The organism is Ruegeria marisrubri, from assembly GCF_001507595.1.
Classification (GTDB): domain Bacteria; phylum Pseudomonadota; class Alphaproteobacteria; order Rhodobacterales; family Rhodobacteraceae; genus Ruegeria; species Ruegeria marisrubri.
Genome location: NZ_LQBQ01000035.1, coordinates 55,412 through 110,632 on the forward strand (window position 1 = coordinate 55,412; position 55,221 = coordinate 110,632).

Here is a 55,221-nt window from a genome sequence, read left to right on the forward strand (position 1 = left end):
CGGATCGACGGTATTCATGCCTTGGCCTTTCTGCGGTCCAGCATGACTTCGGCCTGCGCTCCGGCGATCATGCCGGCGCAGCCCGCGATCAGCAGCCCGAGGTTGAAGGGAATGGCCACCGTCATCAACGACACGGCGACCGCGACCAGCGCGGCCACGACATGCGCCATGGTGCGCATCATCGGACCGATCATCGACAGGAAGGTGATCGGCAGGGCGAAATCCAGCGCCCAGCTTTCCGGTATCCGGGTGCCCAGAACGGCGCCCAGATAGGTGCTGAGGATCCAGAGCGGTGTGATCGGCGTCACTGAACCAAAGAAATAGGCCATCCTCTGCGGCACGGTCATCTGCGGCTCTGCCTCGAAGCGCGCGATCGAACAGGCATAGGACTGGTCAACCGTCAGGTAGGCGGCAAAGGCGCGTTGCCACAGCGGCGCGCTGCCCAGATAGGGCGTCAGCGACGCGGAATACATCGCCATTCTCAGGTTCACGGCCAGCGCCGAGGCCAGAACAATCAGCGTCGGTGCGCCGTCCTGCATCAGCTGCAGGGCCGCGAACTGCGCGGCCCCGGCAAAGACGGTCGCGGTAAAGGCCATCGTCTGGACGATGTTCAGCCCGGCCTCGGTCGCGAACACGCCGAACAGCGTTCCGAAGGGAACGGCCACGAAAACGAACGGCGCGCCATCGCGAAAACCCTTCCAGTAGTATGAATTGGATGTGGTGAAAGCCATGGCTAGATCCTATGGTGAGCGCGTCACCTGTAACGGTCATGCGAGAGGGTTGCAATTGGCCACCGAGACGGATCTGTCAGACTACATCATCGCCCCCGATCCCAAGTCTACGCGACTGACCCGCGCGGTAGAGGGCATCGACCAGAACGGCGAGACAAGCCGGATTTCGGTGGTCGAGGAACGCCCCCTGACGATCTTTCTGAACGCGCAAGAGATCGTGACGGCGATGACCATCGGCGACTACCCCGAATATCTGGCGCTGGGTTTTCTGCGCAACCAGGGCATGTTGCGCCCGGATGACGAGATCACGCGCGTCGATTACGACGACGATCTGGAAACCGTGGTGGTGCGCACGGCGCGCGAGACCTCCTACGAGGACAAGCTCAGGAAAAAGACCCGCACCAGCGGCTGCGCGGTGGGCACGGTGTTCGGCGACATGATGGAGGGGCTCGAGGGCGTGACCCTGCCGCAGGTGCCGGTGCGCACCTCGTGGCTCTATGATCTGGCGGCCAAGATCAACCGCACGCCGTCGCTCTATCTTGAGGCCGGCGCGATCCACGGCACGGTCCTGTGCCAGCAGAACCGCCCACTGGTCTACATGGAGGACGTGGGTCGCCACAACGCGGTGGACAAGATCGCGGGCTGGATGCTGTCCGAGGGCGAGACGGCGGGCGACAAGATCCTCTACACCACCGGTCGGCTGACCTCGGAAATGGTGATCAAGACGGCGATGATGGGCATCCCGGTTCTGGCCTCGCGCTCGGGCTTTACCGCCTGGGGGGTCGAGATCGCGCGTGAGGTCGGCCTGACCCTGATCGGCCGGATGCGCGGGCATCGGTTCGTCTGTCTTTCCGGGGCCGACAGGCTGGTGCGCGACGCGGACCCTTCGACGGTGCCGGTCGAGGACAAGAAACATCGACGCAAAAGCGCAGAAGGGTAAGAAAATGCAAAAGCCCCTTGGCGTGATACTGGCGGGCGGCAGGGCCACCCGCATGGGCGGCGGAGACAAGGGCCTGCTGACGCTGGGCGGGCAGACCTTGCTGACCCGCGTGATCGAGCGGTTGCGACCGCAGGTCGGTGCCATGGCGCTCAACGCCAATGGCGATCCAGACCGCTTTGCCGATCTGGGCCTGCCGGTGATCGCGGATTCCATCGAAGGTTTCGCCGGGCCGCTGGCGGGTGTTCTGGCCGGGCTCGACTGGGCCGCGGGACAGGGCGCCGAGACCATCGTGACCGCCGCCGCCGACACGCCCTTTTTCCCGCTTGATCTGGTGGAAAGGCTGGTTCGGGCCTCCGAGGGGCAGGCGCATCCATTGGTGCTGGCCACCACCCCGCGAGGAGAGGGCGAGGCGCTGAAATCCGGCGGCCGGGTCAATCGGCACCCGACCTTCGGCCTCTGGCCCGTCGCCCTGCGCGACGACCTGCGGGCGGCGCTGAACGACGGGCTGCGCAAGGTGGTGCTGTGGACCGACCGGCATGGCGGGCGCGAGGCGCTGTTCCCGGTCGAAGGGTTCGACCCGTTCTTCAACGTCAACACGCCCGAAGATCTGGCCCGGGCCGAGGCGATGCTGGAGGGGGCATGAGGATCTACGGCGTCACCGGCTGGAAGAACGCGGGCAAGACCGGGCTGATGGAGCGGCTTGTGGCCGAGATCACCGGGCGCGGCTTCACGGTTTCGACGGTCAAGCATGCGCATCACTCCTTTGACGTGGACCATCGCGGCCGCGACAGCTATCGCCACCGCGAGGCGGGCGCGCAGGAGGTGCTGTTGGCCTCGAAATACCGCGTCGCCCACATGCAGGAGCTACGTGGCGCCCCCGAGCCGCCGCTGGCCGATCTGCTGGGTCGGCTGTCGCCCGTCGATCTGGTGCTGATCGAGGGCTACAAGCGCGAGCGGCACCCCAAGGTCGAGGCATTCCGGGCCGAACCCGGCAACCCGCTGATCGCGGCGCAGGATGAAACCATACGCGCCGTGGCCAGCGACACGCCGCTGGAGCTGGACCGGCCCGTCTTTGACCTGAACGACACCAGGGCGATTGCCGATTTCATCCTTGGGGAAGTGGGGTTGTGACCTTGAATTGCGGCTATCCGTGAAAACGAAGAACAGGCCGGAAGGAATAGAAGGACGTTGCCAGTGAGCCAGAACAAGCCGGACATAGCCCCGCCGCCCCTGAAGAACGACTGCTTTGCCCTGCCGCCGGGCGTGAACTGGACCCCGGTGGACGAGGCGCTGGCCCTCCTGCAGGAGCGGCTGAGGCCCGTCACGCGGATCGAAAGCGTTCCGGTGTCACGGGCGTTGGGGCGGATATTGACGGTCGATGCCATCGCCAAACGGTCGAACCCGCCGCTGCCCAACTCGGCGGTGGATGGATACGGCTTTGCGGGCGGCTTTCCCGAGGGCAGCCATGTCCTGCCGCTGGCCGAAGGGCGCGCCGCGGCGGGGGTTCCCTTCGAGGGGACGGTACCTGCCGGGCAGGCGCTGCGCGTGCTGACGGGGGCGGCCCTGCCCGAGGGGGTGGATACGGTCATCCTGGAAGAAGACGTGACTGTCGAGCAGGGGCATATCGCCTTTCGCGGCCCGCTCAGGCAGGGGGCCAATACCCGCAAGGCGGGCGAGGACGTGGCTGCCGGCGACGTGATCCTGCCGGCCGGACGCCGGCTGACGCCTGCGGATCTTGCGTTGCTCTCGGCCGTCGGGCTGGCCGGGGTGCAGGTGCGGACCCCGCTGCGCGTGGCGGTGCTGTCGACCGGGGACGAACTGGTCGAGCCGGGGCAGGAGGCCGGCCCGGGACAGATCTTTGACGCCAACCGGCCGATGCTTCTGGCCGTGGCGGAAAGGCTTGGCTTCGAGGCGATCGACATGGGGCGCGTCGCCGACGAGCGGGAGCTGTTGAGAGACAGGCTGAACCAGGCAGCGGCCAGGGCCGACGTGATCCTGACCAGCGGCGGTGCCTCGGCGGGGGACGAGGATCATGTCTCGGCCCTCCTGCGCGAGGCCGGGGCCATGCAGGAGTGGCGCATCGCGCTGAAACCCGGACGGCCCCTGGCCTTGGGCGTCTGGAACGGAACGCCGGTTTTCGGGCTGCCGGGCAACCCGGTGGCGGCGATGGTCTGCACGCTGATCTTCGCCCGTCCCGCCATGGGGTTGCTGGCTGGCGAGGGCTGGAGCGCGCCGCAGGGATTTGACCTGCCGGCTGCCTTCGAGAAGCGCAAGAAGCCAGGCCGCCGCGAGTATCTGCGCGCCCGTGTCCGGGACGGCCGGGTCGAGGTATTCCACTCCGAAGGTTCCGGCCGCATCAGCGGTCTCAGCTGGGCCGAAGGATTGGCCGAGATCGAGGATGGGGAACGTCACATTCGGCCCGGAGACCCGGTCCGATTCATCCCCTATGCAAGTTTCGGCCTGTAGCCCCAACGTTGCGGGTTTCCGGGAGTGCCAGACGGCGACTAGTCGAACGTGCCGGCCACCCGCCCCAACAGCATGAAGGCCCGCGCGGTGCGCGTCTCGCCCAGTGCCGTCAGTTCGGCATCGCTCGCTTCGGGCTCGAAATCGATGATCATCTGGTCGAAGCGCCGCAGAAAGTGATGGGCCGCGTCGCGGAAGATCGGGTCCTGCTTCATCCGCCCCGCGGTCAACGCCAGGGATGAGCGGTCATGTATGCCGCCGAGCGCCGCAACGGCCCGACCGCGGGTTCCTTGTGCGAATTGGCGCCAGACTTCGGGCCGCGCCATGTCGGGCCGCAGATCATCCATGTAGATCCCCTCCTGACTGAGCAGGGTCAGAACGTCCTGCGCGGCCTGGATGAGTTGTGATGCCTTGCGGTCCTTGAGCGCCCTGCGCAGCGCCGCAAACCCTTCGGTGTCTTCCGTCGTTTCCGGAAAGTTCAGGGCGCGGATGAATTCCTCGGTCGTCAGCGGCGGCGACAGGTCCTCGGCCGGCGTTCCCAGTTCGAGCGACGCCTGTCCCGCCGTGGGCTGCGTATTCGCATGGGTGAACTTGACGGGGCGGGGGGTGTCCTGTCGCGACGTCGAGAACGTCGCCAGCACGGTCTCGGTCTTCTTCGCGGTCTCGACGATTTCGTCGAGCTTCTTCGTCACCGAGGGCTCGTGCGAAATCGTCGTTTGCCGTTCCTTGACATAGGTGTTGCGGATCGCGTCGATCGCGGTCTGCAGACGGCGGCTTTCCTCGCGCATGATGCGGCTGGCGCGCATGGCGGTCGCGGCGACCCAGATCATCGCCACCGGCATGAAGACGGCCAGCATCGTCACGACCAGTCCGCTGGCGCCCTCGTCCGACGGCATGACCAGAAAAACGACCGCGAAGATCAGCCAGGCCAGGCTCAGCAAGATCGCGACGATTTCGACCCCCGTGATGGCGGCCCATTGGGGGCGGTCGAAGATACCCAAAGACGTCGGGCGGTCCGAATCGCGATCTGGCTGTTGCTCGGACATGAAAAGCTCCGTCAGGAGTACTGGATGCTCAGAATTTCATAGGACCGCAGGCCGCCGGGTGTGCGGACCTCGACGCTGTCGCCTTCATCCTTGCCGATCAGGGCGCGCGCGATCGGGGATTTGATGTTGAGAAGACCGGCCTCGATGTTGGCTTCGTGCTCGCCCACGATCTGCCAGGTCTTTTCCTCATCGGTGTCCTCGTCCACCAGCGTCACACGCGCACCGAATTTGATTGCACCCGAGAGCTTTCCGGGGTCGATCACGTCGGCAAGCGACAGGATGCCTTCCAGCTCCTTGATGCGGCCCTCGATGAAGGACTGCTTTTCGCGGGCAGAATGATACTCGGCATTCTCGGACAGGTCGCCATGTTCGCGGGCCTCGGCAATGGCCTTGATGATGGCGGGCCGCTCTTCGGTCTTGAGCTTTTTCAACTCGGCCTCAAGCGCGGCGAAGCCCGAAGGCGTCATCGGAATTTTTTCCATGTCTCTTTTCCACGCAAAATTTCATCGCCCCGCCGCATGATGCGCCGGGGCGAGTGGTTGGTTCAACAATTACCTGACCCAAATAGGCCGCGAAATGCAAGGGGCCAAGGGGGTTGACTGGTCAATTCGCGGCTTGGCGCCGTTTGCGATCGGTCGGAATCCGCCGGTGACGCCGGTCGTGACGATTGTCCGAGTGCCAGCGACCCGGCGGAACGTTCAGCCACAGCATCTCAATCATACTGAACAACCTCGAATTCGATGCCGTTGTCATCGTCGAAATAGAACCGGCGCCCGGGTTCGTAATCTGCGTGGTTGTGCGGCTCGAAACCGGCGGCGCGGACCTTGGCCTCGGTCGCGTCGATGTCCTCGACCAGCACGCCAACATGGTTCAACCCGCCGATGGTGTCATAGCTGCTTTCGCCCGCCGGCTTCGGGTCGGCAGGGGCATACAGCGCTAGGTAGGTATGCGTGCTGCCCACATGCACGGTATAGCCGCCCGCGATCGCCGGGCCTTCCCAGCGGGTTTTCCATCCGAATACGTCCTGCATCCAGGCCGCGGTGGCCTGCGGGTTGCGGACGGTGAAGTTCGTGTGCTCCAGCGTCGCCATCATGGGGTCTCCTTTTCATGTCAGGCTTGTTTCGACTCACCGTAATTCCTAAACCTAACTTTAGCTCAAGAGATTTTTTCGGGAGGAACCGATGCCCGCATCCGAAGGCCTTTCCATCGGCGCGCTGGCGCGTCGCACGGGGTTGGCGGTATCCGCCATCCGCTACTACGAGACGCAGGGCCTGATTTCCCCCTGGCGCAATCCGGGCGGGCAGCGGCGGTACCAGCGAGCCGACATCCGTCGGCTGAGCTTCGTGATGATCGCCCAGCAGTTCGGCCTGACCCTGCCCGAAATCCGCGAGGTGCTGGCCGGCCTGCCCGACAACCGCACACCCACACCTGCGGATTGGAAAAAGATCAGCCAAGGCCTGCGCGCGCATCTGGATCAGCGAATCGATGCCTTGCTGCGCCTGCGTGACAATCTGGACGGCTGCATCGGCTGCGGCTGCCTGAGCCTGCCGAAATGCGCGCTCTACAACCCCGACGACCGGGCAAAAACGTATGGCAGCGGTCCCAGGTACCTGATGGGTGACGCGCCCGAGGACTGAAATGCCGCATTGCGGCAGTGTTACGCCGTGTTTTGATTGACCCGGCCGTTTCACAGCGGTTAATCAGCCGTGAAACAAAATTGCGCCGATCATGCGTTGAGAGCGCCAATTCGGAAAGTTAGCGAAGGAGCCCACGATGGCCGAAATTGAACGCGAAGCGATGGAATATGACGTGGTGATCGTGGGTGCCGGCCCGGCGGGTCTGTCGGCGGCCATCCGTCTGAAACAGCTCGACGCAGATCTGAACGTCGTGGTGCTGGAAAAGGGCTCCGAGGTCGGCGCGCATATCCTGTCGGGCGCCGTGCTGGACCCTTGCGGTCTGGATGCGCTGATCCCCGACTGGAAGGAAAAGGGCGCGCCGCTGAACGTGCCCGTGCGCGAAGACAACTTCTACATGCTGGGCGAGGCCGGCCAACTGCGCATCCCGAACTGGCCGATGCCGCCGCTGATGAACAACCACGGCAACTACATCGTCTCGATGGGCAATGTTTGCCGGTGGATGGCCGAACAGGCCGAGGAACTGGGCGTCGAGATCTTCCCCGGCATGGCCTGCTCGGAACTGGTCTATGGTGACAATGGCGAGGTCAAGGGCGTCGTGGCCGGTGTCTTCGGGCTGGAACCCGACGGGTCCTATGGCCCCAACACCGAGCCGGGGATGGAACTGCACGGCAAATACGTCTTCCTCTCGGAAGGTGTGCGCGGGTCGCTCTCCAAGGAAGTGATCGCCAAATATGACCTGCAGGCCGGCAAAGAGCCGCAGAAATACGGCGTCGGCATGAAGGAAATCTGGGAGATCGACCCCGCCAAGCACAAGGAGGGAACGGTCACCCACACGATGGGCTGGCCGCTGGGTGGCAATGCCGGGGGCGGCTCGTTCATCTATCACCTGGAAAACAACCAGGTCTATGTGGGCTTCGTGGTGCACCTGAACTACAAGAACCCGCACCTGTATCCCTACATGGAGTTCCAGCGGTTCAAGCATCACCCGATGGTGGCCGAACTGCTCAAGGGCGGCAAGCGCGTGGCCTACGGCGCCCGTGCGATCACCGAGGGCGGCTGGCAGTCCCTGCCCAAGCTGGTGGCGCCGGGCGTGGCGCTGCTGGGCTGCTCGGCGGGCATGGTCAACGTGCCGCGCATCAAGGGCAACCACAACGCGATGCTGTCGGGCAAGGCCGCGGCCGAGGCGGCCTTCGAGGCCATCAAGGCCGGACGCGGCGGCGACGAGCTGGCCGAATATGAAAACGAGGTGCGCACCGGTCCGATCGCCAAGGACCTCAAGAAGGTGCGCAACGTCAAGCCGATGTGGTCCAAATGGGGCATGATCCCCTCGCTGGCTCTGGGTGGGCTCGACATGTGGACCAACACGATGGGCTTCTCGCTGTTCGGCACCCTGGGCCACGGCAAGACCGATGCGGAATCGACCGAGGAGGCCAGCAAGCACCAGAAGATCGACTATCCCAAGCCGGACGGGACCCTGTCCTTCGATCGCCTGACCAACGTGGCGTTTTCCTTCACCAACCACGAAGAAAGCCAGCCCTGCCACCTCAAGCTGACCGACCCCGAGATCCCGGTAAAGGTCAACCTGCCCAGGTTCGACGAGCCGGCGCAACGGTATTGTCCGGCAGGCGTGTACGAAGTTGTCACCGACGAGGACCAGCCGCGATTCGTCATCAACTTCCAGAACTGCGTCCACTGCAAAACCTGCGACATCAAGGACCCGAGCCAGAACATCACCTGGACGACGCCGCAGGGCGGAGACGGGCCGAACTATCCCAACATGTGAGCAGAAAACCGGGCAATGGCGGGGCGGAAAACGCTCTGCCATTGCCTCTTGGTCACCGAAGCCCTAGCTTGATTTCCAGCACAAGAGCAAAAGGCAGGATTTCGGTGTTTTCCTTGGTTCGTCACGCGGCGATAGCCGTGATTGCAGCTGGTATCGCGTTGCCGGCGCCGCTTGCGGCGCAATCCGGCGTGGGCGCTTATCTTGCCGGTCGGCAAGCCATGCATGACAGCGACTACGCCGCGGCGGCGGAATACTTCGTTCAGGCTCTGGTGCGGGACCCCGACAACGTCACGTTGATGGAAAACGTCGTCCATGCCCAGTTGGCTCTGGGCGAGCTGGAGCGCGCCTATCCCATCGCGCAGCGAATGGAGGCGCAGGGGCTGCGCAGCCAGGTCGCGCATATGGTGATCGTGGCGAACCTGATCGCCCAGGAAAAATTCGAGGAACTCCTCGCCCGCGATCCCGAGAGTCAGGGGATCGGTCCGCTGGTGGACGGTCTGCTTGCCGCTTGGGCCTATATGGGGACCGGTGCGGTTTCCAAGGCGCTGGAGCAGTTCGACAAGGTGGCCGAAGAAAACGGGCTGCAAGATTTCGCGCGATATCACAAGGCGATGGCGCTGGCCTCGGTCGGCGATTTCGAAGGCGCCGAAGAGATCTTCGCGGCCGATGGCGGCCGGGTTGCCCGAATCTCGCGCCGGGCGGCCTTGGCCAGGGCCGAGGTCCTCTCGCAACTCGACCGCAACGAACAGGCGCTGGAAAGTCTGACACAGGCCTTTGGCGCGCAGACGGACCCGGCGGTGGCAAATGTGGCCGCGCGGCTTGAAGCCGGAGAGAAGCTGCCGTTCACCCATGTGCGCTCGGCGGTCGAGGGAATGGCCGAGGTGTTCTTCACTTTGGGGGCCGCCCTCAATGGCGAGGCCGCGGACGAGTATGTCCTGATCTACGCACGCACGGCGAGTTTCCTGCGGCCCGACCACATTGATGCGCTTTTGCTGAGTGCAGAACTGCTGGACGAACTTGGCCAATATGATTTGTCGGTCGCGACCTATCGGATGGTGCCGACCAGCAGCCCCGACTACCACGCCGCCGAACTGGGCCGGGCCGAGGCACTGCGCCGCGCCGGCAAGACGGACGCCGCCATCGAAGTTCTGGAAAAGCTGGCGCAGGACCATCCCGAATTGCCGGTCGTGCACAGTTCGCTGGGTGATTTGTTGCGGCAGCAGGAAAAATACGCCGATGCCGTGCGCGCCTATGACAAGGCTCTGGAATATTCCGCAGAAGGCGCGGGTGCCGAGTGGTTCCTGTATTACGCCCGCGGCATCTGTCACGAGCGGTTGAAACAGTGGGAGAAGGCCGAGGCGGATTTCCGCTCCGCGCTGGAGCTCAACCCCGAGCAGCCGCAGGTGCTGAACTATCTGGGCTATTCGCTGGTCGAAAGACGGGAAAAACTGGACGAGGCGCTGGAAATGATTCAACGCGCGGTCCAGGCGCGGCCCGACAGCGGCTATATCGTGGACAGCCTCGGCTGGGTGCTGTTCCGGCTGGGGCGCTATGACGAAGCGGTCGGGCACATGGAACGCGCCGTCGAACTGATGCCGGTCGATCCAGTGGTCAACGACCACCTGGGCGACGTGTACTGGGCGGTGGGCCGGGCCCGCGAGGCCGAGTTCCAGTGGAAACGCGCCCTGTCCTTCATCGACCCCGAGGACACCGACGGCGAAGCCGACCCCGAGCGCATCCGCCGAAAGCTGGAGGTCGGCCTGGATGCGGTGTTGGCGGAAGAGGGGGCTCCGCCCCTGAAGGTCGCCAATGACGGTTGAGGAGTTTGCTCCTGCCAAGATCAACCTGACCCTGCATGTGACCGGCCAGCGCGCGGATGGCTATCACCTGCTGGATTCGCTCGTGATCTTCGCCGATGTGGGCGACCGTGTAACCGTTTCGTCCGCCGAGGCCACGCGTCTGACGGTCAGCGGGCCCAGGGCGGCAGGCGTGCCGACGGGCGATGGCAACCTTGTCGTTCGCGCGGCCAGGGCGATTGGTGTCGACGCGGATATCCACCTGGAAAAGCACCTGCCCGCCGCGGCCGGAATTGGCGGGGGCTCGTCGGATGCGGCGGCGACCTTGCGTGCGCTGTCAAAGCTTTCCGGAAAGCCGCTTCCGGCCATGCCGGAGATCCTGTCGCTGGGGGCGGACGTGCCCTTGTGCCTGCGTCGCGGCATGGTGCGGATGGAGGGGATCGGCGAGCAGCTGACCGATCTTGACCCGGCCTTGCCGCTGCGGCTTCTCCTGGTCAATCCGGGCGTGGAAGTGCCCACGCCCCTCGTGTTCAAGGCGTTGCGACGCAAGACCAATCCGCCGATGGACTGGCCGATGCCCAAGGAAGGCTGGATCGAATGGCTGGCCGCGCAGCGGAACGACCTGGAAGCGCCCGCAATCGAAGCGGCCCCGGTGATCCAGACGGTTCTGGATGCCTTGCGCGACAGCCCCGGATGCCAGCTTGCCCGCATGTCCGGGTCGGGTGCGACCTGTTTCGCGATCTTCAAGGACGCGGAGTCACAGAAGCAGGCGCTTGAGGCAATTCGCGTGACGCATCCCGACTGGTGGTCGGTTGCCTGTGCGGCGGTCGCGTGAACTCAGTTCAGCCGCGCCACGACATAATCGGCTAGGCCCCGCAGCAATGTGCGGATCTCGTGATCGGGCAGAAGATCCAGTGACGCCTTGGCCTTGGCCGCCCAGGCATTTGCGTCGGCACGGGTCGCCTCCAGCGTGCCATACTTGGCCATCAGGGCAAGGGCCTCTTCCAGGTCGCCTTCCTGTTGGCGACCTTTTTCGATGGTGCGCCCCCAGAATGCGCGCTCCTCGTCCCTGGCCTGGGCGACGGCCTTGATCACCGGCAGGGTCAGCTTGCGCTCGCGGAAATCGTCTCCGACGTTCTTGCCGGTGGCCTTGCTGTCGCCCTGATAATCCAGCAGGTCGTCGGCGATCTGGAACGCGATGCCCAGCGCGTCGCCATAGTCGAACAGCGCCTTGACCTGCTCGTCCGTGGCGCCGGCGATGACGCCGCCCACTTCGGTTGCGGCCGAGAACAGTGCAGCCGTCTTGCCGCGCACCACCTGCAGATAGACACTCTCGTCGGTGGCAAGGTCAGTGGCCGCCGTCATCTGCAGCACTTCGCCTTCGGCGATCGTGGCCGAAGCATTCGCGAGAATGTCCAGAACCCGCAACGAGCCGGTTTCGACCATCAACTGGAAGCTGCGCGAGAACAGGTAGTCGCCCACCAGAACGCTGGACTTGTTGTCCCACAGCAGGTTGGCGGTCGGCCGGCCGCGCCGCTGGGCGCTTTCGTCCACCACGTCGTCATGCAGCAGGGTCGCGGTGTGGATGAATTCGACGGTGGCTGCCAGGCGGATGTGATGCTCGCCGGCATAGTCGAACAGCTTGGCCGCTGCCAAGGTCAGCATCGGCCGCAGCCGCTTGCCACCGGCCTCGACCAGATGCGCCGTCACCTCGGGGATACGCGGAGCGTGTTCCGACGCCATGCGAATGCGGATCAACTCGTTCACGGCCGCCATTTCATCGCTCAGGATCGCCGCCAGCCGTTCATGCGGTTTCGAGATCGCGTTGATGTTCATCACACTCCTGCTACAAGGCTCGACTAACGCCCCGCCTTGCCCTTAGATCCATCCCCATGAAAGAACTTCTGCGCAGCACCGATCCGACCGTCCTGGCCTTTGCGTCCGCCCTTCTTGAAGGCGAGGATATAGACTGCTTTGAGATGGACGTAAATATGAGCATCCTCGAAGGCGGCATCGGAATCTTTCCGCGCCGTCTGCTGGTGCGCGCCAAGGATTTCGACCGCGCCATGCGCGTGATGCGCGACAACGAGGTTCCCCTGCGGTGATGGCCGGGTTTGGTGACAGCGATCTGACCTGCGACGATTTTCTGGGCGGCCGCATCCGGTTGTGGCAGCCCAGAGAGGGATATCGCGCCGGTGTGGACCCGGTTCTGCTGGCGGCTTCGCTTCCCGCGCGCGCCGGTCAGTCGGTTCTGGAACTGGGCTGTGGCGCTGGGGCTGCGATCCTTTGCCTCGCCGCGCGGGTTTCCGGGCTGGGCCTGACGGGGGTCGAACTGCAACCCGCCTATGCGGAACTGGCACGTCGCAACGCCGCCGGGAACGCTGCGGAGCTTGAGGTGGTCGAGGGCGACCTGTCCGCTCTGCCGGCAGAGATGAAACAACGTCAGTTCGATCACGTTCTGGCAAACCCGCCCTATTACCGCTCTGGCGCGCACAGCCCTGCGACGGATGAAGGGCGCAGCGTCGCGCTGGGCGAAAGAACACCCCTGGCCCTCTGGTTCGACGTCGCGGCCAAAAGGCTTGCGCCCAAGGGATACCTGCATGTCATCCAGCGGGCAGACCGTCTGCCAGAGATGCTGGCCGCTTGTTCAGGCCGGCTTGGATCGATCGAGGTGCTGCCGCTTTCCGCCCGGGCCGGCCGCGCGCCCGAGTTGCTGATCCTGCGGGCCCGCAAGGGCGGGCGTGCGGCATTTCGATTGCATGCACCCTTGATTCTGCATGCCGGCGACAGGCATCTGCGCGACGCAGACAGCTATACCCCCGAGATTTCCGCCGTGTTGCGCGACGGGGCGGCCCTGCCATGGCCCTCGGGTCGATAGGCAGCGTTCAGCCGAAAATGTCGGATTTGTGACGGATTCTTCGCGATGCGGCGTGACAGTCGGAAAACGATGTGGTCAACTCGTATCGTTACATCGCAAGAGAAGGAGGATCGCCATGAGCGTGAGCGCACATCTGACCGAACTGAAGAAGAAGCACGCAAACCTCAGTCTCGAAGTAGAAGAAGCACAACGCTCCCCAGGCATCGATGATCTCCACATAGCTCAGCTGAAGAAACAGAAGCTCAAACTCAAAGAAGAGATCGAACGGCTTTCCAGCTAACGTTTGAGGCTGGCGCGTGCCGCCATGGCGGCACCGCCGGTGATGAGCAGGGCCGCGATCGCTAACGTCCATGACGGAGCGGCGATCCCGGCCACCACAAGTGCCAAGGTTGACAGCAGCGGTGCCGCGTAAGAGCTGGTACCGAGGATCTGAATGTCACCGTGCTTGACCCCGACATCCCAGACATAGAACGCCAGTCCTACCGGCCCGAGGCCGAGTGCAAAGGTGGACAGCCAGCCGATCGTGCTGTCCGGGAACACGGTTTCCTCCAGGGCGAAATGCAGCCCCCACGACGCGATGGCCGTCGCGACGCAGAAGACGGCGACCGAATTGGTGGGCGTATTGCCCAGCCGACGCGACAGGACGGAATAGCCCGACCAGGTGAGCGCGCACAGAAAGGCCAGCGCATAGCCGGGCAGATGCTGCGCCTGAAACCCGGTGCTGCCCCCGCCGGTGATGATCAGCGCCGCGCCCGCAAAGCCCAGGCAGGCGCCGAACAGGTGCCCGGCGCGCAGGGATTCGCCCGGCAGCAGGCCCGAGAACAGGACGATCAGCAAAGGCCAGAGATAGGCGATCAGCCCCGCCTCGGCAGCAGGCGCCATGCGCAGCGCCGAGAAATACAGCGCGTGATAGCCGAACAGCCCCATTGCGCCGAACAGGTAGACGGTCCAGCGCACATGTTTCAGCTGCGCCAACCCCCCGCTGCGCGCAGTCCAGATCAGGCCAAGCGTTCCGCCGATGGTGAAACAGATTGCGTTCAGCAACAGGGGCGGAATCGGGGCCGATCCCACCGTGAACAGAGCAAGCAGAGACCAGAGCAGAACGGCAACGAAGCCGATTGCGGTAGCGCGGGTTTTCGTCATTGGGCGGGAATATCCTCGACATCGATCACGGTGAATCGTTCCGAGACCATCCGGGTTTTTTCGATCTCTGCAAGCATCCAGTCGCGGAATGCGCGAATTTGCGGGCGATCCTCGGCGCCTTTCCGGGCCAGGAACCGGAACAGCGCGCGCGACTGGATCGCGGTCGAAAAGGGGGCGACCAGCTTGCCGTCGAACAGATCCTTGACGACCATTGCTCTGCGCCCCAGCACGACACCCGCCCCGGCCAGGGCAGCATCCACTGCGTGATCGGCCTGGCTGAAATGCGGCCCGTGCTCGGGGCGGAAGTCTATCCCCACTGCCCGGAACCAGGTGGTCCAGTCGCAGGGAGGGTCAAGGAAGGTCACGGAATCGTCGAAGATCAACGGTGCCTTTGTCAGGCTTTCGGGGGTGGGGTAGCGTTCCGCCAGCTCGGGCGTCATGACCGGCACGAACCATTCGCGGCGCAGGGGCACTGAGTAGAGACCGGGGTCGGGGCCATACCCAAAGCGGATGGCCACATCCACCTCGTCCCTTTCAAAGTCCAGCATCCGCAGCGTCGCCACGAAACGCAGGTCGATGTCTGGATGGGCGCGGGCAAACTCGATCAGCCGCGGCGCCAGCCACTTGGCGGTAAAGGCGGGGCCGGCCGTGACGGTCAGCGTGCTGTTGTCCTGCAACCTCTTTGTGGCGCGCCAGGCGTCCGAAAGTCTCTGGAAGCCTTCGGCAGCCCCGGGCGCAAGCGTCCGGCCGGCCTCGGTCAGTTCGACCGCCCGGTTCAGGCGGCGGAACAGCGGCTGGCCCAGATGCTCCTCCAGCGACTTGATCTGGAAGGACAGCGCGGCCGGGGTGACGTTGAGCTCTTGGGCGGCCAGCGAGAACGACATGTGGCGCGCGGCGGCGTCAAAGGCGCGAAGGGCGGTCAGCGGGGGCAGGCGGTCGGGCATATCGGTTAAATAATACTTAATCGAAACTTTGAAAAGTCTCGTTTGTGACCTTTGAAATCAAATGCCACCTTGATCGCAAGTCAAGACAGCCTGTTGTGAAAAGGAAGTCCGCAATGATCGAGATGACGACCAACCCCGCCGCCCGCTACGCCTTTCAGCGCGCGCATGAGGAACGCGGCAAGGTGATCAAGCAGATGCTGAACTGGGTGTTCGGTTCCCGCTGAACGGCGCGCGCACGTTCTTACGGGATACAAGAAGGGCCGGTCCCCAAGGGGCCGGCCCGCTTTCTTGCCGCTGGGGCTGTATCAGACGAAGTACTGCGCGCCGTTGGCCGAGATGGTCGAGCCGTTGATGAACTGCGCGTCGTCCGAGGCCAGGAAGGTCACGCAGCGCGCGATCTCTTCCGGTTCGCCGAGGCGTCCGGCCGGGATCTGGCTGATGATCATTTCGCGGACCTTCTCGGGCACCGCCATCACCATTTCGGTGGCGATGTAGCCGGGGCAGATCGCGTTGGCGGTGATGCCCTTGGCCGCGCCTTCCTGCGCCAGCGACTTGACGATGCCCAGATCGCCGGCCTTGGTGGCGGCATAGTTGACCTGGCCGAACTGGCCCTTTTGACCGTTGATCGAACTGATCACGATCACGCGGCCGAAACCGCGCTCGCGCATGCCGGGCCAGACCGGGTGGACGGTGTTGAACACGCCGGTCAGGTTGGTGTCGATGACCTCCTGCCACTGTTGCGGGGTCATCTTGTGGAAGGGCGCATCGCGGGTGATGCCGGCATTGGCCACCACGACGTCGATCGGGCCCAGATCCGCTTCGACCTTGGCGATCCCCGCCTTGGATTCCTCGTAGTCGCCGACATTCCACTTGTAGGTGGCGATACCGGTTTCTTCGGTGAATTTCGCCGCAGCTTCGTCGTTGCCTGCATAGGTGGCGGCCACATTGTAACCTTCGGCCTTCAGAGCCTTGGAAATCGCCGCGCCGATGCCGCGCGAGCCGCCGGTGACGAGTGCTGTACGTGCCATTAAGTATTCCTCCGATTCGAATTGGCTTGGTAATCTTGCTACAAACTATGCTGCAGATGCGCAATATTGTTTCGCGGTGAATTTCCTTGGGTTTCGGGCGAAAATTGTCGCAGTGCAGCAATTCTTTTGGGTGGGCAAAGAAAAAAGGCGCCCGAGAGCGCCTTTTATGCTCGGTTCTACGCGGGTCAGTCGCGCTCCACGCAGAGGGCGACACCCATGCCGCCGCCGATGCACAGGGTCGCGAGACCCTTCTTGGCGTTGCGGCGTTTCATTTCGAACAGCAGCGTGTTCAGAACCCGGCAGCCCGAGGCGCCGATCGGGTGGCCGATGGCGATGGCGCCGCCGTTGACGTTCACGATGGCCGGATCCCAGCCCATGTCCTTGTTCACCGCGCAGGCCTGGGCTGCGAAAGCCTCGTTGGCCTCGACCAGATCCAGATCATCGACCTTCCAGCCCGCTTTTTCCAGCGCCTTGCGGGACGCGTAGACCGGGCCGACGCCCATGATCGACGGATCCAGGCCGGCGGTCGCATAGGACACGATGCGGGCCAGCGGCTCGATGCCGCGCTTTTCGGCGTTCTCGGCCGACATCAGCAGGGTCGCCGCGGCGCCGTCATTGATGCCGCTTGCGTTGGCCGCCGTGACCGAGCCGTCCTTGGCAAAAGCCGGGCGCAGCTTCTGCATCGCCTCGATGGTGGCGCCGTGGCGGATGTATTCGTCGCTGTCCATCACGATGTCGCCCTTGCGGGTCTTGATGGTGAAGGGAACGATCTCGTCCTTGAACTTGCCGGCCTTCTGCGCGGCCTCGGCCTTGTTCTGCGAGGCAACGGCGAACTCGTCCTGCATTTCGCGGCTGATCTGCCATTTCTCGGCCACGTTCTCGGCGGTCTGACCCATGTGGTAGCCGTTGAAGGCATCCCACAGGCCGTCGCGGATCATGGTGTCGATGTATTTCATGTCGCCCATCTTGTGGCCGGCCCGCAGCGAGGCGGCGTGGGGCGAGAGGGTCATGTTCTCCTGACCGCCGGCGCAGACGATCTCGGCATCGCCCAACTGGATGTGCTGGGCACCAATGGCGACGGCGCGCAGGCCCGAGCCACAGACCTGGTTGATGCCCCAGGCCGCGGCTTCCTGGGGCAGGCCGGCGTTGATATGCGCCTGGCGGGCGGGGTTCTGGCCCTGGGCTGCGGTCAGGACCTGACCCATGATGGTTTCGCTGACTTCGCCTTTCTCGATCCCGGCGCGTTCGACGACGGCCTCGAGAACGGCTGCGCCCAGATCATGCGCGGGGGTGTTCGCAAAAGAGCCGCCGAAACTGCCGACACCGGTCCGTGCGGCGGATGCGATTACTACGTTGGTCATATGGTCAATCCTTTGCCGTCATAGTCTTTCGGGAAATCTGACGGCGCCGGTCATCGGGTCAAGCCCCTAATCTTCAGAGCGCCTCAACATCCCCCGCTCTAACATCCTTGCCATAACGTAATGCTGCACATGCAGCAACGGACAGCTTGTCTCATACGACGAATTGATGGTGATCCTGGCGGGAATCTTTCTGGTCAAGTGCGCGCCGGGCTTTTCTTTTTCTGTTTCCACGGGGGGCGGACCGAAGGTGCCCCAAACAGGAAACCCTGCAGACAGTCGACGCCGTTCGCGACCAGAAACTCCGCGTCCCGGTCATTTTCCACCGATTCGGCGGTGACCAGAATGTCGAACTCGCGCGCCACGGCCACGAGCGCACGGATCAGGGTCTGGTTGTCGGGGTTGTCGCTGACCCTGCGCACGAACTGCCCGTCGATCTTGGCCGCATCGAACAGGAAGTCGCGGAAATGCCGAAAGCTGAAATTGCTGGACCCAAAGTCGTCCAGGGCAAAGGCGATGCCGCGCGGCTGAAGACGGTCCATGAGGTCGATCACCAGTTCCGGGATCTGCATGGCGGATCGCTCGTTGATCTCTAGGATCAGGCGTTCGCCGAGACCGGGGTTCTGTTTTAGGGACCGCTCCAGCAAGCGCGACCAGCGCGGCAGGCCGATGGAACGGGCAGACATGTTGATCGACAGGCGAATTCCGGGGTGCCGCGCCAGCGTCCGCAGGCCGAAGTCGAGCGCGATGCAGTCGAGGTCGCGGCCGATCTCGGTCTCTTCGACCTGGGGCATGAAGTCCCGCGCGGGGATTACCCGCCCGGTTTCGTCGAGCACGCGGATGAAACCCTCGTAGAACGCGACGTTCTTGGGGTCCTGCGCCTGAACGACCGGCTGAAAGGCCAGCATGCACTGCTTGTGCCTGATGGCCTCGGTCACCATGTCCACGACCGAGCGATCACGCGCGGCAACCGCTGCCGTCAGGGGGCTGTCCGATCCCTCGGGTAGATCCGCCAGTTTTTCCGGTGTTTTTGCATCCCTTCCCCGAGTCGCCTCTGAACCTGATGGTGGCGACAGTGTCGGAAAGACCGGTGAACCGGGGGTTAATTTCGGCGATTTCGTGAGTGCGATCAGCGGTTCGCGGACCTTGCCACGCCGTGCGACACGACCGCGCCCACGACCGAGACAAGCATTCCCGCGAACATCATGACATAGCCGACCGCGATCACGGCGGTGGGCAGGGCGGCGACCAAGGGCCCCGTCATCGCCAGAACAAGGCCCATCAGGCCGGTGGCTAGGCTGAAATAGGTGATCTGGGTCAAGCCGGCCTCCGAAGCACGCGTGGGAATTCGTATCGCCCTCATATGTGGCCGGGCCCCGGAGTTTCAAGTTTCCGGCAGGCAGAACTGACGGAACAGACGCTACGACTGCTCGGCCATCTGCTCTGCGGGGGAGTCTTCAGTTTGCGCGAAACCCGGCGTGCCGCGATGCTCGGGGTGGCGCGCGAGGTGCCTGGCCTTGAGCCTTTCGGATGTTTCGCGGCTGCCGTCATGGCTGTAGCCCGGCGGGCCGAACGCATAGCCCAGACGCTGTCGGAAGGTCAGGCCCGGCCGAAGGATGTCGCGGAAAATGGCGACCCATTCGTGAAAGGCCACGCGCAGCGGGTTGAAGGTGCCGATGTTGTGAACAAGGCCGTAATCGACCGGTTCGTCCTCCTGCTCGGGCACGAAGGTGCCGAACAGCTTGTCCCAGATGATGAAGACCCCGGCATAGTTGCAGTCCAGATAGCGCGCGTTGCGGCCGTGATGCACGCGGTGGTGGCTGGGCGTGTTCATCACCGCCTCGAACCAGCGGGGCATCCTGCCGATGGCCTCGGTATGGATCCAGAACTGGTAGATCAGATTCAGGCCGCCGCAGAACAGCACCATCGCCGGGTGGAACCCCAGCAGGATCAGGGGCGCGCGCACGACCATCATGAAGGTGAAGGTATAGGTCCAGGTCTGCCGCAGGGCCGTGGTCAGGTTGTAGTGCTGCGAGCTGTGATGGTTCACGTGGCTGGCCCAGACCCAGCGGATGCGGTGCCCGAACCGATGCACCCAGTAGTAGCGCAGATCGTCCAGCACGAAACAGGCCGCGACCACCCAGATCGAGGTGCCCAGATCAAGCGGTGTCAGTTCCCACAACCACATGAAGAAGCCCCAGGCGATGAAGCCCAGCAGAATGCCCGAGGCGACGTTGCCGGCCCCCATGATCAGAGAGGTCACGGCATCGCGCGTCTCGTATCGCCCGCCGCGCCCCTTGATCGCGATCCAGAGGAACTCGGCAAGAATGGCGGCGATGAAGAACGGAATCGCCCACTGGACGACGTCGGGATAGGTGATCTGTTCGCTCATGCGGGCTCCATCAGGTGGCGCCAGTGGCGGCGTTCGGTTTCGTCCAGGTGAACCAGCACATGGGGCGTTGCAAAATCGTGAAAGTAGAATTCCATCCCCTTGGGATGCTCCAGCCAGTCGAAATCCAGAAGATGCCGCGCCACCGTGTCCGCGCCAAAAGACCACAGCAGCCCCGGCCCGGTTTCGGTGCGCAGCAGGGCGGCATGGCCATCATGCGACAGCGTCACATCCACGATGGTGTCGTCGGGGAAATGACGCAACCATTCCGCCCGTGCGCCGTCGGGCGACAGGACGCGCAGGTTGGACCGTCCGGTCAGGTGCAGCAGCAACGCGACCCCGGCAATGCCGCCGATCACGAGAACCAGCAGGGCTTCGATTGGCATGGGCTCCTCCTTGTGACAGCCTGCAAAGGGGCGGCAAGGCTGTCAAAGGTGGCGTAGCGTCAGCCGGCTTTCAGCTCGTCCGGCACCAGATGCTGGACCACGCGCTCGACAAAGGGAACCAGCCCCTCCGGGCCGGATTTCCGGTCCTTCAGGTGGATGCAGATATCCGGCCGCCGCGCCGCGATGATGCCCACCAGTTCGCCGCGCACCTTGTCATCAAGGCCCGCACCCATGATGGCGCAGGCGATGCGGGGCTCGGCTTCCAACTGGCGCTCGACTTCGGCCTGGTTGTGCGCGCCCAGCCATTCGATGGGCAGATGGTCCAACTGCTGTGCGACGTCACCAAGCACATTTGGCAGCCGACCGATCAGGAGAACCACGGGTTTCATGGCACCTTCCTTTCCGACTTGTTTTCCCGTTACGGACCCGAATTGTCAGGTCCGAACAAGCATAACACAGATCCGGAAAATCGCCTGTTCAGTCCAGCAGAGAGGCGATGATCGCCTTGGCGCTGTCCGAATTCCACTCGGCATCCCCCAGCAGGCGCGCGATTTCCTGCCCTTCGGGGTCAAGGATGACGGTGACCGGCAGGCCCGCCACGCCCATCTCACGGGCGACGGCCTGTTTCGGGTCCTGATGGCGCGGCAGGTTCGAGATGCCGTTCTCGGCAAAGAACTTCTTGATGCCCGCCGGAGAGTTGCGTCCCGTGGCCAGCGTCAGCACCTCGAAACGATCGCCGCCGAATTCCGCCTGAAGCTCGGCAAGCTGCGGCATTTCCTTGCGGCAGGGGGCGCACCAGGTGGCCCAGAAATTCAGCAGGACATACTTGCCGCGGTAATCCGCAAGCGAGCCGGTGCCCTTGTCGTCTTCCAGCTGGAACTCCGCTGTCGAGGCCGGCTTTGGCTCGGAATGCAGGATCAGCTTTTTCATGCTGCCGTCGCGCAAGGCGCCAAGGGATGCGACATCGGCCGCCATCACAGCGTTTGCACCCAAGGCTAGGGCCATATAAAGGGAGGCAAGACGAAAAAGGCGCATATCAACTCCGGGTTTCCAACATGACCGAACAATCCTCGAACCAGATGTGGGGCGGCCGTTTTGCCGCTGGTCCAGACGCGATCATGGAGGCAATAAACGCCTCGATCGGGTTCGACAAGCGGATGGCGGCGCAGGACATTGCCGGTTCGCGGGCCCATGCCGCCATGCTGGCCGCCACGGGCGTGATTACTGATAGTGACGCCGAGGCCATTCGGGAAGGGCTGCTCACCGTTTTGTCAGAGATCGAACGCGGTGAGTTCCAGTTCTCGACCGCGCTGGAAGACATCCACATGAATGTCGAGGCCCGCCTGAAAGAGATCATCGGCGAACCCGCAGGCCGCCTGCATACCGGCCGCAGCCGCAATGACCAGGTGGCGACCGATTTCAAACTGTGGGTCCGCGATCAGCTGGACGCCGCCGAATCCGGCCTGCTGGCCCTGATCCGCGCGCTTCTGGCGCAGGCCGAGGCCGGGGCCGATTGGGTCATGCCCGGTTTCACCCACCTGCAGACCGCGCAGCCCGTGACCTGGGGCCACCACATGATGGCCTATGTCGAGATGTTCGGTCGCGACCTGTCCCGCGTGCGCGATGCGCGGGCGCGGATGAACGAATGCCCGCTGGGCGCGGCGGCGCTGGCGGGCACGTCCTTCCCGATCGACCGGCACATGACGGCGCAGGCGCTGGGCTTTGACCGGCCCGCCGCCAACTCGCTGGACGCGGTCAGCGACCGGGATTTCGCGCTGGAATTCCTGTCGGTGGCCTCGATCTGCGCGGTGCACCTGTCGCGCTTTGCCGAAGAACTGGTGATCTGGTCCTCGGCCCAGTTCCGTTTCGTCACCCTGTCCGACCGGTTCTCGACCGGCTCGTCGATCATGCCGCAGAAAAAGAACCCCGACGCCGCCGAGCTGATCCGCGCCAAGGTGGGCCGGATCTTTGGCGCCAACACGGCGCTGATGATGGTGATGAAGGGCCTGCCACTGGCCTATTCCAAGGACATGCAGGAAGACAAGGAACAGGTCTTTGACGCCGCCGACAACTGGATGCTGGCGCTGGCCGCGATGGAGGGCATGGTCAAGGACATGACCGCCAACCGCGACAGCCTGGCCGCCGCCGCCGGTTCGGGCTTTTCCACCGCGACCGATCTGGCCGACTGGCTGGTGCGGGTGCTGGGCCTGCCCTTCCGCGACGCGCATCACGTCACCGGATCGCTGGTCGCCATGGCCGAGAAGAAAGGCTGCGACCTGCCCGATCTGACGCTCGAGGACATGCAATCGGTTCATGCCGGCATCACGCAGGATGTCTATTCTGTTCTCGGCGTGGATAATTCGGTAAACTCACGCCAGTCCTATGGCGGAACGGCCCCGGATCAGGTCCGGGCCCAGATCGCCCGCTGGAAGGAGATGCTGCCATGACCATCCTGCGAATGCTTGTCCTGGTCGGCGCCGCCTTTGGCCTCGCCGCCTGCGGCGCGGACGGAGAACCGGTTCAGCCGACCCTGAACGCCAATATTGGGGTGTCCGGCAGCGGCGCCCATGTCAACGGCGCCGTGGGCCTGCACAAGGGGCCGATCAGCGTGTTCCTCGGGCTGTGATCCGTCGGCTGGCCGAGTTCGGCCGGTGACACCGGCCCGAAGCCAGCTGAACCTTGTCAAGTTTTCAGGCCCATTCTTTACCGTTGGCGGACGCAGGTTGCCCGAGTATCGGCAGGCGCGACCCAAATTCCGTTGATCCACGGGGCCTTTATGGTCTAAGCGCCCTGTCATGGATCACTTTCTCTATCGCGACGGCACTCTGTATGCCGAAGATGTTCCGATCACCGAGATCGCCGCGGCGGTCGGGACCCCTTTCTACGTCTATTCGACTGCAACCCTGTTGCGGCACTTCCGCCTGTTCGACGAGGCACTCGAGGGGATCGACCACCTCGTTTGCTACGCGATGAAAGCCGCCAGCAATCAGGCGATTCTGAAAACGCTGGCCAAGGCCGGTGCGGGCATGGACGTGGTTTCGGTCGGGGAATACCTGCGCGCCAGGGCGGCGGGCGTGCCGGGCGACAGGATCGTTTTTTCCGGCGTCGGCAAGACCGAGGATGAGATCCGTACCGCGCTGACGGGCGGCATTCGCCAGTTCAACGTCGAATCCGAGCCCGAGATGGAGGTGATCAACGCCGTGGCGCTGGACCTGGGCGTGGTCGCGCCGATCACGGTTCGGGTCAACCCGGACGTGGATGCAAAAACCCACGCCAAGATCGCCACCGGCAAATCCGAGAACAAGTTCGGCATCCCGATTGCCCGCGCCTCCGAGGTTTACGCCCACGCCGCGCGCCTGCCGGGGCTCGAAGTCGTCGGGATCGACGTGCATATCGGCTCGCAGCTCACCGATCTCGAGCCGTTTCGTCTTGCCTATGCCAAGGTTGCCGAGCTGACCGAACGCCTGCGGGCCGAAGGCCACGACATTCGCCGTCTCGATCTTGGCGGCGGGCTCGGGATTCCGTACACCCGCTCGAACGAGGCACCGCCGCTGCCGGTGGAATACGGCGCGATGATCAAGGAAACGCTGGGCCATCTGGGCTGCGAGATCGAGATCGAGCCCGGCCGCCTGATCGCCGGCAATGCCGGCTTGATGGTGTCCAGGGTGATCTACGTGAAGTCGGGCGAAGGGCGGGATTTCCTGATTCTCGACGGCGCGATGAACGACCTGATCCGCCCGGCGATGTACGAGGCGCATCACGACATCGACCCCGTGCAGGAACCCGCGCCGGGCACCGAGCGGCGGCCGTATGATATCGTGGGGCCGGTCTGCGAAACCGGCGACACCTTTGCCAAGCAGCGCAACATGCCGCCGATGGCCGCGGGCGACCTGATCGCCTTTCGCAGCGCCGGGGCCTATGGTGCGGTCATGGCCAGCGAATACAACACCCGCCCGCTGATCCCCGAGGTGCTGGTGAAGGGCGATCAATTCGCGGTTATTCGCCCAAGACCGACATTTGACGAAATCATAAACCGCGATACCATACCGGAGTGGGTTTGACGCGGTAATCGCGCGGGCCCGTGGGAGGCCCGATTTGAACGCCAGAAACCCATTGCCGATACCCCGACTGTCCCTGTGGCTGACGCGCGCCGGGATGCTGGCCGAACAGGTCTTGCGGGCGTTCTGGCCTTTGATCTCCATTCTCATGGCGGTGCTGGCAGCCCTGATGCTGGGGCTGCACGATCTGGCCGGGGTCGAACTCGTCTGGGCCGTTGGGGCGCTGGCGGCCATGGCGTCTCTGGTGGCCTTGGCGATGGGCGCGCGACGATTCCATTGGCCCACGCACGACGACGCGCTGGAGCGGCTGGACCGAACATTGCCGGGACGACCGATCCGGGCCCTGCTGGATGAACAGGCGATCGGCGCGCAGGATGCGGCCTCGGCCGAGGTCTGGCGGCAGCATCAGGCCCGCATGGCCCAGAGGGCCGCGCAGGCCGCGCCGGTCAAACCCGATCTTCGCCTGTCCGAGCGCGATCCTTTCGCCCTGCGCTATTCCGCCCTGCTTGCCCTCGTGGTGGCGCTTTTGTTCGGCTCGGTCTGGCGCGTGAGCTCTGTTTCGGACATGGCGCCGGGCGGGGCGATTGCCGCGCAGGGCCCGACCTGGGAGGGCTGGATCGAGCCGCCCCGTTACACCGGAAAGCCGACACTCTATCTGGCCGACCTTTCCGACGCATCCGTGCAGATCCCCGAAGGCAGCGATGTCACCCTGCGCTTTTATGGCGAGATCGGCAGGCTGTCGCTCAGCGAGACCACCTCTGCCGAAGGCACACAGGCAGAGACCGCGCCCGAGCAGAGTTTCACGGCCACCCGATCCGGCGAAATGCGGATCGACGGCCCCGGGGGGCGGAGCTGGACGTTTGAGGTTCTTCCCGACAATCCGCCCGCGATCGACATAGCGGGCGCGGCCGAGGCGCAGGCCGGTGGGCAGATGACGCTGCCCTTCACCGCCAGTGATGACTACGGCGTGATTTCAGGCGAGGCGCTCATCCAGCTGGATCTGGCCAAGGTCGACCGCCGGCATGGTCTGGCGGCCGAGCCGGACAGCCGTGACGGGATCACCGTCGAATTGCCCATGCCCATTGCGGGCGATCGGAGTGAATTCACCGAAACCCTGATCGAGGACTTCTCGCAGCACCCGTGGGCGCATCTTCCGGTGACGATCCTGCTGTCCGTGCAGGACGCCAGAGAGCAAATCTCGATTTCCGCGCCTGTTTCGACGAGCCTTCCGGCCAGACGGTTCTTTGACCCGTTGGCCGCCGCCGTCATCGAACAGCGCCGTGACCTTCTGTGGGCACTGGCAAACGCGCCGCGCGTGGCACAGCTGCTGCGGGCGGTCTCGCACCGGCCCGAGGATGTGTTCCGTTCGGAAACCGCCTATCTGCGCCTACGCGTCATTCTCCGGCGGCTGGAAACCTATACCGAGTTCGGCCTCAAGCCCGAGCAACAGGCCGAAATCGCCCAGGCCCTGTGGGATCTGGCCATCCTGCTCGAGGAAGGCACGCTGAGCGACGCGCTGGAACGGTTGCGCCGGGCGCAGGAGCGCCTGACCGAAGCGATGAAGAACGGTGCCTCGGATCAGGAAATCGCCGAGCTGATGCAGGAATTGCGCGAGGCGACCGACGACTACCTGCGCCAGCTGCAGCGGCAGGCCCAGCAGGACGGGGCAGAGGGTCAAGACGGCCAGCAGGCGCAGAACGGCGAAACCATGCAGATGACGCAGGACGACCTGCAGCGCATGATGGACCGCATCCAGGAATTGATGGAACAGGGCCGGATGGCCGAGGCGCAGCAGGCGTTGCAGGAATTCCAGCAGATGATGGAAAACATGCGCGTCACTCAGGGGCAGGGTCAGGGCAGTCAATCCGAAGGGCGCCGGGCGATGGAGGATCTGGCCGAGACGCTGCGCGATCAGCAGGGGCTGAGCGATCAGGCCTTCCGCGACCTGCAGGAACAGTTCAACCCCGGCGCACAGTCCGGCGATCGGCAGGGCAACGAAGGCCGGTCCGGCGGTCAGGGCCGGGGTCAGAGCCATGACGGTCAGGGGCAGGGCTCGGACCAGGCGGGCAACGGCGAGGAAGGACAGCAAGGGTCTCTGGCCGACCGCCAGCAGGCCCTGCGCGAGGAACTGCGCCGCCAGGAACAGGGGCTGCCGGGCGCGGGAACACCCGAGGGCGATGCCGCCCGTGACGCTCTGGACCGGGCCGGGCGCGCCATGGAAGGCGCCGAAGAGGCGCTGCGCAGCGACGATCTGGCCGAAGCCATCGACCAGCAGTCCGAGGCAATGGAGGCCATGCGCGAAGGCATGCGGGCGCTGGGCGAAGCCCTGGCGCAAGAACAGTCACAGCCGGGGCAGGGCGCGCAGGATGGCGACATGCAGGCCCGCAATTTGGATCCGCTGGGGCGCAATCAGGGCGCTGTCGGCTCGATTTCCACGGACGAAGGCCTGTTGCAGGGCGAGGATGTCTATCGCCGCGCCCGCGAGTTGCTGGACGAAATCCGCCGTCGCACGGGCGAAACCGACCGCCCGAAGATCGAACTGGACTATCTCAAGCGGTTGCTCGAACGGTTCTGAGCGGGCTGCCTTCGACAGTCACACCCATCATCAGGGCTGCATGATTGCGGCGGCCTGCGCTTCGAGCCAGATACGGGCTTGGTCGATCAGGGCAACGTAGGATGCCAGCGCCGGATCTGCCTGCGGGACCGCCTCGCCGATCTGCTGCGCATTGCTGTAAAGCAATATCAGGACCACGCCCAAAATGACGATCAGGGCAAAACCGCGCATGAAACCGTCCGGTTTCCGCTGTGGCTGCTTGTCACGATCCGCCTGTTCCGCTGCCACCTCGCTGCGCAGGGTCGCATTGATTTCCTCGATATCAGGCAACGCGCCACGGCGGGTTTCCCGTGCCCGCTCATCGGCAGGTTGCTCAGGCTTTCGGACCGGTTCCGCGCTTGCCGGCGCCTCCAGCCCGAGATCCGGCTGGCTTTCCAGGTTCCCGGCCTCGCGGGCGCGCAATTCCGCCTCGCGGGCAGCTTCTTCGCGAAGGATGCTGGCGACGTTCGGATCGACGGACCGCTCGGCAGCCGGCGGGGTGCGCGGGCGCTCGGCGACATCTCCCGGCCGCGCGGCCTGTCCGGCCATCTCGGGTTTGCGGGGTGCCGGCTTGGCAGCCGGCGGCTTGGCGGCGACCTGAGCTTCTACATGTGTGGGGCGGGTTTCGCTTGCTTCGGGCGGCGGTGTTTCGGCGGTTTCGCCGGCCCGCTTCTGAAACCAGGTGTTGTCGCAATTGGAGCACTGCACATCCCGACCGCCTTCGGGGATCACTTCGTCGGGAACCTCATACTGAGCCCCGCATTTCGGGCATGTCAGACGCATACTGTCTCCTGGCCTCACTCGTTGTCTGATAACAATTTTTTCTCGGATGATATTCCGTTACTGCCTGCAGGCAAAGAATGTTTTCTTTCTTGGTGAGCAAGTGTTTCTCATTGGCCCCGGTGCGGGCATTGAAACCTGCCACATGCTGAGGCAAGAAGGGCGCCAAGGCGACAGGGGGCGGGTCTTGATAGAGCTGGAAAACGTCAGCTACAGCTACGGAGGCGGGCAACTGCTGAGCGATGTCTCGATGCAACTCGCGCCGGGCTCCTTCCATTTTCTGACCGGGCCGTCCGGCTCGGGGAAAACCACGCTTCTGAAACTGTGCTACGGGGCGCTGGCGCCGACGACCGGGCGGCTCAGCGTGTTTGGCGAGGACATGGGCAGGCTGGACCGAGACCAGATGGCCATGATGCGCCGCCGGATCGGAGTAGTTCATCAGGACTGTCGTTTTCTCGATCACTTGACGCTGGCCGAGAATGTCGCGCTCCCCCTGCTGGTGTCGGGGCGTGATCCGAAAGGTGAAGAGGAAAACCTGAAGGAACTCATGCAATGGGTCGGGCTGGGGCCGCGGGCCGAGGCGCACCCCCCGGAACTGTCGGGCGGCGAGCGGCAGCGCGCGGCGCTGGCCCGCGCGGTCATCCTGTCACCGGATATCGTGCTGGCGGACGAACCGACCGGCAATGTCGACTGGGACATGTCGCAGCGGCTGCTGCGCCTTTTGGGCGAACTCAACCGCATGGGAAAGACGGTGCTGGTCGCCACCCATGACCTGAGCCTCATTCGCGCGGCAAAAAGCCAGGTTCAGGCGCGTGTGCTGCGCATTTCGCAGCGGAAACTCCAGCTTGCGGGGGCGGACCTGTGATCGGGGCTCTGTCTCGGAATCTGCTGAAGGGCGACAAGCGGGCCGACCGGGTGGTGCCGCCTTCCGGGTTCACCGCCAATCTGACCCTGTTCGTTTCCGGCGCGATGGCCTTTCTGGCCGTATTCGCCCTGGCGCTGTCGCTGGCCTCGGGGCGGGTGGCCGACCGCTGGGCCTCGGAACTGGCGCGCTCGGCCACGTTGCGAATCAACGCCCCGGCCGAACAGCGCGCGGCCCAGACCGAAGCGGCGCTCCGGGTGCTGCGGCAGACCCCCGGCGTGGCAGAGGCGCGTGCGCTGACACTCGAGGAACAGGCCGCTCTGCTGGCGCCGTGGTTCGGGCCGGATCTGCCCGTCGATGCCTTGCCCGTGCCGCAACTGATCGAAATCATCGAAGACGAACCCGGATATGACCCCAGCGGATTGCGGTTGCGTCTCAGCGCCGAAGTGCCAGGCGCCGTACTGGATGATCACGGGCGGTGGCGCCGGCCTCTGGTGGATGCGGCAAACGCCTTGCGCCGGCTTGCGCTGATTTCGGTGCTGCTGATCGGTGGGGCCACGGCGGCGATGATAACACTGGCGGCCAAGGCTTCGCTGGCCGCAAACGCGCAGGTGATCGAGGTTCTACGCCTGATCGGTGCCCGCGACAGCTTCATCGCGGGCGCCTTCGTGCGCCGCTTTACGTTGCGGACCCTGTTGGGCGCCTGCGCCGGCACGCTGTTTGGAATGACGGCGGTGCTTCTCCTGCCGGGTGCGTCCGAGGCCGGTGGATTCTTGACCGGGATCGGATTTCAGGGCATCGGCTGGGTTCTGCCGCTGTTGATCCCGGTGACGGGGGCTGCGGTGGCATTTGCTGCGACCTGGGTCGCCGCACGCCGCAAGTTGAAGGAGCTGTCCTGATGGCAAATGCAATCCAATGGGTGCGCTCGCTGATTTTCGTGATCGTGATCTATGCGTGGATGGGCATACTGGGGCTGGTCTTTGCGCCCTATGCGCTGTTCTCCAAGCGGGGCGCGCTGCGGGCCTGCAAGATCTACGCCCGCTCGACGATCTGGCTGGCGCGCTGGATGGTGGGAATTCGCGGCGAGGTCAGGGGCACGCCCCCGACCGGAGAGGTCATGGTCGCCGCCAAACACCAGTCATTCTTTGATATCCTGCTGATCTTCGATGCGGTTCCGCACGCCAAGTTCATCATGAAACGTGAATTGATGTGGACGCCGGTGATCGGCCTTTACGCCAAGCGGCTGGGGTGCGTTCCCGTGGATCGCGGCAAAAAAGGCGCTGCGATTGCCAAGATGGTTCAGGATGTCGCCAAGGAGTTCAACGAGCCCGGGCAGTTGGTGATCTACCCGCAGGGAACCCGTGTTCCGCCGGGGGTCAAGAAGCCCTACAAGGTAGGAACGGCGATCCTCTACGAAGGGCTGAAGAACCCATGTGTTCCGGCTGCCACCAATGTAGGGGTGTTCTGGCCACGGACAGGCATCATGCGCAGGCCGGGTCACGCGATCGTCGAGTTTCTGGACCCGATCGAGCCCGGGGTCGACCGCAACACGTTCATGTCCCGCCTCGAAGAGGAAATCGAAAGCCACTCGGACCGGTTGATGCGAGGGGTGGGATTTGATCCCGATGCAGTTCATTGATGGCAACCCCGCGCTCGAGGCGCGGCAGGACAAACCCTGAGCGCCGTCCCCTCGCGGGCGTTTCGGGAAACAGGGCAAACGCCCTATGACCGAAATCCTCGAAATCCATACCCAATGCGCCCGCGCGCTGATGCGGGTGGAGATCTGGGTATGCGGTGGCGAGGGTTCGGACTTGCCGACTGTCGGAGAACGTCCGTGCGAGATGACCAAGGGCGAAGAAGGCGGGGCAGACTATGACCGCAAATGGCCTGCCCATGCCTTGCAAGCCTTGTGGTAACAGGGGGCGCTGCCCCCGCCGCGGCAGGCCGCGGCTCCCCCGGGATATTTTCAGCCAGATGAAGCCTTAGCCGTTTTCGCGCAGGATGTTGCCGGCGAGATAGAGCGAGCCGCAGATCAGGACCCGGGCCTGTGGGTCGCGGGCGGTGATCGCGGCCAGTGCCTCGGCCACGCTGTCGGCGGTGGTGGCGGGCAGGTTCACGGCAGTTGCGGCGGCGGCGGTTTCTTCGGCGCTCAGCGTGTTGGCTTCGCCGGGGATGGAAACGGCCGTGAGCGAGCTGGTCTTTTCGGCCAGAGGCGCGAGATAGCCCGTCACGTCCTTGGTATTGAGCATGCCGCAGATCATGTGCGTCGGGCGCGGCGGCAGCTTGGCCAGGACATCGGCCAGTGCCTGTCCGGCGGCGGCGTTGTGGCCGCCGTCGAGCCAGAGCTCGGCCTGAGGCGCCTGTTCGACCAGCGGGCCGGTCTTCAGGCGCTGCATGCGGGCGGGCCAGTGGGCGCGGGTGACAGCGGCCTCGTAGGCGGCATCACCCAAGGCGAGATGGCGCAGGACCGCCAGCGCGGCGCCGGCGTTCTGGATCTGGTGGGCGCCCAGCAGGTTCGGCAGCGGCAGGTCGCGCAGGCCGTTTTCGTCCTGGTAGATCAGGCGGCCGTGTTCCTCGTGGACGTGCCAGTGCTGGCCATGGGCCAGCAGCGGTGCGCCGAGGCGGGCGGCGGTGGCCTCGATGACCTCCATCGCTTCGTCGGGCTGGGGTCCGACGATGCAGGGTACGCCGCGCTTGATGATGCCCGCCTTTTCGGCGGCGATCCTGGCCAGCGTGTTGCCGAGGAACTGCTCGTGGTCGATCGAGATCGGGGTGATGACGGTGATCGCGGGTTTCGCGATCACGTTGGTGGCGTCGAGCCGCCCGCCAAGACCGACCTCGAGCAGCGTGTAGTCGGCAGGCACACGGGAAAAGGCCAGCAGGGCGGCGCAGGTGGTGATCTCGAAATAGGTGATGTTCTCGCCGCCATTGGCCGTGTAGCACTCATCCAGCACCGCGGTCAGGTCGGGTTCCGAGATCAGCTCGCCCGCCAGGCGGATGCGTTCGTGAAAGCGCGCCAGGTGCGGCGAGGTATAGGCGTGCGCGGTCAGCCCGGCCCCTTCCAGCCCGGCGCGGATCATCGCCTGGGTCGAGCCCTTGCCGTTGGTGCCGGCGATGTGGATCACCGGGGGCAGCTTGTCCTGCGGGTTGCCCAAGGCCTCGAGCAGACGCCAGACACGGTCCAAGGTCAGGTCGATGATCTTGGGGTGCAGCGCCATCATCCGGTCGAGGATGGCGTCCGATGTCGTGGCGGTCATTGCTCGCCTTTGTCCTCGGCGGGTGTTTCCCTGGCCTCGGCTTCTGGCGGCGGCGACGGCAGGTCTCCGGCAATCGCGGGCGGCAGGCCCAGAAGCATCCGGGTGATGGTGATCAACTCGTCCCGCATCTCGGTGCGCTTGGTCACGCGGTCGAGCATGCCGTGATCCAGCAGGTATTCGGCACGCTGGAAGCCCTCGGGCAGTTTCTCGCGGATCGTCTGTTCGATCACGCGGGGGCCGGCGAAACAGATCAGCGCGTTCGGCTCGGCGATCTGCACGTCGCCCAGCATCGCGTAGGATGCCGTCACGCCGCCGGTCGTGGGGTGGGTCAGAACGACGATATAGGGCAGGCCGGCCTCTTTCAGCATCTGCACCGCGACGGTGGTGCGCGGCATCTGCATCAGGCTGAGGATGCCTTCCTGCATCCGGGCGCCGCCGGCGGCGGAAAACAGGAGCAGCGGGCGCTTGAGCTTCACCGCCTCTTGCGCGGCGGCGATGATGGCGTTGCCCACATACATGCCCATCGACCCGCCCATGAACGAGAAATCCTGCGCCGCGGCCACGATGGGGGTGCGGCCGATCTCGCCGGTGGCGACCAGCATGGCCTCTTTCTCGCCGGTCTTTTTCTGGGCCGCCTTCATGCGGTCGGGATATTTCTTCTGGTCCCGGAACTGCAGCGGGTCTGCCGTGGGGGACGGAACGGCAACCTCGGTGAAGATCCCGCCATCGAACAGCGCCTTGAACCGCTGGCGCGGCGTGATTGCCATGTGGTGCCCGCACTGGGTGCAGACATTCAGATTGTCCGCCAGTTCGCGGTGGAACAGCATCGTTCCGCATTCGTCGCATTTGTGCCAGAGATTCTCGGGCACTTCCCTGCGCGAGAAGATCGAATTGATCCGGGGTCGGACGTAGTTGGTAATCCAGTTCATGGCGGAGCCTTGCTGATGCTTTGTGCAGGTCAAATAAGACCCTGCGTCAGGAAATGCAATCAGCGCCGCAATGCCAGACGGGCGGCAAGCCAGGCCACGAGCATCAGGGCAAAGTCCACCACCAGCCATGCGCGCAGCCGTTCGGTGTCGGACATTTCGTAGGGCAGAAGATACAGGGCGAGCCCGTCCAGGCTGTCGGGCAGGGCGATGAACAGCAAGGCAATGAGATTGTTGAAGAAGTGCAGGGCGATCGCCGGGCCGAGCGTTCCGGCCCGTGCGGTCAGGTCGGCCATCAGCACGCCGAAGGCGCCCGACCAGAGCGCGATCAGCGCCGCGTTCTCTCCTGCCTGTGCCGGAACATAGTGCCCGGCGGCGAACAGGATCGACGGGATGACCATCCAGATCACCGGCGCGCGGAACCGCGCGGCCAGGCATTGCTGGAGGTATCCGCGAAAGAGGATTTCCTCGGCGCTGGTCTGAATCAGGATGGCGGCAAGGGAAAAGGGCAGGATGAGCAGCCAGACCGACAGTTGCAGATTCGGCTGCAGCGGGGCGCCCATGTCATAGGGCGGCAGAACGAACAGCACCGCCCCGAGGATGAGAAGCACGCGCAGGACCCGCCAGAACTGCTGCCTGGCCTGTGCGAGTGGTCCGACGATGCTTTCCAGGCTGCGCCGCTGGAATGTCCGGGCGGCGGCGGCCACGCCCAGGATGAGGAAACCGAAGCTGCCCAGCAACAGCAGCAGGGCACCGGGGTTTGCACCTGTCAGGAATCCCCGGATCAGCTCGTCCGAGCCCAGCTTGGTGACCAGCGTCAGAAGGAACGCGTTCAGCCCGAAAACCACGACCGCCATCAAAAGCAGCCCGGCCAGCAGGCGCCAGAGCTCGGGATATCGGCGTGCGGGCGCCACGAGTTGCTCGTGCGCAGCATAGACCCGTTCGATCCGGTCACCGCCCATGCAGATCGTCCTCCGGCAGGGCAAGCAATTCAGGGTCGGCCAGCGATGCGGCATTGATGTTCGCGGCCTGCAGACGGCGCGACAGGTCCACGAGATGGCCGGACACGGTTTCCAGAAGTTGCACCGCGACATTGGCATCGCTTTCCATGACCGCGCGGAATTCTTCTGCTCCGATCCGCAGGAACTTGCAGTTGGTGTCGGCCACCAGGTCAAGCTGCCTTGGCTCTCCGGTGATGATGGACAAATCACCGATCAGACGGCCCGGTTCCACCTGCGTGATCGCGGCGACCGAGGTGCCGTCGCCGGGCCAGAGCAGGGTCGCGCGCCCTTCGAGACACAGGTAGACCGCGTCCGGCGTCTGACCGCGCGAAAAGATCACCTGCCCGGCCGCCGCATCATACCATTGCGCCGAGAATGCCAGCAGTCTCTGGTTGCGGGCATCCAGCTTCGAGAACAGCTCGGTCGAGGCGATGATGCTCATCTTGCGGCTGAGATCCGCCGCCGCGTCCTCGCCCAGTTCCAGCTGTCTGCGCGATTCCCCGTCAATGCGGCCGTCCACGATCTCGATGAACAGGTCATAGGCCTCGGGATGCGCGAAATGGTCTTCCATGAAGATCAGGATGGAATTCGGCAGCAGTTCCCGCAGCTTTTGCCGGGTGCGCAGGCGGCTTTCGGAATCGTGGCTGGCCAGGATCTTGTCCATGATCAGGATGTCGGGACGCTTGATCGCGGCACGGGAAAAGGCGGCGCGTTCCTGAAAGACGGTGGGCAGGCTGGCGCCGCCCAGCCCCGCGGGCAGGTCATAGATGATGGCCGCAAGCCGTCGCCGCAGCCCGGCCTCGTTCATGACCTCGGCGACGACGTCCTCGATCTCTTCGACGCGCGCGCCGGCCATGAGCGAAACCCGTCCGAACAGGGCGTTTTCCAGAACGGTCAGACGCGGAACGTACTGGTCGGGCGATACCGGAACGAACATGCCACCCAAAGACGCGCGCAGCTTCTCGGCCTGATCCCGGCGAATGGTCAGGATCTTTTCCTTGTATTTTTCGGGGAAGCTGGGGCCGATCTGTTCGGCCGTCAGCAGAAACGGCACGGTCAGAAGCAGGGCGCGCTCTTCTTCGTTCAGGGCGCGTTCACCACGTTTTTCGCGACGGTCCGCGATGTCGAGCAGGCGGTGATACATCTCCTCGCTCATGCCAAGGCGCCGGAACAGCGGGTGGTCCGTGCCTTCGCGGCCGAAGGTCCGTCTGAGGGTTTCGACCACCCCTAGCGCGATGTCGCGGGCCTCGTCCGCCAGCCCTTCGTCGTGCAGCATTGCGGTAAAGCGCTTGTCTCTGGCAAGTTCCTCGGGGGAAATGTCGTGGCTGGGCGAGGCGTAGAGAAGGTTGCTGCCAAGCGGCACCGCCGGGTTGAACCTGTCGGGTTCGAACCTGTGCACCAGATCGCCCAGCCCGCGGGACTTGATGCGCTCGGCGACCTTGGGGCGGAGATCCACGATCGCCCTGGCAAGATCAGGGTGGAGGGCAGGGTCGAAACGCGACCGGAGCGTGCGGCGGACCATGAACTCGTCGATCCCCATCGCCTCGACCAGCTTGAACCACCAGGTCCGTATCTGGTCTACGCTGTTGAGGCCCGCGATCTTGGGGTCGATCCATTTGTCCTCGAGCGAATCGGGGCTGTTGCCGGCGCGAATGGCCTCGAGCAGTTTCCGATCCCGCCGCTGATGGTCCTTCGACGGGTTTTGCGGATGGGGGCGCAGAGGCATCATCAGGTTGTCGCCCAATGTTCCGGCGAACAGGTAGGGGCGGGAATGGGCATAGCCGATGCGGGCGGCGATGACTGCCTGGTGCAGGTCGTTGAGCCGGTGGCGGGCGATCACCACCTCGCCGCGCGAGGGCAGCACTTCGCGGGTGAGAAGCTGGGCAAGCGCCTGTCGTTCCTCATCGCGCGCGGATTGTATCGCCACCCGCGCGCCCGGCGGAATGGTCAGGTCGATATCCTCGAGGATCGTGTTGCCGTCCTGATCGCGGACGGTCACGTCGCGCAGTTCGATATTGCCGCGCAGATGCGGGATTTCTTCGGGGTAGCCTTCGAACAGGTGCTCGGGGATCATGTTGCGTGGCGCGAACCGTTCGGTCACGATCTTCCAGCGCAGCGACATGTCCTGCACCTGGTTGTAATAGGTCAGCAGCTCTTTCCACGGGCTCGACAGATCCTTGTAGGCGGCCAGTGCGGCCACCAGAGCGCCGATGGTGATCTGGCCCATGATCACCAGGTAGCCGCCGACCGAATAGAACAGGAACGGCGTCAGTTGGGTGATCAGGTTGTTCAGGAACTTCATGAAGAATTTCTTCTGGTAGATCCTGAACCGCAAGTCGAACAGACGGCCCAGCCGGTCGGTGAACAGGGCCTGCCGATAGCGCCAGCCTCCATTGGTGCGCAGATCGCTGATGCCGGCGGCGCTTTCGCCGATCTCCGAGCTGAGTTTGCGCACCTCCTGGATGCGGTCCTTGTTCAGCAGGTTGATCTGCCGCTGCAGCATCGGGATCAGCCAGGCCTGCAACGGGATGAGCGCGATCGAGGCCAAACCGAACCAGACATTCTGCATGAACAGGAAGGTCACGATCGTCAGCATCTGCCCGGCCTGGAAAACCGGCTGCGCGATGGCATCGCCCATCAGCCCGCCCATCGGCTCGGCCTCGGAGGTGATCATCGAGACCAGCTCGCCCTGGCTGGTGGTGGCGAAATAGGCCTTGGGGAACCGCATCATCCGGCTGATGAGCGTGTAGCGCAGCCGGCGCAGCATGCGCTCGGACAACACGCCCTTCATCGTGTTGATCCGCATCTTCATCAGGCCGCCGATCAGGACCGTCGCCAGAAAGGCCAGACACAGCAGCATCAGGTATTCGACCTGGGTCAGCGTGAAGCCCCGGAGCGTCACGAACGAGGTGGTCGAGCCGATCGCGTCGTTGATGATCCGCTTGGGCAGCTCGAGCGAGGCGTAGAGGAAGGGAAAGGACAGGATCGTCAGAAGCAGCAGCGTGAATTGCTGCCGTTTCGAGTACTTCCAGATGAATGAAAACAAACTGGGTTCCATGCCCCGGTCCTCATCGTGGCTCGAATGATCCGCGGCAATATGCGGAAAATGCTTTGCTACCGAAACCTTGACGGTAAGTATTGACCGGCCGGATTACAAGAAAGGCAAGTCTTTTGGCCGGGGCGTCACTTGCGTCCGTTTTCCGCAGGCAAACCGGCCAGGGTCAACGCGTGCGCAACCCGGTGGGCGAAACTTTTCCGGGCAAGGTCGCCAAAACGACTTTATCTTGCCCGTTGTCATTGGCAAAAGACCTGCCAAACGCCACGGATGTGTCATGAACGGATTATCGGATCGACTTCTGCATGCACTGGCCCTCAGGAAGTGGCGCCGTGCCGCGTGCCGGGCGGAGACGGAGACCCTGGCCGAGCTGCGGATGCAACGCAACCGCGCCCGCGTATTGCGCGGACATCTGGACCGGTTGATTCACGTGGCCGACGGGCGTCTGTCGCGGCCCCGGATGGGGTCTGCGAACTTCCCCAGACCCCTGGGCACGGATTGGTCCTGGCGGCCCGATCTCTGGCGCGGGCCCTTGCCGGGGGCGGGACTGGCCTCGGCGCCCAACAAGGCGCCTGTGGACGACGAAGTCACCCTGTTTCACGACTGCGACAAACGGGACATCTCGCTGCGCCAAACCCGCAATACCCGCGACGACGATCTCGCCCCGTTCGCCGTGTGCATGGACGTCTTCGGGTTCGACGGGTCGTTCCTGTCGCTGTCCGTGGATTTGCCGCGCGAGGCCGGTTCGGGATTGACGAAGTCGCACCTGATGCGCCTCGACACCAGCATCGAAACCGAGCGCCCGCTCGGCATTTCGGCACGCCTCAACATCCAGCATGGTCCGAATACCGAACACATCGTGCGGGATCTGCCGGCCGATTCCGAAGCCAGATCGGTGGAATTCGATCTGGCCTATGCCCGCGTGAACGAAAAGCGCATCGAGAAGATCTGGCTGGATCTGATCTTTGACGCGCCCGAGATGAACCGGATGGTGGTACGCGATTTGACACTGTGCCGGCACTACCGCGCCGATTTTTGACGGAGCATGGACATGGGCCAACACAAGCTGACCGGTATTCGCTTTGACAACGGCATCTGGGAAGGTCACCTGTCCGGAAGCGGGTGGCCTGACATAGAGGTGCGGTATCTCGATCAGCCGGTCGAAGGGGTTGCGGTTGCCGAAGCGGACAACGGCTGGACCCTGCAGGTTCCGGTTCCGCTGCGGGCCATATCGGAAGGCGTGCATACGTTTCTCATCTATGACGCAGCCTCGAACACCAGGCTGGGCGATTTCACCGTGATCGCCGGCGCGCCTGCTGCAGACGATCTAAGAGCCGAAGTGGCGCTTCTGCGGGCAGAGCTGGACATGCTGAAACGGGCCTTCCGGCGGCATTGCGCGGATACGGCGGACTAGGCGCGCGGGCTACGGTTCGCACGCGCCCGGATCGGACTACCCTACAACGTTGTAGCCACGTCCGCGCATGCAGTTCCTGACGATGGATTCGCGTTGCGCATTCTTTTGCACGGCGCTGCTGGTCAGGCCGCCCAGGGCACCGACGGCGGCGGCTTCGCCGATGCTGTCGCCGTCATCCAGAATGGCCGAGGTGGCCGCACCCACCCCCGCGCCGACGGCAATCGACCCCGCCGTCTTGCCATCCGCCAGGGGCTGTGATGCCGCCAGAGCCTGACACTCTGCCAAGTCCGCGTTGTAGTTCGGCCCGACCGGCCCGTCTATGACGGGCGTGTAATTGGCGCCGGAATTCGCACATGCCCCGACCAGAAAAACAATCGGGACAATGGAAGCCATCTTGAAACGCTGCATGTTCAATCCTGTGACAAATGGAATAATCGGGCGGGTTGTTCTCCCGTGGATGGTGCTGTGTTAGCACAGGGGCACCACGCCGGGCAATTTCGGCGATTTCACCTTCGAAAGGGCCCGGCAAAACGAAAGGGCCGCGCAAGGCGCGGCCCTGTGTCTTCACTTCGTGCCGGCGTTTCAGTCTTGCGCGCCGAAGGCCGAGAGGCCCTTGAGGATGTCGATGGCATAGGCCAGCTGATAGTCCTCTTCACGAAGTTTCGCAGTGGCCTCGGCCTTGGCGCGATCCTCTTCGATCTGGCGGATCTCGTCCTCGGTCAGGCTGTCATTGCTGAGTCGGCCACGCAGATCGGCCTCGGAGCGGGTGCGCGCCTTTTCGGCCTCATCCTCGTCCGCTTCCGGGCGCCGGCGCGGCTGTTCCACCACGATGTCGGGGCTGACGCCCAGTGCCTGGATCGACCGGCCCGAGGGCGTGTAGTAGCGCGCCGTGGTCAGGCGCATCGCCCCGTCGCCACGCAGCGGCATCACGGTCTGGACCGACCCTTTGCCGAAGCTCTTGGTGCCGACCACGATGGCGCGGCGGTGATCCTGCAGGGCACCGGCCACGATTTCCGAGGCCGAGGCCGAGCCACCATTGATCAGAACCACGACCGGCTTGCCCTGGATCAGGTCTCCGGGGGTGGCGTTGAAACGTTCGCCGTCTTCGGGGTTGCGGCCGCGGGTGGACACGATCTCGCCCTCGTCGAGGAAGGCGTCGGATACCTTGATTGCCTGCGTCAGCAGCCCGCCGGGGTTGTTGCGCAGGTCCAGAACCACGCCGTTGACCTTGTCGATGCCGCCGGCCTCTTCGATCTGCTTTTCCAGGCCTTCCTTGAGGTTCGGATAGGTCTGGTCGTTGAAGGTGGTCACGCGCAGCACCACGCTCTCGCCCTCGGTGCGGGCCCGCACGGCGGTCAGCTTGATGGTGTCGCGGATGATGGTGACGTCAAAGGGCTCGGGCTCGCCTTCGCGCACCACGGTGATCACGATTTCCGAACCGACCGGGCCGCGCATCAATTCAACCGCCTTGTCCAGGGTCAGGCCAAGAACGCTTTCGCCATCCACATGGGTGATGAAGTCGCCGGCCTCGATCCCGGCCTCGTCGGCGGGGGTGCCGTCGATCGGCGAGACCACCTTGACGAAACCTTCCTCCTGCGTGACCTCGATGCCCAGGCCGCCGAACTCGCCGCGGGTCTGCACGCGCATCTGCTCGGCATCCTCGGGCGAGAGATAGCTGGAATGCGGATCCAGCGAGGTCAGCATGCCGTCGATCGCGGCCTCGATCAGCTCGTTTGCTTCGACTTCTTCCACGTATTGCGCCCTGATCCGTTCGAAAATGTCTCCGAACAGGTCAAGCTGCTGATACACGCTGGCGTTCGCCTTTGCTTCCTGCGCAACTAGTGGCCCGGCAATCTGGGTCGTGGCAATGATGCCTGCCAGGGTTCCGGCCAGACTGGCCATCACGAATTTCTTCATACTCGTCTATCCATCCTTGTCCGTTCGGAACCACTTTTCGGGGTTCACGGGGCGTCCGCCTTCTCTGACCTCTATATAGAGCGTTTCTGAGCGGTCAGTTCCAGTGCCTTCACCGCTTGTTGACAAAATCGCGCCGATTTCGGGCGATGCACCCGGCATCAGGCCGACCGGGCTGCCTGCCGGAATGACCTGCCCGGGCTCTCCGTAGACTTCCTGAAGGCCGGAAAAGACGAACAGAAGATCGGGCTGCGGTTCCAGGATCACGACATTGCCGAGATCCAGAAGCGGGCCGCGATAGCGGATCGTGGCGGCAGTCGGAGACGTGACGATGGCCCGTGGCCGGGTGCCCAGGATCATGCCTTCGCGGCGAATGCCCGCCGCGTCGGCCTCGCCCGCACGGCGCAGGACCACGCCCTGAGCCGGCAGTTCGATCTGCCCCTTGAGCGCGGACACATCCGCGTTCGTCGCGGCGATCTCGCCCGCCGCGATTTCGGACAGGCCGCTGGCAAATGCCTCGAGCGTTTCGGTCGAAGAGACGAGGATCGCTGTGCGGATGGGGTCTTCGGTGAACCGTCGCGGCAGGTCGGTTCTGTCGGCGATGGCCTTGCTGAGTTCGGTGCGCGCCTTCTGCACCCCCGCAAGCCCTTCGGCAAGGGAATCGGCCGCAGCCTGCTGCAATTGGCGCAGGGTGCGGACGTCTTCGAGATCCTTCGCCAGATCCTGCGCCCGCGCGTTCAGCGCCGGCGTGACGTCGGCCAGCATCATGCCCGCGCGCGCCGCGCCCAGCGGGCCCGAGGGATGCAGCATCAGAAGCGGTGGGGATGTCGTTTCGATGGTCTGAAGGGCGCCGAGAAGCCGGGAAACCTCTTTCTCGCGCGCCCGCAGTTCGGCCGTCAACTGGGCCTCGCGGATCGCGGCCTTGCGCATCCCGTCCCGCGTTGCGGCCAGCCCCGCCTCGTAGGCGCGGATGATTTCGGTCAGCGCCCGAACGCGGTCGCGGGCCCCTTCGGCACCGTTCAGGGCCTCGGCTGCCTGTTCCAGCAACTGCGCCGCGTGGCGCGCGGCCTCGGCGGGGTCGCTCTGGGCTGCCGCCGGACCGACCCAGAGCAGCGCGGCCAGAATTGCCGCGCGGATCCTCATGCCAGCAGGCTCTGGCCGGTCATCTCGGGCGGCTTGGGCAGGCCCATCAACTCGAGCACGGTGGGCGCCAGATCCGACAGCCGGCCTTCGCGCAGTGTCGCGCCCTCGGGGCCGCCGACCAGCGCGACCGGCACCGGGTTCAGCGTGTGCGCCGTGTGGGGCCCGCCGGTTTCCGGGTCGATCATGGTTTCGCAGTTGCCGTGATCGGCGGTCACGATCATCGCGCCGCCAGCCTTTTCCAGCGCGGCGATGACCTTTGCCAGACCCTGATCCACGGCCTCGCAGGCCTTGATCGCCGCCTGCAGGTCGCCGGTGTGCCCGACCATGTCCGGGTTGGCATAGTTGGTGACGATCAGGTCATAGCCCGCCTCGATCGCCGCGACGAATTTCTCGGTCACTTCCGCCGCCGACATCTCGGGCTGCAGGTCGTAGGTGGCCACCTTGGGCGACGGGGCCATGTAGCGGTCCTCGCCCACCTCGGGCTCTTCCTTGCCGCCGTTGAGGAAGAAGGTGACATGCGGGTATTTCTCGGTCTCGGCCAGGCGGAACTGGCGCAGACCTTGCTTGGCCACCCAGGCGCCCAGCGTGTTCACGATGTCGCGCTTGGGGAAAACCGTCGTCATGTAGGCGTTGTGGCGGTCGGAATATTCGACCATGCCCAGAAGCCCGGACAGTTTGGGCCGGGTCCCCGTATCGAACTCGGCAAAGCCCGGCTCGCCGATGGCGCGCAGGATCTCGCGGGCGCGGTCGGCGCGGAAGTTGAGGCAGAAGAAGCCGTCGCCATCCTTCATGCCGTCATAGCCCGCCAGAACGGTGGGGGCGATGAACTCGTCGGTTTCCGACTGGTTGTAGGCGTGGTCAATCGCGGAATGCGCGGTGGTCACCTTGCGGCCTTCGGCCTTGACCATGGCGTTGTAGGCCTCGCTGACCCGTTCCCAGCGATTGTCGCGGTCCATCGCGAAATAGCGGCCGCTGACGGTGACGATGCGGGCGCCTTGGGGCAGGCGCTCTTCCAGTTCGGCGACATAGGTGAAGGCGGATTTCGGCGCCACGTCGCGGCCATCGGTGATGGCATGCAGGGCAACGGGAACGCCCGCCTCGGTGATGGCGCGGGCCGCTGCGACGATGTGGTTGAGATGCCCGTGCACGCCGCCATCCGAGACCAGCCCCATCAGATGCGCGGTGCCGCCGGCGGCCTTTACCTCGGCGATGAACGCCTGCAGCGCTTCGTTTTCAAAGAACGACCCGTCCTCGATCGCCAGGTCGATCTGGCCCAGGTCCATCGCCACCACCCGGCCGGCGCCGATATTGGTGTGGCCGACCTCGGAATTGCCCATCTGCCCGGTGGGCAGGCCCACATCCGGCCCGTGCGTGATCAGGCGCGCGTGCGGCCCCTTGGACATGATCGCGTCGAAGGTGGGCGTGTGCGCCAGATAGGGCGCGTTTGCCTTTGTGTCGTCGGACAGTCCCCAACCATCGAGAATGCACAGAACTACGGGTTTGGGGGCGGTCATGGTGGGTCTCCGGAAACTGCTCTTGGCCGCCTTCTAACCCGTGTGTCCCCGAGGGTGAACCGCCTTTAGCGCCACCAACTGCGACTTGTCGCCGGAAATCCCGGCAATTTCCGCCTTGTCGCCAACCTGCGTCGCCATTCCGGGGGTCAGCAGGTGCCGCAGCAGGGCCACGGGATGTGCCCGCAGGCTCAGGCGGGTGGCCACATAATCCTCGACCACCTGTTCGCCCAGCGACATCTGCGGCAGATGGGCGGCGGGCTCGTCCAGCGCCTCGCCTTCCAGATCCTGCGCGAACAGGGGCAGAGGCCTGGCGGTGGCGATCGCCTTGGCCTGCCACAGCGCCTCGCGCCGGGTCAGGCCGCAGGCGGCAAAGGCATCCGCCTCGGCCAGCCGCTCGATCACCGAGGGGCCAAGGCCCGCGCGGCGCCAGACGTCCTCGACCTGATGGTAGCCGTTGCCGCGCGCGGCGGTCAGCCAACTGGCGTCCTCTTCGCTGAGGCCCTTGATCTGGCGAAAGCCCAGCCGCAGGGCCAGCCCGCCATGGCCGTCGGGTTCCATCACGTTGTCCCAGAAACTGGCGTTGATGCAGACCGGGCGCACCTGCACGCCATGTTCGCGCGCATCGCGCACGATCTGGGCGGGGGCATAGAACCCCATCGGCTGCGAGTTCAGCAGCGCGCAGGCGAAAATCCCCGGATGGTGGCACTTGATCCAAGCGCTGGCATAGACCAGCAGCGCAAAGCTGGCCGCGTGACTTTCGGGGAAGCCGTAGGAGCCGAACCCCTCGATCTGCGAGAAACAGCGCTCGGCAAATTCGGCGTCATAGCCGTTGCGCTGCATCCCGCGCAGGAACAGGGTGCGGAATTCGCTGACATTGCCGTGCTTCTTGAAGGTCGCCAGCGACCGCCGCAGCCGGTCGGCCTGTTCCGGCGTGAAACCCGCGCCGACGATGGCGATCTGCATCGCCTGTTCCTGGAACAGCGGCACGCCCAGCGTCTTGCCCAGCACCTCGCCCAGTGCGTCCGAGGGAAAGCTGACCTCCTCCTCGCCATTGCGGCGGCGGATATAGGGATGCACCATGTCGCCCTGGATGGGGCCGGGGCGGATGATGGCGACCTCGATCACCAGATCATAGAAATTGCGCGGCCGCATCCGGGGCAGAAAGTTCATCTGCGCACGTGACTCCACCTGGAACACGCCGACCGAATCCGCGCGGCACAGCATGTCATAGACCGCCGGGTCCTCGGGCGGCAGGGTAGCGAGCGTGTAACTCGTCTGATGGTGCTGGGTGATCAGGTCAAAGGCCTTGCGGATGCAGGTCAGCATGCCAAGGCTCAGGACATCGACCTTGAGGATGCCCAGACTGTCGATGTCGTCCTTGTCCCAGCAGATGACGGTGCGGTCCTCCATCGTGGCGTTCTCGATGGGCACCATCTCGTCCAGACGGCCCTCGGTGATGATGAACCCGCCCACATGCTGGGACAGGTGGCGGGGGAAGCCGTTGATCTGATGCACCAGTGTTAGAGTCTGTTTCAGGCGGCGATCCTCGGGGTCGAGGCCGATCTCGCGCATGCGTTCGGCCTCGAGCCCCGAGGCCGAGAAAAACCCCCACAGCTGCGAGGACAGGGCGGAAATCGTGTCCTCGGTCAGGCCCATGGCACGGCCCACCTCGCGGATGGCGCGCTTGCCGCGATAGTGGATCACCGTGGCGCACAGCCCCGCGCGGTGGCGGCCATAGCGTTCATAGATGTGCTGGATCACCTCTTCGCGGCGTTCATGTTCGAAATCCACGTCAATGTCGGGCGGCTCGTCCCGCGCCTCGGAGACGAAGCGTTCAAACACCATGGTGCCCATCTCGGGGCTGACCGAGGTGACGCCCAGGCAATAGCAGACCACCGAATTGGCCGCCGAGCCGCGCCCCTGGCACAGGATCCCGCGGCCGCGGGCAAAATGCACGATGTCGCGGACGGTCAGGAAGTAGGGTTCGTATTTCAGCTTGCCGATCAGGGACAGCTCATGCGCCAGCATCGCCTTGACCTTTTCAGGGGCGCCGGCGGGATAGCGCCAGGCCAGCCCTTCATGCGCCAGACGGTGCAGGCGCTGGGCGGGGGTTTCGGTGCCGCTGACCTCGCTGGGGTATTCATAGCGCAGCTCGTCCAGCGAGAAGGTGAGGTGTTCGCTGAGCGCATACGCGCGGGCCACGGCGCCTTCATGCCCCTTGAAGATGCGCAGCATCTCGGCCTCGGACCGCAGGCGCTGCTCGCCATTGGCCAGCGCGTGGCGGCCCAAGTCGTCCACCTTGCGGCGCAGGCGGATCGCGGTCAGCACATCGGCCAGCCGGCGGCGCGACCCGTGATGCATCATCGGCGCGGCGCTGGCGATGCTGGGCAGGCCCAGATGGCCCGATTCAGTCTCTAACAAATGGAAAAACGCCGCATCCGCCCCGTCATAGCGGGGATGCATCAGCAGGTGCATGCGCCCGGCAAAGCGGCGCGTCAGCTGTTGCGCCTGTGTCCGCCACCCGCTCGCGCCGCCGGTCGGACGGCCCGCCTGTGGCCAGAGCAGCAGGTGGAGGCCGTCGGAGAACTCCAGCAGGTCGGACAGCTGCAGGATGCAGTCGCCCTTGGCGGCGCGCAGCCGTCCGGTGGACAGAAGGCGGCACAGGCTGGCCCAACCCTGCCGGTTGATGGGCAGGGCGGTGACGGGCGGGGCATCGGCAAAGATCAGCCGCGCCGCCGGGATCAGGCGCGGCACCGCGTGCACCGGGAACGAGGGTGGTTTCGGGATGTGATCGGGGCAGGGCGGGCCGATGGGCGTGTTCTGCTCTTCCCATGCGTGGCGCTCACGCACCTTGCGGGCGATCTCGCGCGCCTGGGTATGGGCGCGGACGATGCCGGCCACCGAGTTGTCATCGGCGATGGCGATGGCGGGCAGGCCCAGGGTGACGGCGCGCTCCATGTACTCCTCGGGGTGCGAAGCCCCGGTGAGGAAGGTGAAGTTCGACGTGATCGACAGCTCGGCATACATGGCGAGTCGTCATTATATTCTTGTTTTGTTCTTTTTCGAGTCCTTTGCGCAGGAAACGGGTCGCCTAGACCAGGCCAGGCGCGCATGGTTGCAGAAAAAGGAGGCCTGATATGTTCAAGATCACCGCTCTGCCCACTGACGAAGTCCGCGCCCTTCAGGCAGGTCAGCCTGATGCATATGGCGCCGCGCCCGAGCGCGCCGTTTCGTCGGGGGCTGGCAATCCCTGTCGCCACTGCCTGAAGAACATTCCCGAAGGCGCAGAGATGCTGATTTTGGCGCATCGTCCCTTTTTAGAGCCACATCCATACGCTGAAACAGGGCCGATCTTTCTGTGCACAACGCCTTGCGAGCGCTATGAAGGCGACGCCCTGCCCGAGATTTTGACCACTGCACCCGACTATCTGATCAAGGGGTATGGACCAGATGACCGGATCGTTTATGGCACCGGGGCAATCACGCCCAAAGATCAGATCGACGCAAAAGTCAGCGACATTTTTGCCCGCCCGGACGTGGCCTATATTCACGTCAGGTCGGCACGGAACAACTGCTACCAAGCGCGGATAGACCGGGTTTAGAGCTTGAGCCGGTGCAGGCCCCGGCGGGGTTGGTCCTGATCGTCGGCGGGGGGATCCTCGGCACGCGAGGAAGTGAGGGCCAGGAACACGTCCTCGAGATCGGCCTCTTCGGTGCGCACGTCGCGGATGCGGATGCCGGCCTGACGAACCGCTTCGAGCACCTGCTCGGCGCTGGTTTCCGGGCTGCGGTAGTGCAGCGCCAGGCTGCCGTCGTCGCGCAGGCTGGCCTGAACGCCGGGTGCGGCGGGCAGGGCGGTCACGGGGGCCTCGGGGGTGATGACCATGGTGCGGCCGTCCATGCGGCCCAGCAGGTTGGCGGTGCTGTCCTGCGCCACCTTTTCCCCGTGGTTGATGATGGCGATCTCGTCGCACATCTCCTGCGCTTCTTCCAGGTAGTGCGTGGTCAGGATGATGGTCATGCCCTGCTGGTTCAGCTTGCGAACATTGGCCCACAGCATCTGGCGCAGCTCGATGTCCACGCCGGCGGTGGGTTCGTCCAGCACCAGGATTTTCGGGTGGTGCACCAGCGCCTTGGCCAGCAGCAGCCGCCGCCGCATCCCGCCCGAGAGCGTGCGGGCATAGGCCTCGGCCTTGTCGCTGAGGCCCACCAGTTCGAGGATTTCGTCGCTGCGTCGCTGCGATTTCGGCACGCCGTATAGCCCGGCCTGCACCTCGAGCGCGCCGCGGGGGGTGAAGAAGGGGTCGAGGTTCAGCTCCTGCGGCATCACCCCGATGGCGGCACGGGACTGGCGCGGGTTGCGGTCCTGGTCATAGCCCCAGATCGTCACCTGGCCGGCGGTCTTGATCACCAGGCCGGCGAGAATGTTGATCAGTGTCGATTTGCCGGCGCCGTTCGGCCCCAGCAGGCCAAAGACCGACCCGCGCGGGATGTCCAGGTCGATGCCCTTCAGCGCGTGTTTCTCGGGCTGGCCCTTGCCGCCGCGATAGGTTTTGCGCAGGCCGCGAAGGCTGATCGCTGCATCGGTCATTGCTGGCTCTTGCTCCCGGTTTCCTGATCGCTCATAAACGCACCTAATGCATGCCCGCGAGGCCGACAACCAGTGAAGGATCGCACGCCGTGACAATCGAAGCTCCGGAAACCAAGATCGTCGAGACAAGCCGCATCGCCTGTGATGGCGGCGAGGGCGCGCTGGGCCATCCGCGCGTCTGGTTGCAGATCCCCGAGGATCAGGGCTGGGTCGAATGCCCCTATTGCGATTGCAAATATGTTCTGAAGGGGCACGAAAAGGCAGCCTGAGCGCCCGTGGCCCGGTTCGGGTCATGAGTATTTGAGAAAAGGTGAAGCAGTGGGGCGCGGTTGACGGCGGCCCTGCCGGTATGCCCATGCCATGAGTGGGCTCGCGAGGACGAGGGAGAGGGCGCGCATGAGCAAATTCGGAAAAGGCTGCCATCTGCATCTGATCGATGGGTCCGCGTTCATCTTTCGCGCCTATCACGCGCTGCCGCCGCTGACGAGGAAATCGGACGGGCTGCCGATTGGCGCCGTTTCGGGCTTTTGCAACATGCTGCAGCGCTATGTGGATGGCGACCACGGCCCCGATGCGCCGACCCATCTGGCGGTGATCTTCGACAAGGGCTCGCACACCTTCCGCAACGATCTGTACGACCTCTACAAGGCCAACCGCGAGGCGATGCCCGAGGACCTGCGCCCGCAGATCCCGCTGACCCGGCAGGCGACCGAGGCCTTCAACATCCCCTGCAAAGAACTGGAGGGGTACGAGGCCGACGACATCATCGCCACGCTGGCCTGCCAGGCGCGCAAGGCCGGCGGGCGGGTGACCATCGTCAGTTCCGACAAGGACCTGATGCAGCTGGTGGGCGACGGTGTCGAGATGCTGGACGCCATGAAGAACAAGCGCATCGACCGCGAGGGGGTGTTCGAGAAATTCGGCGTCTACCCCGAGCGCGTCGTGGATGTGCAGGCGCTGGCCGGTGACAGCGTCGACAACGTGCCGGGCGCGCCGGGGATCGGGATCAAGACGGCGGCGCTGTTGATCAACGAATATGGTGATTTGGAAACGCTTCTGGACCGCGCCGAGGAGATCAAGCAGCCCAAGCGCCGCCAGACCCTGATCGAGAAGCGCGACCAGATCGAACTGTCGAAAAAGCTGGTGCAGCTGGACTGCAAGACGCCGCTGGATTTCACGCTGGACGATCTGGAACTGCGTGACCCCGACCCGGACAAGCTGTTGTCGTTCCTGGCCGAGATGGAGTTCCGTACGCTTTCCAAGCGGATTGCCGAGAAGCTGGGGGTTGAGCCGCCGGTTATTCCCGAGGCGCCGGCGGCACCAGTGGCAGCGGATGATCCTCCGGCCGAGGACATCCCGTTCGACGCCAGCAAATACGAATGCGTGCGCGATGCGGCGGCGTTGCAGAAATGGATCGACCAGGCGCATGAACGCGGCTGGGTGGCGGTGGACACCGAGACCACGGGGCTGAACGAGATGATTGCCGATCTGGTCGGCATCTCGCTGTGCATCGAGCCGGGCGAGGCCTGTTACATCCCTCTGACCCACCGCGACGGGGCCAGCGACGACCTGTTCGGCTCGGACGCGCTGGCCGAGGGGCAGATGCCGCTGGATGAGGCGCTGAAGCTGCTGAAGCCGGTGCTCGAGGACCCGTCGATCCTGAAGATCGGGCAGAACATGAAATATGATGCCAAGATCTTTGCGCGCTACGGCGTGGATGTGGCCCCGATCGACGACACGATGCTGATGTCCTATGCCATGCATGCGGGCGAGCATGGACACGGCATGGACACGCTGTCGGAACGGTTTCTGGGCCACACGCCGATCCCGATCAAGCCGCTGCTGGGCTCGGGCAAATCGGCGATCACCTTCGACAAGGTGCCGATCGACGAGGCCACCGCCTATGCCGCCGAGGATGCCGACATCACCCTGCGCCTGTGGAAGCTGTTCAAGCCGCAGTTGCACCGGGTTCAGGTCACCACCGTCTATGAGACGATGGAGCGCCCCTTGGTGCCGGTTCTGGCCGAGATGGAGATGCATGGCATCAAGGTCGACCGCGACGTTCTGAGCCGCATGTCCAATGCCTTTGCGCAGAAGATGGCGGCGTTGGAGGCCGAAATTCACGAGTTGGCAGGCGAAACCTTCAATGTCGGTTCTCCCGCGCAGCTGGGCGAGATCCTGTTCGACAAGATGGGCCTTGAGGGCGGCAAGAAGGGCAAGACCGGCAAGTATTCGACCGGCGCCGATGTGCTGGAAGATCTGGCGACCGAGCATGAATTGCCGCGCCGGGTGCTGGATTGGCGGCAGCTCAGCAAGCTGAAATCGACCTATACCGACGCGCTGCAGACCCATATCAACCCCGATACGGGCCGGGTGCATACGTCTTATGCCATTACCGGGGCGAATACGGGGCGTCTGGCCTCGACCGACCCGAACCTGCAGAACATTCCTGTGCGCACCGAGGAAGGCCGCCGCATCCGTGAGGCCTTCATCGCCGAGCCGGGCAACGTTCTGGTGTCACTGGACTATTCACAGATCGAGCTGCGCATCCTCGCGCATGTCGCCGATATTCCAGCCCTGAAACAGGCCTTTGCCGACGGGCTGGACATCCACGCCATGACCGCGTCGGAAATGTTCGACGTACCGTTGGACGAGATGACGCCCGAGATCCGCCGCAAGGCCAAGGCGATCAATTTCGGGGTGATCTACGGCATTTCGGGCTTTGGCCTGGCGCGCAACCTGCGCATTCCGCGGGCCGAGGCGCAGGGCTTCATCGACCGCTATTTCGAGCGCTTCCCGGGCATCCGGCGCTACATGGACGACACGATTGCCTTTGCCAAAGAGCATGGCTATGTGCAGACGCTGTTCGGGCGCAAGATCCATACGCCCGAGATCAATGCCAAGGGGCCGCATGCCGGGTTTGCCCGCCGCGCGGCGATCAACGCGCCGATTCAGGGCACCGCGGCGGACGTGATCCGGCGGGCGATGGTGCGGATGCCCGAGGCAATCGACGGGCTGCCGGCCAAGATGCTGCTGCAGGTGCATGACGAATTGCTGTTCGAAGTGGCCGAGGACGCGGTGGACAAGACCATCGAGGTCGCGCGCGACATCATGGAGAACGCGCCCGATCCGGCGGTGAAGCTGGACGTCAGGCTGACCGTGGATGCGGGCAAGGGCGCCAACTGGGCTGAGGCGCATTGAGAGGCAGGGCGCCGCTCATCCGGCCCGGCGGGCCCTCTTCGCGGCGGGTCAGGCCTCGGGCCTGACCAACAGGGCCACCAGCCGACGGGTCAGCGGCGCCACGAACAGGACCACCGCGAAAGCGACCGGCCAGCTGACACCCCAGGCGCCCATCCAGCTGGAAAACGTGGCGGGGCCGAAACCGACCTCTTTCACCGTGGCGATGCAGGTCACGATGCAGGACATCAGCCCGGACAGGATGAAACCGAAAAGAATCGGGGCAAATCTGGCGGGAATCATTGGCACCTTCCTCGTTCTCGTCGCTTAATCATATTCCGCATGAGGAATGTAATGTCCAGCATATCCGCGCGCGTCAAAGGGTCATCCATTTCAGAGAGGCTTCGGTGCGCGCGGTCGAGGGCGTGTATTCGGCGCTGACCCAGCCGTCATAGCCGCTTGCGTCGATCGCCTGAAACAGCGCCCTGAAGTCGGTGGGCCCGTTTCCGGGCTCGGACCTGTCGGGCGCGGCGCCGATCTGGACGTGAAAGGTCCCCGTCCCGAACCTGTCCCAGACCGACAAGGCGTCGCCGAGAATCATCTGGGCGTGGAAACTGTCGTATTGCAGCCCGACATTGGGCCGCGCGACCCGTTTCAGGATGTCGCGGGCCAGATCGTAGTCGTCCAGGAAATACCCCGGCTGGGACACCGGGTTCAGCGGCTCGATGGTAAAGCGTTGCCGGGGCGCCAGATCCGCGGCCCATTGCAGGTTGCGGACAAAGGTTTCGGCGGCCTGTTCGCCCTTTTCATATCCCGCCATCAGGTGAATCAGGCCGGGGCGCAGGATTTCGGCACAATCGAGAACCCGGCGCAGGTCGGCCCGGAACCGGCCTTCTCCGCCCGGAACCGCGGCATAGCCCGGCCTGTCACCGGCTGCGGCCGGCGGCGGCGCGTTGATCAGCACCAGTTCCAGCCCGTTGTCCTCGAGGGCCCGGCGCGTTGTTTCGGGGGCGAGGTCATAGGGAAACAGGATCTCGACCGCCCTGAACCCCGCCCGGGCGGCGGCGCCGAAACGCTGCGGATATGGCAATTCGGTGAACAGCAGAGACAGGTTGGCGGCAAATCGGGGCATCGGGATTTCCACTTGGTGCCAGTTCGGCATAGCGCAGGGCAGGTTTTGGCGAAAGGCCCCGGGGCGCAGCGGAAACGCATCCATCTGACAGTAATTCCCGGAAAAACCGTGAAACACTGTGCCGGGTGGATTGCCCCCGGCGATCTGGTCTAGGCTGAGCGGGCGAAATCTGGATACCGAAACCCCGGGGGACATCATGGGAATACGACAGACCAACGGCCGTGGCCGCCGCTTTGACAATGTGCTGGAAACCGTCGGCGACACGCCCGTCATCCGCATAAACCGGATCGCTCCCGAGCATGTCACGGTTTACGTCAAGTTCGAGGCCTTCAACCCGGCGGGGTCGGTGAAGGACCGGCTGGCGCTCAACATCATCGAGGCGGCCGAGCGCGACGGGCGCTTGAAACCCGGCCAGACGGTGGTCGAGGCGACCTCGGGCAATACCGGTATCGGGCTGGCGATGGTCTGTGCCGCCAAGGGCTATCCGCTGGTGGTGACGATGGCCGACAGTTTCTCGGTCGAGCGGCGGCGTCTGATGCGGTTCCTGGGCGCCAAGGTGGTGCTGACGCCGCGGGCGCTCAAGGGCTTTGGCATGTACACCAAGGCCAAGGAGCTGGCCGAGGAAAACGGCTGGTTCCTTGCCAGCCAGTTCGAGACGCCCGACAACGCGGACATCCACGAAAACACGACCGCGCGCGAGATCCTCGGGGATTTCGAGGGCGAGCGGCTGGACTACTGGGTGACTGGCTATGGCACGGGCGGCACGGTCGCGGGAGTCGGGCGCGTGCTGCGCAAGGAGCGCCCTGAGACCAGGATCGTTCTGGCCGAGCCCGCCAACGCCGCCATCGTGTCCTCGGGCTATGTGAACACCCGCAACGAGGCGCACCAGCCCACCGAAAGCCACCCGGCTTTCGAGCCGCACCCGATCCAGGGATGGACGCCGGATTTCATCCCCTATGTCCTGCAGGAGGCGTTGGACAATTCCTATTACGACGACCTGCTCAAGGTGCCCGGCGCCGAAGGCATCGCCTGGTCGAAACGGCTGGCCGCCGAAGAGGGGATCTTTGCCGGCATTTCCGGCGGATCGACCTTTGCCGCCGCCATGCAGGTGGCCAAGGACGCGCCCGAAGGGTCGGTGATGCTGGTGATGCTGCCGGATACCGGCGAACGCTACCTCTCGACGCCGCTGTTCGAGGGCATCCCCGAGGACATGACCGAAGAAGAGCGAAGCATTTCGCTGTCTACCCCGTCGGCGCAGATGGAGGCGGGCTGAGGCCGAGCTCTTGCCAAAAGCGCCATCTTGCCAGGCGATTCCAGCGATGAAATTGGCAGACAAGTAGCAGACGCCCTCGCAGGAACCTGCGAGGGTGTTGACGTTTCATGAGACGGTCTTGCCGAGCACCGCAACTGTCTTTGAAGCAATCCGGACCTATGCCCGGTAATGCGACAGGAACATTGCGACACAGTCCCGCATGATCCCATCCGTTTTCTGCTTCTCGCCAAGCAGGAATTCCGGCCAGAAGAAGAAGTTCTTCACCAGCGCCAGCAACTGGCTGGTGGCGAATTCCGGGTCGGCCTTTCGCAAAGCCCCAGCTTGCATCGCCTCTTCGATCAGCCGCTTGATCGGGTAATCGTGGGCAAGGCTTTCGGCGAAGAAGGCGCGTGAGCGGTCGAGATCGCGCAGGAACTCGGAAATCACCATCCGGTTCAGGCCGATGGCCTCGGGCTCGGTGATGACACTGACATAGCGTTCCAGCGCCTCGATCAGTTGTTCGTCCAGCGGGCGGTCCGGGTCATAGGGAACGGGTGCCATGGCCGAATTGCGCGCGATCATGATCTCGGTGATCGCGTCGAACAGCGCCTCTTTCGTTTCGAAATGATTGTAGAGCGTGCGACTCGACACACCAGCCCGCTTGGCGATCTGCGTGGTCTTGGCCCCCAGAAATCCGTTTTCGCGGAACTCTTCGATGGCCGCTTCGATGATATCTTTTCGTTTCTTTTCAGTCAGTTTCACGGTGAGCTCTGCCTTTCTCGCGCAAAAGTAAAATATGAAGTTTACAATTTGCGTCGATTGCCTCATATGTAAATACATCGATTTACTTTTGCAATCCCAAGCAAGGAGAACCGGCATGACCCTCATCGCTGGCCGCAACGACGTTACCTTCAAATCCATGGGCTGCAGGCTCGCCGCCCACCTCTACACGCCCGAGGGCTTTTCCGAAGAGGGCAGATATCCGGCTGTCATCATGTCGCCCCCCTTCAACCAGGTCAAGGAGCAGACCATGGCCGTCTATGGCCGCGAACTGGCCGCGCGTGGATACGTGGCGCTGGCCTTCGACCATATCGGTTATGGCGACAGCGAGGGCGAGATCCGCAACAATGAAAACTCGTGGGTCAAGATCGAGTCGATCCGCGACGCGATCAGCTTCATGGGCACGCTGCCCTTCGTGGATCGTGACCGCCTGTTCGGCCTCGGCATCTGCGCTTCGGGCGGCTACATGGCGCTGGTGGCCACGACCGACAAGCGGCTCAAGGCCGTCGCCAGCGTATCGGGGATGCTGGGCAACAAGGCCAGCTACTTCGAAGCGATGGATCGTGAGACCATCACCGCCCTGATCGCTGCGCAGAACGCGGGGCGGCAGAAGGCCTATGAAACCGGAGTGATCGACTATGTGGACGCTTTGGGCATCGCTGCCGAGGAAGAAGCGATCAAGGCCGGGGCGACCCCGAGCGAAGGCTATGACTACTACATGACCGAGCGGGCGGGCGCACAGACCTATCCGAGCTACAGCCACCTCTCGCCCTCCTTCATGCTGGAAGCGCCGATGCTGGCCGATGCCATGAACTATGCACCATATGTCTACACGCCCTTCATCGGCATCGTCGGGGAAAGGGCGATGGACCCGGCTCAGGGGCTGTTGGCTACTGGCCTGCTGACCAAAGCCTTCGTCGAGGCGGCTTCGGACCCCAAGGAGTTCGTCGAGATCTCGGGTGCCTCCCATGTGTCGCTCTATGACATCCCCAAGGATGTGGAGCGCGCTGTCGCGGCTATGGACGGGTTCTTCCGTAAACACGGCGGGGCAATTGCACTGGCGGCTTGACCTCTGCTGCGTTCAAGCCTGTCGGCATGTTTCTTCCAGGGGGCCTGCACAAGACGTGCAGGCCTCTTTCATTCCTTGGCGTGGTGTCCTAGCTGGCCGCAAGCTCCTCGGACGGGATGATCGGAAAGAACTGGCCCGAGGACCAGACGCCGAACCAGCCGTCATGTTCGACGCCCAGATC

57 protein-coding genes (2 of these 57 only partly in view) are annotated in these 55,221 nt (G+C 64.3%); 26 read left to right on the forward strand and 31 right to left on the reverse strand.

The annotated features are described in order from the left end of the window. Together AVO45_RS14485 and AVO45_RS14490 are read right to left on the reverse strand one after the other, a co-directional pair. Positions 1-18 carry the beginning of an AzlD domain-containing protein gene (locus tag AVO45_RS14485; RefSeq protein WP_068348206.1) on the reverse strand. It extends 315 nt beyond the left edge of the window, so 18 of the gene's 333 nt are visible here — the first part of the coding sequence; its start codon is at positions 16-18; the stop codon falls past the left edge of the window. Further along, positions 15-731, reverse strand: coding sequence for an AzlC family ABC transporter permease (locus AVO45_RS14490; protein WP_068348208.1), 717 nt, complete (start codon positions 729-731; stop codon positions 15-17). Before AVO45_RS14490 ends, AVO45_RS14485 begins: the two co-directional genes overlap by 4 nt. Between AVO45_RS14490 and AVO45_RS14495 the strand changes: the two genes are divergently transcribed. From AVO45_RS14495 to AVO45_RS14510, 4 genes are all read left to right on the forward strand, one after another. Further along, positions 730-1,671 carry a formate dehydrogenase accessory sulfurtransferase FdhD gene (locus tag AVO45_RS14495; RefSeq protein WP_099045739.1) on the forward strand — a complete coding sequence of 314 codons (942 nt, stop codon included), beginning with the start codon at positions 730-732 and terminating at the stop codon, positions 1,669-1,671. The two genes, AVO45_RS14490 and AVO45_RS14495, sit on opposite strands and share 2 nt — an antisense overlap. A gap of 4 nt (positions 1,672-1,675) precedes the next feature. Continuing rightward, the gene (mobA, locus tag AVO45_RS14500) at positions 1,676-2,314 is read left to right on the forward strand and encodes a molybdenum cofactor guanylyltransferase MobA (RefSeq protein WP_068348212.1); all 639 of its coding nucleotides are present in this window, start codon (positions 1,676-1,678) and stop codon (positions 2,312-2,314) included. Next, positions 2,311-2,802 (forward strand): molybdopterin-guanine dinucleotide biosynthesis protein B, encoded by a 492-nt coding sequence (gene mobB, locus AVO45_RS14505; protein ID WP_068348213.1) that lies wholly within the window; start codon positions 2,311-2,313, stop codon positions 2,800-2,802. Before mobA ends, mobB begins: the two co-directional genes overlap by 4 nt. Before the next feature lie 63 nt (positions 2,803-2,865). After that, entirely contained in the window at positions 2,866-4,137 is a 1,272-nt protein-coding gene (locus AVO45_RS14510) for a molybdenum cofactor synthesis domain-containing protein (protein ID WP_068348215.1), read from the forward strand. Between the two features lie 38 nt (positions 4,138-4,175). Here the strand turns inward: AVO45_RS14510 and AVO45_RS14515 are convergent, their stop codons facing one another. From AVO45_RS14515 to AVO45_RS14525, 3 genes are all read right to left on the reverse strand, one after another. Beyond that, the gene (locus AVO45_RS14515) at positions 4,176-5,180 is read right to left on the reverse strand and encodes a hypothetical protein (protein ID WP_068348217.1); all 1,005 of its coding nucleotides are present in this window, start codon (positions 5,178-5,180) and stop codon (positions 4,176-4,178) included. Between the two features lie 11 nt (positions 5,181-5,191). Further along, positions 5,192-5,662 (reverse strand): transcription elongation factor GreA, encoded by a 471-nt coding sequence (greA, locus tag AVO45_RS14520; protein WP_068348219.1) that lies wholly within the window; start codon positions 5,660-5,662, stop codon positions 5,192-5,194. A gap of 230 nt (positions 5,663-5,892) precedes the next feature. After that, entirely contained in the window at positions 5,893-6,273 is a 381-nt protein-coding gene (locus AVO45_RS14525) for a VOC family protein (RefSeq protein ID WP_068348221.1), read from the reverse strand. Between the two features lie 88 nt (positions 6,274-6,361). Between AVO45_RS14525 and soxR the strand changes: the two genes are divergently transcribed. The 4 genes from soxR to AVO45_RS14545 all read left to right on the forward strand — a co-directional run bounded on the left by soxR (position 6,362) and on the right by AVO45_RS14545 (position 11,231). Continuing rightward, positions 6,362-6,817, forward strand: a complete 456-nt coding sequence (soxR, locus tag AVO45_RS14530; protein ID WP_068348223.1) for a redox-sensitive transcriptional activator SoxR — start codon at positions 6,362-6,364, stop codon at positions 6,815-6,817. A 136-nt stretch (positions 6,818-6,953) separates the two neighbouring features. Further along, positions 6,954-8,600: an electron transfer flavoprotein-ubiquinone oxidoreductase gene (locus AVO45_RS14535; protein WP_068348225.1), complete on the forward strand. Its 1,647-nt coding sequence runs from the start codon at positions 6,954-6,956 to the stop codon at positions 8,598-8,600. A gap of 104 nt (positions 8,601-8,704) precedes the next feature. Next, positions 8,705-10,420 (forward strand): tetratricopeptide repeat protein, encoded by a 1,716-nt coding sequence (locus tag AVO45_RS14540; protein WP_068348227.1) that lies wholly within the window; start codon positions 8,705-8,707, stop codon positions 10,418-10,420. Further along, complete coding sequence (locus tag AVO45_RS14545) at positions 10,410-11,231, forward strand: 4-(cytidine 5'-diphospho)-2-C-methyl-D-erythritol kinase (protein ID WP_068348229.1); 822 nt, start codon at positions 10,410-10,412, stop codon at positions 11,229-11,231. The genes AVO45_RS14540 and AVO45_RS14545 overlap by 11 nt, the downstream gene beginning before the upstream one ends. A gap of 2 nt (positions 11,232-11,233) precedes the next feature. On the opposite strand, the gene AVO45_RS14550 is transcribed toward AVO45_RS14545, so the two are convergent. Further along, the gene (locus AVO45_RS14550) at positions 11,234-12,232 is read right to left on the reverse strand and encodes a polyprenyl synthetase family protein (RefSeq protein WP_068348231.1); all 999 of its coding nucleotides are present in this window, start codon (positions 12,230-12,232) and stop codon (positions 11,234-11,236) included. 56 nt (positions 12,233-12,288) lie between these two features. Here AVO45_RS14550 and AVO45_RS14555 point away from each other — a divergent pair, with 56 nt between their 5' ends. From AVO45_RS14555 to AVO45_RS19475, 3 genes are all read left to right on the forward strand, one after another. Next, positions 12,289-12,501, forward strand: coding sequence for a putative signal transducing protein (locus AVO45_RS14555; protein WP_068348233.1), 213 nt, complete (start codon positions 12,289-12,291; stop codon positions 12,499-12,501). Then, positions 12,501-13,274: a tRNA1(Val) (adenine(37)-N6)-methyltransferase gene (locus AVO45_RS14560; protein WP_068348235.1), complete on the forward strand. Its 774-nt coding sequence runs from the start codon at positions 12,501-12,503 to the stop codon at positions 13,272-13,274. Before AVO45_RS14555 ends, AVO45_RS14560 begins: the two co-directional genes overlap by 1 nt. 115 nt (positions 13,275-13,389) lie before the next feature. Further along, a complete protein-coding gene (locus tag AVO45_RS19475) occupies positions 13,390-13,554 on the forward strand; it encodes a YdcH family protein (RefSeq protein WP_082688815.1) in 165 nt (54 codons plus the stop codon). On the opposite strand, the gene yddG is transcribed toward AVO45_RS19475, so the two are convergent. The 10 genes from yddG to AVO45_RS14605 form a co-directional block, all read right to left on the reverse strand. Then, positions 13,551-14,417, reverse strand: a complete 867-nt coding sequence (gene yddG, locus AVO45_RS14565; RefSeq protein WP_068348237.1) for an aromatic amino acid exporter YddG — start codon at positions 14,415-14,417, stop codon at positions 13,551-13,553. The two genes, AVO45_RS19475 and yddG, sit on opposite strands and share 4 nt — an antisense overlap. After that, positions 14,414-15,361 carry a transcriptional regulator GcvA gene (locus AVO45_RS14570; RefSeq protein WP_068348239.1) on the reverse strand — a complete coding sequence of 316 codons (948 nt, stop codon included), beginning with the start codon at positions 15,359-15,361 and terminating at the stop codon, positions 14,414-14,416. The genes yddG and AVO45_RS14570 overlap by 4 nt, the downstream gene beginning before the upstream one ends. 305 nt (positions 15,362-15,666) lie before the next feature. Further along, positions 15,667-16,389 carry an acetoacetyl-CoA reductase gene (phbB, locus tag AVO45_RS14575; protein ID WP_068348241.1) on the reverse strand — a complete coding sequence of 241 codons (723 nt, stop codon included), beginning with the start codon at positions 16,387-16,389 and terminating at the stop codon, positions 15,667-15,669. A 185-nt stretch (positions 16,390-16,574) separates the two neighbouring features. Beyond that, positions 16,575-17,750 carry an acetyl-CoA C-acetyltransferase gene (locus AVO45_RS14580; protein WP_068348243.1) on the reverse strand — a complete coding sequence of 392 codons (1,176 nt, stop codon included), beginning with the start codon at positions 17,748-17,750 and terminating at the stop codon, positions 16,575-16,577. A gap of 194 nt (positions 17,751-17,944) precedes the next feature. Continuing rightward, entirely contained in the window at positions 17,945-18,694 is a 750-nt protein-coding gene (locus tag AVO45_RS14585) for an EAL domain-containing protein (protein ID WP_240482150.1), read from the reverse strand. A 182-nt stretch (positions 18,695-18,876) separates the two neighbouring features. After that, positions 18,877-19,068 carry a hypothetical protein gene (locus AVO45_RS19480; protein ID WP_157770175.1) on the reverse strand — a complete coding sequence of 64 codons (192 nt, stop codon included), beginning with the start codon at positions 19,066-19,068 and terminating at the stop codon, positions 18,877-18,879. A 99-nt stretch (positions 19,069-19,167) separates the two neighbouring features. Continuing rightward, positions 19,168-20,139 carry a sterol desaturase family protein gene (locus tag AVO45_RS14590; protein ID WP_068348245.1) on the reverse strand — a complete coding sequence of 324 codons (972 nt, stop codon included), beginning with the start codon at positions 20,137-20,139 and terminating at the stop codon, positions 19,168-19,170. Beyond that, positions 20,136-20,522: a hypothetical protein gene (locus tag AVO45_RS14595; protein ID WP_068348247.1), complete on the reverse strand. Its 387-nt coding sequence runs from the start codon at positions 20,520-20,522 to the stop codon at positions 20,136-20,138. The genes AVO45_RS14590 and AVO45_RS14595 overlap by 4 nt, the downstream gene beginning before the upstream one ends. Positions 20,523-20,581: 59 nt before the next feature. Then, entirely contained in the window at positions 20,582-20,911 is a 330-nt protein-coding gene (locus AVO45_RS14600) for a hypothetical protein (protein WP_068348249.1), read from the reverse strand. Positions 20,912-20,999: 88 nt separating this feature from the next. Further along, a complete protein-coding gene (locus AVO45_RS14605) occupies positions 21,000-21,557 on the reverse strand; it encodes a TlpA disulfide reductase family protein (RefSeq protein ID WP_068348251.1) in 558 nt (185 codons plus the stop codon). Positions 21,558-21,577: 20 nt separating this feature from the next. Here AVO45_RS14605 and argH point away from each other — a divergent pair, with 20 nt between their 5' ends. The 4 genes from argH (at position 21,578) to AVO45_RS14625 (ending at position 27,155) form a co-directional block, all read left to right on the forward strand. Next, a complete protein-coding gene (argH, locus tag AVO45_RS14610; RefSeq protein ID WP_068348253.1) occupies positions 21,578-22,969 on the forward strand; it encodes an argininosuccinate lyase in 1,392 nt (463 codons plus the stop codon). Next, positions 22,966-23,148 (forward strand): hypothetical protein, encoded by a 183-nt coding sequence (locus AVO45_RS14615; protein WP_068348255.1) that lies wholly within the window; start codon positions 22,966-22,968, stop codon positions 23,146-23,148. The genes argH and AVO45_RS14615 overlap by 4 nt, the downstream gene beginning before the upstream one ends. Positions 23,149-23,317: 169 nt before the next feature. Then, a complete protein-coding gene (gene lysA / locus AVO45_RS14620) occupies positions 23,318-24,583 on the forward strand; it encodes a diaminopimelate decarboxylase (protein WP_068348257.1) in 1,266 nt (421 codons plus the stop codon). A 52-nt stretch (positions 24,584-24,635) separates the two neighbouring features. Further along, positions 24,636-27,155: a TIGR02302 family protein gene (locus AVO45_RS14625; protein ID WP_338055980.1), complete on the forward strand. Its 2,520-nt coding sequence runs from the start codon at positions 24,636-24,638 to the stop codon at positions 27,153-27,155. A gap of 30 nt (positions 27,156-27,185) precedes the next feature. On the opposite strand, the gene AVO45_RS14630 is transcribed toward AVO45_RS14625, so the two are convergent. Beyond that, a complete protein-coding gene (locus AVO45_RS14630; RefSeq protein WP_068348261.1) occupies positions 27,186-27,956 on the reverse strand; it encodes a zinc-ribbon domain-containing protein in 771 nt (256 codons plus the stop codon). A gap of 184 nt (positions 27,957-28,140) precedes the next feature. Between AVO45_RS14630 and AVO45_RS14635 the strand changes: the two genes are divergently transcribed. From AVO45_RS14635 to AVO45_RS14650, 4 genes are all read left to right on the forward strand, one after another. Next, entirely contained in the window at positions 28,141-28,818 is a 678-nt protein-coding gene (locus AVO45_RS14635) for a cell division ATP-binding protein FtsE (RefSeq protein WP_068348691.1), read from the forward strand. Next, on the forward strand, positions 28,818-29,714 hold the full coding sequence (locus AVO45_RS14640) for a cell division protein FtsX (protein WP_205627902.1): 897 nt from the start codon (positions 28,818-28,820) through the stop codon (positions 29,712-29,714). The genes AVO45_RS14635 and AVO45_RS14640 overlap by 1 nt, the downstream gene beginning before the upstream one ends. Beyond that, entirely contained in the window at positions 29,714-30,454 is a 741-nt protein-coding gene (locus AVO45_RS14645) for a lysophospholipid acyltransferase family protein (RefSeq protein ID WP_068348265.1), read from the forward strand. The genes AVO45_RS14640 and AVO45_RS14645 overlap by 1 nt, the downstream gene beginning before the upstream one ends. 85 nt (positions 30,455-30,539) lie before the next feature. Further along, a complete protein-coding gene (locus AVO45_RS14650) occupies positions 30,540-30,731 on the forward strand; it encodes a hypothetical protein (protein WP_068348267.1) in 192 nt (63 codons plus the stop codon). A 66-nt stretch (positions 30,732-30,797) separates the two neighbouring features. Here the strand turns inward: AVO45_RS14650 and AVO45_RS14655 are convergent, their stop codons facing one another. Genes AVO45_RS14655 through AVO45_RS14670 form a run of 4 tightly spaced genes read right to left on the reverse strand, consistent with a single transcriptional unit; the run spans position 30,798 to position 37,057 of the window. Beyond that, positions 30,798-32,072 carry a bifunctional folylpolyglutamate synthase/dihydrofolate synthase gene (locus AVO45_RS14655; protein ID WP_068348269.1) on the reverse strand — a complete coding sequence of 425 codons (1,275 nt, stop codon included), beginning with the start codon at positions 32,070-32,072 and terminating at the stop codon, positions 30,798-30,800. Then, entirely contained in the window at positions 32,069-33,001 is a 933-nt protein-coding gene (accD, locus tag AVO45_RS14660; protein WP_068348271.1) for an acetyl-CoA carboxylase, carboxyltransferase subunit beta, read from the reverse strand. The genes AVO45_RS14655 and accD overlap by 4 nt, the downstream gene beginning before the upstream one ends. A 59-nt stretch (positions 33,002-33,060) precedes the next feature. After that, positions 33,061-33,960 (reverse strand): CPBP family intramembrane glutamic endopeptidase, encoded by a 900-nt coding sequence (locus tag AVO45_RS14665; RefSeq protein WP_068348273.1) that lies wholly within the window; start codon positions 33,958-33,960, stop codon positions 33,061-33,063. Then, positions 33,950-37,057 carry an ABC transporter transmembrane domain-containing protein gene (locus AVO45_RS14670; protein WP_068348274.1) on the reverse strand — a complete coding sequence of 1,036 codons (3,108 nt, stop codon included), beginning with the start codon at positions 37,055-37,057 and terminating at the stop codon, positions 33,950-33,952. Before AVO45_RS14670 ends, AVO45_RS14665 begins: the two co-directional genes overlap by 11 nt. 274 nt (positions 37,058-37,331) lie before the next feature. Here AVO45_RS14670 and AVO45_RS14675 point away from each other — a divergent pair, with 274 nt between their 5' ends. Together AVO45_RS14675 and AVO45_RS14680 are read left to right on the forward strand one after the other, a co-directional pair. Next, on the forward strand, positions 37,332-38,093 hold the full coding sequence (locus AVO45_RS14675; protein ID WP_068348276.1) for a DUF6478 family protein: 762 nt from the start codon (positions 37,332-37,334) through the stop codon (positions 38,091-38,093). A gap of 12 nt (positions 38,094-38,105) precedes the next feature. After that, entirely contained in the window at positions 38,106-38,468 is a 363-nt protein-coding gene (locus AVO45_RS14680; protein WP_068348278.1) for a hypothetical protein, read from the forward strand. A gap of 36 nt (positions 38,469-38,504) precedes the next feature. On the opposite strand, the gene AVO45_RS14685 is transcribed toward AVO45_RS14680, so the two are convergent. The 5 genes from AVO45_RS14685 to AVO45_RS14705 all read right to left on the reverse strand — a co-directional run bounded on the left by AVO45_RS14685 (position 38,505) and on the right by AVO45_RS14705 (position 46,066). Beyond that, positions 38,505-38,861, reverse strand: a complete 357-nt coding sequence (locus tag AVO45_RS14685; protein WP_240482151.1) for a glycine zipper family protein — start codon at positions 38,859-38,861, stop codon at positions 38,505-38,507. A gap of 189 nt (positions 38,862-39,050) precedes the next feature. Next, the gene (locus tag AVO45_RS14690) at positions 39,051-40,385 is read right to left on the reverse strand and encodes a S41 family peptidase (RefSeq protein WP_068348280.1); all 1,335 of its coding nucleotides are present in this window, start codon (positions 40,383-40,385) and stop codon (positions 39,051-39,053) included. A gap of 6 nt (positions 40,386-40,391) precedes the next feature. After that, the gene (locus tag AVO45_RS14695; protein ID WP_068348282.1) at positions 40,392-41,525 is read right to left on the reverse strand and encodes a murein hydrolase activator EnvC family protein; all 1,134 of its coding nucleotides are present in this window, start codon (positions 41,523-41,525) and stop codon (positions 40,392-40,394) included. Next, positions 41,522-43,039: a 2,3-bisphosphoglycerate-independent phosphoglycerate mutase gene (gene gpmI, locus AVO45_RS14700; protein ID WP_068348284.1), complete on the reverse strand. Its 1,518-nt coding sequence runs from the start codon at positions 43,037-43,039 to the stop codon at positions 41,522-41,524. Before gpmI ends, AVO45_RS14695 begins: the two co-directional genes overlap by 4 nt. Before the next feature lie 33 nt (positions 43,040-43,072). Continuing rightward, the gene (locus AVO45_RS14705; protein WP_240482152.1) at positions 43,073-46,066 is read right to left on the reverse strand and encodes an error-prone DNA polymerase; all 2,994 of its coding nucleotides are present in this window, start codon (positions 46,064-46,066) and stop codon (positions 43,073-43,075) included. 110 nt (positions 46,067-46,176) lie between these two features. Between AVO45_RS14705 and AVO45_RS14710 the strand changes: the two genes are divergently transcribed. Continuing rightward, complete coding sequence (locus tag AVO45_RS14710) at positions 46,177-46,641, forward strand: DUF1203 domain-containing protein (protein ID WP_068348286.1); 465 nt, start codon at positions 46,177-46,179, stop codon at positions 46,639-46,641. On the opposite strand, the gene AVO45_RS14715 is transcribed toward AVO45_RS14710, so the two are convergent. Continuing rightward, positions 46,638-47,630 carry an ABC transporter ATP-binding protein gene (locus AVO45_RS14715; RefSeq protein WP_068348288.1) on the reverse strand — a complete coding sequence of 331 codons (993 nt, stop codon included), beginning with the start codon at positions 47,628-47,630 and terminating at the stop codon, positions 46,638-46,640. The two genes, AVO45_RS14710 and AVO45_RS14715, sit on opposite strands and share 4 nt — an antisense overlap. A gap of 89 nt (positions 47,631-47,719) precedes the next feature. Here AVO45_RS14715 and AVO45_RS14720 point away from each other — a divergent pair, with 89 nt between their 5' ends. Together AVO45_RS14720 and polA are read left to right on the forward strand one after the other, a co-directional pair. Beyond that, positions 47,720-47,899, forward strand: a complete 180-nt coding sequence (locus tag AVO45_RS14720; protein ID WP_068348290.1) for a zinc-finger domain-containing protein — start codon at positions 47,720-47,722, stop codon at positions 47,897-47,899. A 127-nt stretch (positions 47,900-48,026) separates the two neighbouring features. Then, a complete protein-coding gene (polA, locus tag AVO45_RS14725) occupies positions 48,027-50,831 on the forward strand; it encodes a DNA polymerase I (RefSeq protein WP_068348292.1) in 2,805 nt (934 codons plus the stop codon). 48 nt (positions 50,832-50,879) lie between these two features. Here the strand turns inward: polA and AVO45_RS14730 are convergent, their stop codons facing one another. Continuing rightward, positions 50,880-51,110, reverse strand: coding sequence for a DUF2798 domain-containing protein (locus AVO45_RS14730; protein WP_068348293.1), 231 nt, complete (start codon positions 51,108-51,110; stop codon positions 50,880-50,882). Positions 51,111-51,183: 73 nt separating this feature from the next. After that, the gene (locus AVO45_RS14735) at positions 51,184-51,939 is read right to left on the reverse strand and encodes a hydroxypyruvate isomerase family protein (RefSeq protein WP_068348697.1); all 756 of its coding nucleotides are present in this window, start codon (positions 51,937-51,939) and stop codon (positions 51,184-51,186) included. 196 nt (positions 51,940-52,135) lie between these two features. On the opposite strand from AVO45_RS14735, the gene cysK reads away from it, so the two are divergent. Continuing rightward, positions 52,136-53,212 (forward strand): cysteine synthase A, encoded by a 1,077-nt coding sequence (gene cysK / locus AVO45_RS14740; protein WP_068348701.1) that lies wholly within the window; start codon positions 52,136-52,138, stop codon positions 53,210-53,212. Positions 53,213-53,368: 156 nt separating this feature from the next. On the opposite strand, the gene AVO45_RS19790 is transcribed toward cysK, so the two are convergent. After that, entirely contained in the window at positions 53,369-53,953 is a 585-nt protein-coding gene (locus tag AVO45_RS19790; RefSeq protein WP_068348295.1) for a TetR/AcrR family transcriptional regulator, read from the reverse strand. 115 nt (positions 53,954-54,068) lie between these two features. On the opposite strand from AVO45_RS19790, the gene AVO45_RS14750 reads away from it, so the two are divergent. Next, positions 54,069-55,040 (forward strand): alpha/beta hydrolase, encoded by a 972-nt coding sequence (locus AVO45_RS14750; protein ID WP_068348297.1) that lies wholly within the window; start codon positions 54,069-54,071, stop codon positions 55,038-55,040. A gap of 88 nt (positions 55,041-55,128) precedes the next feature. Here the strand turns inward: AVO45_RS14750 and AVO45_RS14755 are convergent, their stop codons facing one another. Continuing rightward, positions 55,129-55,221 carry the end of a DUF1285 domain-containing protein gene (locus AVO45_RS14755; RefSeq protein WP_068348299.1) on the reverse strand. The gene runs 489 nt beyond the window's last position, so 93 of the gene's 582 nt are visible here — the last part of the coding sequence; its start codon lies off the right edge, out of view — the gene reads right to left on this strand; its stop codon occupies positions 55,129-55,131.

Bases quoted from the DNA above. Each gene is read 5' to 3' on its own strand.
- AVO45_RS14495 (WP_099045739.1), top strand. From the start codon at position 730: ATGGCTAGATCCTATGGTGAGCGCGTCACCTGTAACGGTCATGCGAGA.
- AVO45_RS14490 (WP_068348208.1), bottom strand. From the start codon at position 731: ATGGCTTTCACCACATCCAATTCATACTACTGGAAGGGTTTTCGCGAT.
- mobA (WP_068348212.1), top strand. From the start codon at position 1,676: ATGCAAAAGCCCCTTGGCGTGATACTGGCGGGCGGCAGGGCCACCCGC.
- mobB (WP_068348213.1), top strand. From the start codon at position 2,311: ATGAGGATCTACGGCGTCACCGGCTGGAAGAACGCGGGCAAGACCGGG.
- AVO45_RS14515 (WP_068348217.1), bottom strand. From the start codon at position 5,180: ATGTCCGAGCAACAGCCAGATCGCGATTCGGACCGCCCGACGTCTTTG.
- greA (WP_068348219.1), bottom strand. From the start codon at position 5,662: ATGGAAAAAATTCCGATGACGCCTTCGGGCTTCGCCGCGCTTGAGGCC.
- AVO45_RS14525 (WP_068348221.1), bottom strand. From the start codon at position 6,273: ATGATGGCGACGCTGGAGCACACGAACTTCACCGTCCGCAACCCGCAG.
- soxR (WP_068348223.1), top strand. From the start codon at position 6,362: ATGCCCGCATCCGAAGGCCTTTCCATCGGCGCGCTGGCGCGTCGCACG.
- AVO45_RS14535 (WP_068348225.1), top strand. From the start codon at position 6,954: ATGGCCGAAATTGAACGCGAAGCGATGGAATATGACGTGGTGATCGTG.
- AVO45_RS14545 (WP_068348229.1), top strand. From the start codon at position 10,410: ATGACGGTTGAGGAGTTTGCTCCTGCCAAGATCAACCTGACCCTGCAT.
- AVO45_RS14550 (WP_068348231.1), bottom strand. From the start codon at position 12,232: ATGAACATCAACGCGATCTCGAAACCGCATGAACGGCTGGCGGCGATC.
- AVO45_RS14555 (WP_068348233.1), top strand. From the start codon at position 12,289: ATGAAAGAACTTCTGCGCAGCACCGATCCGACCGTCCTGGCCTTTGCG.
- AVO45_RS14560 (WP_068348235.1), top strand. From the start codon at position 12,501: ATGGCCGGGTTTGGTGACAGCGATCTGACCTGCGACGATTTTCTGGGC.
- AVO45_RS19475 (WP_082688815.1), top strand. From the start codon at position 13,390: ATGAGCGTGAGCGCACATCTGACCGAACTGAAGAAGAAGCACGCAAAC.
- yddG (WP_068348237.1), bottom strand. From the start codon at position 14,417: ATGACGAAAACCCGCGCTACCGCAATCGGCTTCGTTGCCGTTCTGCTC.
- AVO45_RS14570 (WP_068348239.1), bottom strand. From the start codon at position 15,361: ATGCCCGACCGCCTGCCCCCGCTGACCGCCCTTCGCGCCTTTGACGCC.
- phbB (WP_068348241.1), bottom strand. From the start codon at position 16,389: ATGGCACGTACAGCACTCGTCACCGGCGGCTCGCGCGGCATCGGCGCG.
- AVO45_RS14580 (WP_068348243.1), bottom strand. From the start codon at position 17,750: ATGACCAACGTAGTAATCGCATCCGCCGCACGGACCGGTGTCGGCAGT.
- AVO45_RS14590 (WP_068348245.1), bottom strand. From the start codon at position 20,139: ATGAGCGAACAGATCACCTATCCCGACGTCGTCCAGTGGGCGATTCCG.
- AVO45_RS14595 (WP_068348247.1), bottom strand. From the start codon at position 20,522: ATGCCAATCGAAGCCCTGCTGGTTCTCGTGATCGGCGGCATTGCCGGG.
- AVO45_RS14600 (WP_068348249.1), bottom strand. From the start codon at position 20,911: ATGAAACCCGTGGTTCTCCTGATCGGTCGGCTGCCAAATGTGCTTGGT.
- AVO45_RS14605 (WP_068348251.1), bottom strand. From the start codon at position 21,557: ATGCGCCTTTTTCGTCTTGCCTCCCTTTATATGGCCCTAGCCTTGGGT.
- argH (WP_068348253.1), top strand. From the start codon at position 21,578: ATGACCGAACAATCCTCGAACCAGATGTGGGGCGGCCGTTTTGCCGCT.
- AVO45_RS14615 (WP_068348255.1), top strand. From the start codon at position 22,966: ATGACCATCCTGCGAATGCTTGTCCTGGTCGGCGCCGCCTTTGGCCTC.
- lysA (WP_068348257.1), top strand. From the start codon at position 23,318: ATGGATCACTTTCTCTATCGCGACGGCACTCTGTATGCCGAAGATGTT.
- AVO45_RS14630 (WP_068348261.1), bottom strand. From the start codon at position 27,956: ATGCGTCTGACATGCCCGAAATGCGGGGCTCAGTATGAGGTTCCCGAC.
- AVO45_RS14645 (WP_068348265.1), top strand. From the start codon at position 29,714: ATGGCAAATGCAATCCAATGGGTGCGCTCGCTGATTTTCGTGATCGTG.
- AVO45_RS14650 (WP_068348267.1), top strand. From the start codon at position 30,540: ATGACCGAAATCCTCGAAATCCATACCCAATGCGCCCGCGCGCTGATG.
- AVO45_RS14655 (WP_068348269.1), bottom strand. From the start codon at position 32,072: ATGACCGCCACGACATCGGACGCCATCCTCGACCGGATGATGGCGCTG.
- accD (WP_068348271.1), bottom strand. From the start codon at position 33,001: ATGAACTGGATTACCAACTACGTCCGACCCCGGATCAATTCGATCTTC.
- AVO45_RS14665 (WP_068348273.1), bottom strand. From the start codon at position 33,960: ATGGGCGGTGACCGGATCGAACGGGTCTATGCTGCGCACGAGCAACTC.
- AVO45_RS14670 (WP_068348274.1), bottom strand. From the start codon at position 37,057: ATGGAACCCAGTTTGTTTTCATTCATCTGGAAGTACTCGAAACGGCAG.
- AVO45_RS14675 (WP_068348276.1), top strand. From the start codon at position 37,332: ATGAACGGATTATCGGATCGACTTCTGCATGCACTGGCCCTCAGGAAG.
- AVO45_RS14680 (WP_068348278.1), top strand. From the start codon at position 38,106: ATGGGCCAACACAAGCTGACCGGTATTCGCTTTGACAACGGCATCTGG.
- AVO45_RS14685 (WP_240482151.1), bottom strand. From the start codon at position 38,861: ATGGCTTCCATTGTCCCGATTGTTTTTCTGGTCGGGGCATGTGCGAAT.
- AVO45_RS14690 (WP_068348280.1), bottom strand. From the start codon at position 40,385: ATGAAGAAATTCGTGATGGCCAGTCTGGCCGGAACCCTGGCAGGCATC.
- AVO45_RS14695 (WP_068348282.1), bottom strand. From the start codon at position 41,525: ATGAGGATCCGCGCGGCAATTCTGGCCGCGCTGCTCTGGGTCGGTCCG.
- gpmI (WP_068348284.1), bottom strand. From the start codon at position 43,039: ATGACCGCCCCCAAACCCGTAGTTCTGTGCATTCTCGATGGTTGGGGA.
- AVO45_RS14705 (WP_240482152.1), bottom strand. From the start codon at position 46,066: ATGTATGCCGAGCTGTCGATCACGTCGAACTTCACCTTCCTCACCGGG.
- AVO45_RS14710 (WP_068348286.1), top strand. From the start codon at position 46,177: ATGTTCAAGATCACCGCTCTGCCCACTGACGAAGTCCGCGCCCTTCAG.
- AVO45_RS14715 (WP_068348288.1), bottom strand. From the start codon at position 47,630: ATGACCGATGCAGCGATCAGCCTTCGCGGCCTGCGCAAAACCTATCGC.
- polA (WP_068348292.1), top strand. From the start codon at position 48,027: ATGAGCAAATTCGGAAAAGGCTGCCATCTGCATCTGATCGATGGGTCC.
- AVO45_RS14730 (WP_068348293.1), bottom strand. From the start codon at position 51,110: ATGATTCCCGCCAGATTTGCCCCGATTCTTTTCGGTTTCATCCTGTCC.
- AVO45_RS14735 (WP_068348697.1), bottom strand. From the start codon at position 51,939: ATGCCCCGATTTGCCGCCAACCTGTCTCTGCTGTTCACCGAATTGCCA.
- cysK (WP_068348701.1), top strand. From the start codon at position 52,136: ATGGGAATACGACAGACCAACGGCCGTGGCCGCCGCTTTGACAATGTG.
- AVO45_RS14750 (WP_068348297.1), top strand. From the start codon at position 54,069: ATGACCCTCATCGCTGGCCGCAACGACGTTACCTTCAAATCCATGGGC.